45 protein-coding genes (1 of these 45 running past the window's edge) are annotated in these 57,671 nt (G+C 73.8%); 21 read left to right on the top strand and 24 right to left on the bottom strand.

All coding sequences use genetic code 11. The annotated features are described in order from the left end of the window. On the top strand, window positions 1–280 hold the 3' end of the coding sequence (locus AB0I60_RS03905; RefSeq protein WP_360725682.1) for a hypothetical protein. Its footprint begins 677 nt before the window's first position; 280 of the gene's 957 nt are visible here — the last part of the coding sequence; its start codon lies beyond the left edge, outside the window; the stop codon is at window positions 278–280. A gap of 188 nt (window positions 281–468) precedes the next feature. Here the strand turns inward: AB0I60_RS03905 and AB0I60_RS03910 are convergent, their stop codons facing one another. Both AB0I60_RS03910 and AB0I60_RS03915 read right to left on the bottom strand, forming a co-directional pair. After that, window positions 469–936, bottom strand: a complete 468-nt coding sequence (locus AB0I60_RS03910) for a tetratricopeptide repeat protein (protein WP_360725683.1) — start codon at window positions 934–936, stop codon at window positions 469–471. 91 nt (window positions 937–1,027) lie between these two features. Further along, complete coding sequence (locus AB0I60_RS03915) at window positions 1,028–1,453, bottom strand: hypothetical protein (protein WP_360725684.1); 426 nt, start codon at window positions 1,451–1,453, stop codon at window positions 1,028–1,030. A 163-nt stretch (window positions 1,454–1,616) separates the two neighbouring features. Here AB0I60_RS03915 and AB0I60_RS03920 point away from each other — a divergent pair, with 163 nt between their 5' ends. After that, window positions 1,617–2,408, top strand: coding sequence for an intradiol ring-cleavage dioxygenase (locus AB0I60_RS03920; RefSeq protein WP_360725685.1), 792 nt, complete (start codon window positions 1,617–1,619; stop codon window positions 2,406–2,408). A gap of 59 nt (window positions 2,409–2,467) precedes the next feature. Here the strand turns inward: AB0I60_RS03920 and AB0I60_RS03925 are convergent, their stop codons facing one another. The 5 genes from AB0I60_RS03925 to AB0I60_RS03945 all read right to left on the bottom strand — a co-directional run bounded on the left by AB0I60_RS03925 (window position 2,468) and on the right by AB0I60_RS03945 (window position 19,735). Continuing rightward, window positions 2,468–3,541: a VanZ family protein gene (locus AB0I60_RS03925; protein WP_360725686.1), complete on the bottom strand. Its 1,074-nt coding sequence runs from the start codon at window positions 3,539–3,541 to the stop codon at window positions 2,468–2,470. A gap of 94 nt (window positions 3,542–3,635) precedes the next feature. Beyond that, window positions 3,636–4,124: a hypothetical protein gene (locus AB0I60_RS03930; protein WP_360725687.1), complete on the bottom strand. Its 489-nt coding sequence runs from the start codon at window positions 4,122–4,124 to the stop codon at window positions 3,636–3,638. Further along, window positions 4,121–16,465 (bottom strand): GEVED domain-containing protein, encoded by a 12,345-nt coding sequence (locus AB0I60_RS03935; RefSeq protein WP_360725688.1) that lies wholly within the window; start codon window positions 16,463–16,465, stop codon window positions 4,121–4,123. The genes AB0I60_RS03930 and AB0I60_RS03935 overlap by 4 nt, the downstream gene beginning before the upstream one ends. 209 nt (window positions 16,466–16,674) lie before the next feature. Beyond that, window positions 16,675–17,358, bottom strand: a complete 684-nt coding sequence (locus tag AB0I60_RS03940) for a transglycosylase family protein (RefSeq protein WP_360725689.1) — start codon at window positions 17,356–17,358, stop codon at window positions 16,675–16,677. Window positions 17,359–17,704: 346 nt separating this feature from the next. Further along, window positions 17,705–19,735 carry an efflux RND transporter permease subunit gene (locus AB0I60_RS03945; RefSeq protein ID WP_360725690.1) on the bottom strand — a complete coding sequence of 677 codons (2,031 nt, stop codon included), beginning with the start codon at window positions 19,733–19,735 and terminating at the stop codon, window positions 17,705–17,707. A gap of 75 nt (window positions 19,736–19,810) precedes the next feature. On the opposite strand from AB0I60_RS03945, the gene AB0I60_RS03950 reads away from it, so the two are divergent. The 4 genes from AB0I60_RS03950 (at window position 19,811) to AB0I60_RS03965 (ending at window position 24,849) form a co-directional block, all read left to right on the top strand. Next, a complete protein-coding gene (locus AB0I60_RS03950; protein ID WP_360725691.1) occupies window positions 19,811–20,278 on the top strand; it encodes a MarR family transcriptional regulator in 468 nt (155 codons plus the stop codon). Window positions 20,279–20,496: 218 nt separating this feature from the next. After that, a complete protein-coding gene (locus AB0I60_RS03955) occupies window positions 20,497–21,138 on the top strand; it encodes a peptidoglycan-binding protein (protein WP_360725692.1) in 642 nt (213 codons plus the stop codon). Beyond that, a complete protein-coding gene (locus tag AB0I60_RS03960) occupies window positions 21,135–23,468 on the top strand; it encodes a hypothetical protein (RefSeq protein WP_360725693.1) in 2,334 nt (777 codons plus the stop codon). The genes AB0I60_RS03955 and AB0I60_RS03960 overlap by 4 nt, the downstream gene beginning before the upstream one ends. Before the next feature lie 238 nt (window positions 23,469–23,706). After that, window positions 23,707–24,849, top strand: coding sequence for a glycosyltransferase (locus AB0I60_RS03965; RefSeq protein WP_360725694.1), 1,143 nt, complete (start codon window positions 23,707–23,709; stop codon window positions 24,847–24,849). Between the two features lie 103 nt (window positions 24,850–24,952). On the opposite strand, the gene AB0I60_RS03970 is transcribed toward AB0I60_RS03965, so the two are convergent. Both AB0I60_RS03970 and AB0I60_RS03975 read right to left on the bottom strand, forming a co-directional pair. Next, on the bottom strand, window positions 24,953–26,308 hold the full coding sequence (locus tag AB0I60_RS03970) for a gluconate:H+ symporter (RefSeq protein WP_360725695.1): 1,356 nt from the start codon (window positions 26,306–26,308) through the stop codon (window positions 24,953–24,955). Continuing rightward, window positions 26,305–26,880 carry a gluconokinase gene (locus AB0I60_RS03975; RefSeq protein ID WP_360725696.1) on the bottom strand — a complete coding sequence of 192 codons (576 nt, stop codon included), beginning with the start codon at window positions 26,878–26,880 and terminating at the stop codon, window positions 26,305–26,307. The genes AB0I60_RS03970 and AB0I60_RS03975 overlap by 4 nt, the downstream gene beginning before the upstream one ends. A gap of 123 nt (window positions 26,881–27,003) precedes the next feature. Between AB0I60_RS03975 and AB0I60_RS03980 the strand changes: the two genes are divergently transcribed. Together AB0I60_RS03980 and AB0I60_RS03985 are read left to right on the top strand one after the other, a co-directional pair. Next, window positions 27,004–27,738, top strand: a complete 735-nt coding sequence (locus AB0I60_RS03980) for an FCD domain-containing protein (RefSeq protein ID WP_360725697.1) — start codon at window positions 27,004–27,006, stop codon at window positions 27,736–27,738. A 30-nt stretch (window positions 27,739–27,768) separates the two neighbouring features. Continuing rightward, window positions 27,769–28,896 (top strand): glycosyltransferase, encoded by a 1,128-nt coding sequence (locus AB0I60_RS03985; protein ID WP_360725698.1) that lies wholly within the window; start codon window positions 27,769–27,771, stop codon window positions 28,894–28,896. Between the two features lie 90 nt (window positions 28,897–28,986). On the opposite strand, the gene AB0I60_RS03990 is transcribed toward AB0I60_RS03985, so the two are convergent. Continuing rightward, window positions 28,987–30,822: a S8 family serine peptidase gene (locus tag AB0I60_RS03990; protein WP_360725699.1), complete on the bottom strand. Its 1,836-nt coding sequence runs from the start codon at window positions 30,820–30,822 to the stop codon at window positions 28,987–28,989. A gap of 296 nt (window positions 30,823–31,118) precedes the next feature. On the opposite strand from AB0I60_RS03990, the gene AB0I60_RS03995 reads away from it, so the two are divergent. Beyond that, a complete protein-coding gene (locus AB0I60_RS03995) occupies window positions 31,119–32,081 on the top strand; it encodes a LuxR C-terminal-related transcriptional regulator (RefSeq protein ID WP_360725700.1) in 963 nt (320 codons plus the stop codon). A gap of 205 nt (window positions 32,082–32,286) precedes the next feature. Here the strand turns inward: AB0I60_RS03995 and AB0I60_RS04000 are convergent, their stop codons facing one another. Next, window positions 32,287–33,396 (bottom strand): CU044_5270 family protein, encoded by a 1,110-nt coding sequence (locus AB0I60_RS04000; RefSeq protein ID WP_360725701.1) that lies wholly within the window; start codon window positions 33,394–33,396, stop codon window positions 32,287–32,289. Beyond that, the gene (locus AB0I60_RS04005; protein WP_360725702.1) at window positions 33,389–33,922 is read right to left on the bottom strand and encodes an RNA polymerase sigma factor; all 534 of its coding nucleotides are present in this window, start codon (window positions 33,920–33,922) and stop codon (window positions 33,389–33,391) included. The genes AB0I60_RS04000 and AB0I60_RS04005 overlap by 8 nt, the downstream gene beginning before the upstream one ends. A 112-nt stretch (window positions 33,923–34,034) precedes the next feature. Between AB0I60_RS04005 and AB0I60_RS04010 the strand changes: the two genes are divergently transcribed. Then, complete coding sequence (locus tag AB0I60_RS04010) at window positions 34,035–34,655, top strand: L-threonylcarbamoyladenylate synthase (RefSeq protein WP_360725703.1); 621 nt, start codon at window positions 34,035–34,037, stop codon at window positions 34,653–34,655. Window positions 34,656–34,701: 46 nt separating this feature from the next. Here AB0I60_RS04010 and AB0I60_RS04015 read toward each other — a convergent pair whose 3' ends face one another. Next, on the bottom strand, window positions 34,702–35,520 hold the full coding sequence (locus AB0I60_RS04015) for a hypothetical protein (protein WP_360725704.1): 819 nt from the start codon (window positions 35,518–35,520) through the stop codon (window positions 34,702–34,704). Window positions 35,521–35,741: 221 nt separating this feature from the next. After that, window positions 35,742–36,491, bottom strand: coding sequence for a BTAD domain-containing putative transcriptional regulator (locus AB0I60_RS04020; protein ID WP_360725705.1), 750 nt, complete (start codon window positions 36,489–36,491; stop codon window positions 35,742–35,744). A 154-nt stretch (window positions 36,492–36,645) separates the two neighbouring features. Between AB0I60_RS04020 and AB0I60_RS04025 the strand changes: the two genes are divergently transcribed. Further along, window positions 36,646–37,257: a hypothetical protein gene (locus AB0I60_RS04025; RefSeq protein WP_360725706.1), complete on the top strand. Its 612-nt coding sequence runs from the start codon at window positions 36,646–36,648 to the stop codon at window positions 37,255–37,257. Window positions 37,258–37,512: 255 nt separating this feature from the next. Next, complete coding sequence (locus tag AB0I60_RS04030) at window positions 37,513–38,421, top strand: XRE family transcriptional regulator (RefSeq protein WP_360725707.1); 909 nt, start codon at window positions 37,513–37,515, stop codon at window positions 38,419–38,421. Between the two features lie 234 nt (window positions 38,422–38,655). Here the strand turns inward: AB0I60_RS04030 and AB0I60_RS04035 are convergent, their stop codons facing one another. The 3 genes from AB0I60_RS04035 to AB0I60_RS04045 all read right to left on the bottom strand — a co-directional run bounded on the left by AB0I60_RS04035 (window position 38,656) and on the right by AB0I60_RS04045 (window position 41,683). Continuing rightward, a complete protein-coding gene (locus tag AB0I60_RS04035; protein WP_360725708.1) occupies window positions 38,656–39,507 on the bottom strand; it encodes a sigma-70 family RNA polymerase sigma factor in 852 nt (283 codons plus the stop codon). Window positions 39,508–39,527: 20 nt separating this feature from the next. Then, entirely contained in the window at window positions 39,528–39,920 is a 393-nt protein-coding gene (locus AB0I60_RS04040; protein WP_360725709.1) for a VOC family protein, read from the bottom strand. A 227-nt stretch (window positions 39,921–40,147) separates the two neighbouring features. Next, the gene (locus AB0I60_RS04045; RefSeq protein ID WP_360725710.1) at window positions 40,148–41,683 is read right to left on the bottom strand and encodes a cellulose binding domain-containing protein; all 1,536 of its coding nucleotides are present in this window, start codon (window positions 41,681–41,683) and stop codon (window positions 40,148–40,150) included. A 242-nt stretch (window positions 41,684–41,925) separates the two neighbouring features. On the opposite strand from AB0I60_RS04045, the gene AB0I60_RS04050 reads away from it, so the two are divergent. From AB0I60_RS04050 to AB0I60_RS04065, 4 genes are all read left to right on the top strand, one after another. After that, a complete protein-coding gene (locus AB0I60_RS04050) occupies window positions 41,926–44,382 on the top strand; it encodes an FtsX-like permease family protein (protein WP_360725711.1) in 2,457 nt (818 codons plus the stop codon). A gap of 84 nt (window positions 44,383–44,466) precedes the next feature. After that, complete coding sequence (locus AB0I60_RS04055) at window positions 44,467–45,162, top strand: ATP-binding cassette domain-containing protein (RefSeq protein WP_360725712.1); 696 nt, start codon at window positions 44,467–44,469, stop codon at window positions 45,160–45,162. After that, complete coding sequence (locus AB0I60_RS04060; protein ID WP_360725713.1) at window positions 45,159–45,824, top strand: ATP-binding cassette domain-containing protein; 666 nt, start codon at window positions 45,159–45,161, stop codon at window positions 45,822–45,824. Before AB0I60_RS04055 ends, AB0I60_RS04060 begins: the two co-directional genes overlap by 4 nt. Before the next feature lie 6 nt (window positions 45,825–45,830). Further along, window positions 45,831–46,865 carry a GDSL-type esterase/lipase family protein gene (locus tag AB0I60_RS04065; protein ID WP_360725714.1) on the top strand — a complete coding sequence of 345 codons (1,035 nt, stop codon included), beginning with the start codon at window positions 45,831–45,833 and terminating at the stop codon, window positions 46,863–46,865. A 71-nt stretch (window positions 46,866–46,936) separates the two neighbouring features. On the opposite strand, the gene AB0I60_RS04070 is transcribed toward AB0I60_RS04065, so the two are convergent. Further along, window positions 46,937–47,239, bottom strand: coding sequence for a hypothetical protein (locus tag AB0I60_RS04070; protein ID WP_360725715.1), 303 nt, complete (start codon window positions 47,237–47,239; stop codon window positions 46,937–46,939). A 145-nt stretch (window positions 47,240–47,384) separates the two neighbouring features. Between AB0I60_RS04070 and AB0I60_RS04075 the strand changes: the two genes are divergently transcribed. Next, entirely contained in the window at window positions 47,385–47,981 is a 597-nt protein-coding gene (locus AB0I60_RS04075) for a histone deacetylase (RefSeq protein WP_360725716.1), read from the top strand. Between the two features lie 348 nt (window positions 47,982–48,329). Here AB0I60_RS04075 and AB0I60_RS04080 read toward each other — a convergent pair whose 3' ends face one another. The 4 genes from AB0I60_RS04080 to AB0I60_RS04095 all read right to left on the bottom strand — a co-directional run bounded on the left by AB0I60_RS04080 (window position 48,330) and on the right by AB0I60_RS04095 (window position 52,365). Continuing rightward, on the bottom strand, window positions 48,330–48,851 hold the full coding sequence (locus AB0I60_RS04080) for a GNAT family protein (RefSeq protein WP_360725759.1): 522 nt from the start codon (window positions 48,849–48,851) through the stop codon (window positions 48,330–48,332). Window positions 48,852–48,912: 61 nt separating this feature from the next. Next, window positions 48,913–50,295, bottom strand: coding sequence for a dihydrolipoamide acetyltransferase family protein (locus AB0I60_RS04085; RefSeq protein ID WP_360725717.1), 1,383 nt, complete (start codon window positions 50,293–50,295; stop codon window positions 48,913–48,915). Beyond that, a complete protein-coding gene (locus AB0I60_RS04090; RefSeq protein WP_360725718.1) occupies window positions 50,288–51,301 on the bottom strand; it encodes an alpha-ketoacid dehydrogenase subunit beta in 1,014 nt (337 codons plus the stop codon). Before AB0I60_RS04090 ends, AB0I60_RS04085 begins: the two co-directional genes overlap by 8 nt. After that, window positions 51,298–52,365 (bottom strand): thiamine pyrophosphate-dependent dehydrogenase E1 component subunit alpha, encoded by a 1,068-nt coding sequence (locus AB0I60_RS04095; RefSeq protein WP_360725719.1) that lies wholly within the window; start codon window positions 52,363–52,365, stop codon window positions 51,298–51,300. Before AB0I60_RS04095 ends, AB0I60_RS04090 begins: the two co-directional genes overlap by 4 nt. Before the next feature lie 121 nt (window positions 52,366–52,486). On the opposite strand from AB0I60_RS04095, the gene AB0I60_RS04100 reads away from it, so the two are divergent. Next, window positions 52,487–52,963 (top strand): Lrp/AsnC family transcriptional regulator, encoded by a 477-nt coding sequence (locus AB0I60_RS04100; RefSeq protein ID WP_360725720.1) that lies wholly within the window; start codon window positions 52,487–52,489, stop codon window positions 52,961–52,963. A gap of 32 nt (window positions 52,964–52,995) precedes the next feature. On the opposite strand, the gene AB0I60_RS04105 is transcribed toward AB0I60_RS04100, so the two are convergent. Continuing rightward, the gene (locus tag AB0I60_RS04105; RefSeq protein WP_360725721.1) at window positions 52,996–53,700 is read right to left on the bottom strand and encodes a VIT family protein; all 705 of its coding nucleotides are present in this window, start codon (window positions 53,698–53,700) and stop codon (window positions 52,996–52,998) included. 45 nt (window positions 53,701–53,745) lie between these two features. Beyond that, a complete protein-coding gene (locus tag AB0I60_RS04110) occupies window positions 53,746–54,303 on the bottom strand; it encodes a hypothetical protein (protein WP_360725722.1) in 558 nt (185 codons plus the stop codon). Between the two features lie 411 nt (window positions 54,304–54,714). On the opposite strand from AB0I60_RS04110, the gene AB0I60_RS04115 reads away from it, so the two are divergent. The 3 genes from AB0I60_RS04115 (at window position 54,715) to AB0I60_RS04125 (ending at window position 57,620) form a co-directional block, all read left to right on the top strand. Further along, a complete protein-coding gene (locus tag AB0I60_RS04115; RefSeq protein ID WP_360725723.1) occupies window positions 54,715–55,398 on the top strand; it encodes a response regulator transcription factor in 684 nt (227 codons plus the stop codon). After that, on the top strand, window positions 55,395–56,678 hold the full coding sequence (locus tag AB0I60_RS04120; RefSeq protein WP_360725724.1) for a HAMP domain-containing sensor histidine kinase: 1,284 nt from the start codon (window positions 55,395–55,397) through the stop codon (window positions 56,676–56,678). Before AB0I60_RS04115 ends, AB0I60_RS04120 begins: the two co-directional genes overlap by 4 nt. Before the next feature lie 243 nt (window positions 56,679–56,921). Then, the gene (locus AB0I60_RS04125) at window positions 56,922–57,620 is read left to right on the top strand and encodes a CAP domain-containing protein (RefSeq protein WP_360725725.1); all 699 of its coding nucleotides are present in this window, start codon (window positions 56,922–56,924) and stop codon (window positions 57,618–57,620) included. The last annotated feature ends 51 nt before the right edge of the window (window positions 57,621–57,671 follow it).

A 57,671-nucleotide genomic window follows, 5' to 3' on the forward strand; every position in this document is an offset into this window, starting at 1 on the left:
CCCGGGTGCCCCGGAGGTGGTGGCCGGCACGGCGGACCTGGTGCGGGCGTTCGCCGCAGCGAGGTGCCTGGGTGTCGCCGGGGCCCCGGTCGACCGGGGCGGGGCGTGGCTCCGGGTGCCGCCCGGCGCGCAGGTGGTGGTCGTGGTGGACCGGGGTCGCGCGGGCGTCGACGTGCGGCGGCAACGGCACCCGCCGGCCGGCTACTGGACCGTGCCCCTGGACCAACCCGGAACGGCGGAGACCCCGGAGGTGGTGGTGTTGTGGACGTTCCCGCAGTGAGCGGGCCCCACCGCCGAGCCCCGCCCCGACGCACGACGGGCGGGGGGCGGGGACGGCGGAGTGCGCAGACGGCACGGCGGCGCGGCGGCGACCGGCGGCGCGGCGGCGGCGAAGTGCGCGGGCGGCGCAGCGGCAGCGAGTGGCGGCGCAGTGCACAGGCGGCGCAGCGGCAGCGAGCGCGGGCGGGGTCAGTCCAGCAGGGCTCGGGCGTAGTTGCCCACCGAGCGCTGGTAGCGGGGCAGGTGCGGGGCCAGCGCCGCCAGCGCCACCGACACGGCCTCGCGCTCGCGGCCCACGTCGGCCAGCGCGAGGGCCAGGAACGCCCGCACCGCGTCGTCCAGGTGGTCGGAGCCCGCGTCCTGCTCTGCGGCCAGCAGCTCGACCGCGATCTCCGGCTGGCCGAGGTTGCGCAGCGAACTGGCCATCTGGATCACCGCGCGCCGCCGGCGCTCCCCGGTCAGCCCCAGGTCGAGGGCTTCCCGGTAGAGCGGGACGGCCTGGTCCGGGTGCCCGGTCGAGTCGAACGCCCCGGCCCGCTCGAACACCGCCACCGCCTCCGGCGCGTCCCGCACGGCGTCGTCCACCGCAGCCCGGAAGTCCTCTTCGGACAGCTCGTCCAGCCGTCCCCACACCTCGGTGACCCGCTGTTCCCACATGGATCAAGCAAAGCACAACGCACCCCGACGTGCGCCACGCGGGCGAGTCGGCTCGTGCGCGCCCGTGCGGGACCCCGCCAAGACCTGGTGGTCAGGCCCGTCGGGGCAGGAGCCTGCGGACGACGTCGAGCGCCAGCCGGAACGGCGGCACCGCCCGGACGTCCGTGCGCGGCTCGCGCACCCACCGGACCGGCCCGTCGCCGGTCACGCTGGGCGGCACCGGCAGGTAGCGCGGACCGTTGACCACCAGCACGCCGGACGGCACCGGCGGGTCCTGGACGCCCGGGTCCTCCACCAGGAACGCCCACGTCCCGTCCGCCAGCGCCACGGTCCCCGCCGCGACGCACCGCCGCCGGAACTCCGCGTCCACCCACCCGCCGAACCGGGCCGGCACCACCAGCCCGATGATCCCCCGGCTGGTCGGCAGGTAGACGTTGCCGTCGGCGAGCACGAGCGGCCAGCCGAGCCCGATGGCCAGACGCTCCACCGTCGCGTGCAGTTGTTCCGCGTAGGTCACGACCGCGCACCTCCCCGATGGCTCCATGCCCTGGGTTCGAGGAACCGTCGCGTTCGGTTCGCCCCGGACCGGGGGGCCAATTCCGTGGGCGCGGCGAGCCGGCCCGCGCGACGCACAGCGGTCGCACAGGTGCGGCACAGGAACCCGGGTGAGGGTGGGAGGCATGACAGCCATCCACGATCGCGGGCTCGCCTTCGACCTCGCCACGCTCGACCGCCGGCGCGCGCTCACCCTGCTGGGTGGCGCGGGGCTCACCGCCCTGGCCGCCTGCGGCACACCGCCCGCACCGTCCGCTTCGGACAGTGCTGCCGCGCCCACCGCCGCCGCGTGCCGGGACGCCATCCCCGAGGAGACCGGCGGCCCGTACCCCGGCGACGGCTCCAATGGACCCAACGTCCTGACGCAGAGCGGGATCGTGCGCAGCGACATCCGGACGAGCTTCGGCACCGGGTCGCGCACGGCCGAGGGCGTGCCGTTGACGATCACGCTGACCGTGCTGGACACGGCGTCGGGGTGCGCACCCCTGGCCGGCGCGGCGGTGTACCTGTGGCACTGCGACATCGACGGCAAGTACTCGATGTACTCCCCGGGGCTCACCGGCGAGAACTACCTGCGCGGCGTGCAGGAGGCCGACGCCGAGGGGGTCGTCACGTTCACCAGCATCTTCCCGGCGGCCTACTCGGGGCGCTGGCCGCACGTCCACTTCGAGGTGTACCCGAGCCTCGCCGAGGCGACCAGGGCCGGCACCCGGACCACCACCACCCAGCTCGCGCTGCCGGTCGACGTCTGCAAGACCGTGTACGGCACGGCCGGGTACGTGCAGAGCGTCCGCAACCTGGCGGGGACCTCGCTGAACACCGACACCGTGTTCGGCGACGGCCACGACGAGCAGCTCGCCACCGTGACCGGGGACGTGACCGGCGGCTACACCGCGACCCTGGACGTCCCGGTGTGACCACCGCCCACCTCGCCCCGGACGCGTTCCACCGCAGCGGCCCCCGGCAGCGGGCGGGGTCAGGGGGATCGGTCGTCGGCCGGGGTCGGGAGGTCGGTTCCGGCCCGAGCTGCCGCCTTCGTGGTGGTCTGGGTGTGGGAGAGCAGGCCCAGCAGGCTGCGGCGGTCGCGGCGCAGCAGGGCGGGCACGGCGATCACCGCCGTCAGCAGCGCGACCCAGCCGAAGCTCAGCGCCAGGACCGGCAGCCACCACACCGCGAACCGGATCAGCACCGCGTACCACGGGGCCCGGCCGCCGCCCACCCGGCGCAGCGCCAGGTGGAACACGACCTGGCCCGGCGTGGCCCGGTCGGTGCGCAGCAGCGGGACCACCAGCGTGTAGAAGGTCAGCGTGCCCGCCGACAGGAGCGCGGTGAACCTCGGCGACTCGGCCAGCTCCCGGGTCGCCCCGCCGGACAGGGCCATCACCACCAGGATGGCGAACTGGGTCAGCTCGAACACCAGCAGGTCGCCGGCGAACGCCAGCCCCCGCCGGGGCAGGCCGGGCGGCGCCAGGTCCGGGTCGTGCTCGGCGTTCGCGGGCGGCAGCACCCGGGCCAGCGGGATCGCGACCAGCCAGCCCACGACGGTGCCGGTGGTGTTGGTCAGCACGTCGTCCACGTCGGCGAGCCGGTACGGGCAGGGGTAGAGGCCGAGCACGGCGGTGCCCTGCACCAGCTCGACCGACGCCGACACCAGCACGCCCACCACCGCCGAGGTGACCGGGCCGCGCCCGAACCGGTAGCGCAGCAGGAACCCCATCGGCACGAACAGCACCACGTTCAGCAGCACCTGCCACAGCGCCGGGCTGCCGTCGCGCAGGATGTCGTCGAGGGAGGCCAACGGGTGTAACTGCCACGAGTCGGAGAACCGCCGTCCCGCGCAGAAGTCCGGCGTCACCACCGGCAGCGGGAACAGCGTGAACGCGACCAGGCCGCAGCCGTACAGCACGCCGGCCGCCGCGACGACGGCCGACCAGCCGCGCAGCCGGCCGAACCGGCGGTACTGGCGGTGCACCCAGGGCAGCACCGCCAACGGCACCACCAGCGCGAACAGGATGAGCGCGACGATCGACTCGGTCATCCGCACCGACATCAGCGGCTCGTTGCCTTTCCGGTAGTTCCTGGTCAGGGGAATCACCGCGCGCCGGACGGGCCCGTCGCGGCGCGGGTGCCGGGCCGGGCCCCGGTCAGACCACCGCGCGGCTCCGCCGGTGTCGGCGGACCAGCGCGAACGCCCCGGCCGCCGCCAGCACGACCACCGCGACCACCAGCGGCCACCACGGCACCGACGACTGCGCGAGCGCCGGGGCCGCCGCCGGCAGCTCGTCGGAGTCCGTCGAGCACACCACCGGCCTGGTCTCGCCCGTGCGGTAGGCGCAGACCGAGCTGGCCAGCCGCGCGGTACCCTCCGGAGCCGCGTCGAACACCACCTTCCCGGTGAACGTCCGGTCCTCGCCCGCCGGGACGGACGCGGTCCACTGCACCGACGTCGGCGACGTCCGGCCGTCCTGGTCCGCACCCACCGCCCGCGCGCCGGGCGGGACGGACTGCGTCACCCGCAGACCGTCCACGTCGGACGAACCGGTGTTGCGCACCGTGATCCGGTACGCCAGCTCGTCACCGCCGCGCACCTGGTCGTGCGCGTTGTCGATGGAGATCGACAGACCTTCCGTCACCGCCGTGCCCTCCTCGTCTTGAACACCAGTCCGCCGCCCAGCAGCAGCAACAGCAGGCCCCCGGCCAACCAGGGCAGCAGCGCCGCACCCGTGGACGCGATCGGCGGGGCCGACTCCACCGACGTCCGGGTGGAGCAGCGCGGGTCGTCGGCACCGGTCAGGCAGTTCGTGCCGGGCGCGTCCGAGGTGACGCCGTTGGCGAGGGTCCGGTCACCGTTGCCGGTCACCGTCACCGAGTACGCCACCGAGGCCGTGCCGCCCACCGCGATGTCGCCCGTCCAGGTCAGCACCGGGGCCTGGTAGACCGCGCCACCCGACGCCCCGTCGAACGTCGCGTCGTCCAGCACGCTCACCAGCGAGTCGCGGAACCGGACGCCGGCCAGCGGCGCCTTGCCGGTGTTGCGCAACGTCACGGTGTAGGTCACCCGCTCGCCGACGGCGGCGTGCTCGCGGTCGGCCGCCTTGGTGATCTCCAGCCCCGACACGGGGGTCGTCGTCGCGCAGCCCGGCGCGGGGCAGAGCGCGCCCGGCGTGTCCGAGGTGACCACGTTGCGCAGCACGAAGTCACCGGTCGGCGGGTCGTTCACCTCCACCCGGTAGGTCACCGTCGACGTCGCGCCGACCGGGAGCCGGCCGGTCCAGGTCAGCACCGGGTCCGCGAACGACGACGTGCCGGTGGTCGCCGACGAGGACAGGAAGACCGCGTCGTCCAGCACGCCGCGCAGGTCGTCGGTGAACCGGGCGTCCGCCAGGTCGACCTGGCCGGTGTTGGTCACCGCGACGGTGTAGGTGACCGCCTCCCCCGGTGCGGCCTCCGACCGGTCCGCCGTCTTCACGACCTCCAGCCTCGGCACCAGGACGGTGGTCGAGCAGCGCGCGTCCCCGGCCCGGCCGGTCGCGGTGCAGTTCGATCCCGGGGCGTCCGACCGCACGGCGTTGACCAGCCTGAGGTCACCGGTCGCCGGGGCGTTCACCGCCACCGTGTAGGTGATCGTCGCCCTGGCCCCGGCCCCGAGCCGCCCGCGCCAGGTCAGCTCCGGCGCGGTGTAGGCGACCGTGCCCGCGCTCGCGGTGGCGTCGCCGTTGTACACCGCGTCGTCCAGCACATCGGTCAGGTCGTCGGTGAAGCTCGCGTCCTGCGCGGTCCGGCCGGTGTTGGTGACGGTCACCGTGTAGGTCACCGCGTCACCCGGCGCGGCCGTGGTGCGGTCCGCCGTCTTCTCCACGGTCAGGCCGGGCAGCTCGGTGACCGTGCCGCACCTCGGGTCGGTCGAGCCCGGCCGGCAGTTGCTGCCCGGCGAGCCGGAGGTGACCGCGTTGCGCAGCGAGTGGTCGCCGGCGACCGGGGCGTCGACCGTCGCGGTGTAGGTGACCGTGGCGGTCGCCCCGACCGGCAGGTCGCCGGTCCAGGTGAGCACCGGTTCCGCGTAGGTCGCGGAACCGGGGCCGGACACCCTGGCGTCGTCGTTGAAGCGGGCGTCGTCCAGGACGGCCGAGAGGTCGTCGGAGAACGTCGCTCCTGTGTGGACGGTCTGACCGCTGTTCCGCACCGTCACCGTGTACGTCACCGTGTCACCGGGGTCGACCGCCTCGGGCGACGACGTCTTCTCGATGGTCAGGCCCGCGACCGGGGTCACCGTCGTGCAGGCCGCGCACTCGCTGCCCGGGGTGGCGGACGTGACCACGTTGGTGAGCCGGTGGTCGCCGGTCACCGGGTCGTTGACGGTCACCGTGTAGGTGATCGTCGCCGTGCCGCCCACCGCGAGCGCACCGCTCCACGTCAGCTTCGGCGCGGCGTAGTTCGCGGTGCCCGTCGTGGCGCTGACCGAGCCGAACGCCGCGTCGTCCACCACCTGGGTCAGGTCGTCGGTGAAGCTCGCGTCCTGCGCGGTCTGGCCGGTGTTGGCGACCTGGACCGTGTAGGTGACGGTGTCGCCCGGCGCGGCGTCGGTGCGGTCCACCGACTTGGTGATCGTCAGGCCCGGCAGGGCGGTGTCGGTCGAGCACCTCGGGTCGGCGGCCCGGTTCGTGCGGGCCGGGCAGTTGGTGCCCGGGGTGGTGGAGGTGACCGCGTTGGTCAGCCGGTGGTCGCCGGTGGTGGGGTTCTTCACCGTCACCGCGTAGGTGATGGTGGCCGTGCCGCCCACGGGCAGGTCGCCCGTCCAGGTCAGGGTCGGTGCGGCGTAGGCGACGGTGCCGACCGTGGCCGCGCCGTCACCGTTGTAGTCGGCGTCGTCCAGGACGTTCGACAGGTCGTCGGAGAACGTGGCTCCTGTGTGGACGGTCTGACCCGTGTTCCGCACCGTCACCGTGTACGTGACCACGTCACCGGGGTTGACCGAGGTCGGCGACACCGTCTTCTCGATGGTCAGGCCCGCGATCGGGATGACGACCCGGCACTTCGGATCGGTCGAACCCGGCGGGCAGTTGCCGCCCGGCGTGTCGGAGCTGACTCCGTTGACGAGCTTGGAATCACCGGTCACCGGGTCGTTCACCGTCACCGTGTAGGTGATCGTCGCGGACGCGCCCACCGCGAGCGCACCGGTCCAGGTCAGCTTCGGCGCGCTGTAGCTCGCGGTGCCGGTCGTGGCGGTGGCCGAGCCGAACGCCGCGTCGTCCACCACCTGGGTCAGGTCGTCGGTGAAGCTCGCGTTCTGCTCCGTCTGACCGGTGTTGGCGACGGTCACGGTGTAGGTGACGGTGTCGCCCGGCGCGGCCTCCGCCCGGTCCGCCGTCTTGGTGATCTCCAGGCCCGGCAGCGCGGTGGTGGTGGAGCACCTCGGGTCCGCCGATCCCGGCGGGCAGTTGGTGCCCGGCGTGCCGGAGGTGACGACGTTGGTCAGCCGGTGGTCGCCGGTCGTCGGGTTCTTCACCCTCACCGCGTAGGTGACGGTGGCCGTGCCGCCCACGGGCAGGTCGCCCACCCACGTCAGGTTCGGCGCGGCGTAGACCACGTCGCCCGTCGTGGCGGTGCCGTCGTTGCCGTAGTCGGCATCGTCCACCACCTGGGAGAGGTCGTCGGTGAAGGTGGCGTCGACCTGCGCGGTCTGGCCGGTGTTCCGGACGGTCACCGTGTACGTGACCACGTCACCGGGCTTGACGGAGGCGGGCGACACCGTCTTCTCGATGGTCAGGCCCGCGATCGGGATGACGACCCGGCACTTCGGATCGGTCGAACCCGGCGGGCAGTTGCCGCCCGGCGTGTCGGAGCTGACCGCGTTGACGAGCTTGGAATCACCGGTCACCGGGTCGTTCACCGTCACCGTGTACGTGACCGTCGCCGACCCGCCCACCGGCAGCGAACCCGACCACGTGAGGTTCGGGGCGGCGTAGTTCGCAGTGCCCGTCGTGGCGCTGGCCGAGCCGAACGCCGCGTCGTCCACCACCTGGGCCAGGTCGTCGGTGAAGCTCGCGTCCTGCTCCGTCCGGCCGGTGTTGGTCACCGTCACCGTGTAGGTCACCGTGTCGCCCGGTTTCGCCGACGCGCGGTCGGCCTCCTTCACGATCTCCAGGCCCGGCAGCAGGGTGCTGGTGCCGCACCTCGGGTCCGTAGACCCCGGCGGGCAGTTGCCCGGAATGTCCGAGCTGACCGCGTTGGCCAGCTCGTGGTCGCCGGTGACCGGGTTGTTCACGGTGACCGTGTACGTCACCGTGGCGGACGCGCCGACCGCCAGGTCGCCCGTCCAGGTCAGCCTCGGCGCGGCGTAGGACACCGCGCCCGTGCTCGCCGTCGCCGACCCGAACGCGGCGTCGTCCACCACGTCGGTCAGGTCGTCGGTGGCCACCGCCCCCGTCAGCGGCACCTGCCCGGTGTTGGTGACCACGACCGTGTAGGTGACCGTGTCGCCGGGGTTCGCGGTCTGCCGGTCCACCGACTTCTCCAGGGTCAGCTCCCGGCCCGGGGTCTCCGTGCCGCAGGACGGGTCGGTCGACCCGGCCGGGCAGTTGGTGCCCGGCGTCGCCGAGGTGATCCGGTTGACCAGCTTCTTGTCGCCCGGGTCCGGGTTCTTCACGGTCACCGTGTAAGTGACGGTCGCGGACGCGCCCACCGGCAGGTCGCCCGTCCAGGTCAGCCTCGGCGCGGCGTAGGACACCGCGCCCGACGTGGCGTCCGCGTCGGCGTTGTAGTCCGCGTCGTCCAGGACCTGGGTCAGGTCGTCGGTGAAGGTGGCTCCGGCGACCGCCGCCGCGCCGGTGTTCGTCACCACGATCGTGTAGGTGACGGTGTCGCCCGGCACGACCTCGTCGCGGTCGTCGGTCTTCACGATCCGCAGCGCGGCGATCGGCGTGGACGTCCGGCACTCGGCGGCACCACCCTGGCAGTTGTTGCCCGGCGTCGCGGAGGTCACGGCGTTGTCCAACCGGAAGTCGCCGCCGCTGACCGGGTTCTCCACCGCGACGGTGTAGGTGACGGTGGCCGTCCCGCCGACCGGCAGGTCGCCGGTCCAGGTCAGCCGGGGCGAGGTGAACGCCGCCGCGCCCGTGGTCGCGGTCGCGCCGCCCCACGTGGCGTCGTCCAGCACGCCCGTCAGGTCGTCGGTGAACGTCGCCCCCGTCAGCGCGGTCCGGCCGCTGTTGGTGACCACGACCGTGTACGTGACGACGTCGCCGGGCAGCGCCTGCTGCCGGTCCACCGACTTCTCGATCCGGACGCCCGACACGGGGGTGCTGGTCGAGCACTTCGGGTCCGCCGAGCCGGCCGGGCAGTTCGCACCGGGGGCGGTGGAGGTGATCCTGTTGCCCAGCACCCGGTCGCCCGCGCCGGTCACCGTCACGGCGTAGGTGATCCGCGCCGACTCGCCGGCGCCGAGCGTGCCGGACCAGGACAGGGCCGGGGCGGTGAACGCGGCGGTGCCGGTGGAGGCGGTGGCGCCGCCCCACGTCGCGTCGTCCAGCACGCCGCTCAGGTCGTCGGTGAACGACGCGTCCTGCCGCGTCTTGCCGGTGTTGCGCACGGTCACCGCGTAGGTCACCACGTCACCGGGGTTCGCCGAGGTCCGGTCGACCTCCTTGGTGATGTCCAGGCCGGACAGCGGGGTGGACGTCGAGCACTTCGGGTCGGTCGTGCCGGTCGGGCAGTTGCTGCCCGGCGTGGTCGACGTGACCGCGTTGTCCAGCGAGAAGTTGCCGCTGATCGGGTTCTTGACGGTCACGGTGTAGGTGACCGTCGCGGACGCGCCGACCGCCAGCGCGCCCGTCCAGGCGAGGGTCGGTGACGTGAAGGTCGCCGTCCCCGTGGTGGCGGTGGCGCTGCCCCACGTCGCGTCGTCCAGGACGCCGGCGAGGTTGTCGCTGAACGACGCGGTGAGCGGCGTCCGGCCGGTGTTGCGCACCACCACCGCGTACGTCACCACGTCGCCCGGTCCGGCCTGGGCGCGGTCCACGGACTTGGTGATGTCCAGGCCCGGCAGGGAGGTCGTGGTGGAGCAGCCCGGGTCGGTCGAGCCCGGCGGGCAGTTGCCCGGCACCTCCGAGGCGACCCGGTTGACCAGGCTGTGGTTGCCGGTGGTCGGGTCGGCCACGGTCACCGAGTAGGTGACGGTGGCCGTCGCGCCCGGTGCCAGGTCGCCCGACCAGGACAGCGTCGGTGAGCTGAACGTCGCCGTGCCGGTCGACGCCGTCACCCCGCCCCACGTCGCGTCGTCCACGACGTCGGTCAGGTCGTCGGTGGCGGTGGCCGGGGTGAGCGGCACCTGGCCGCTGTTGGTGAGGGTGAGCGTGTAGGTCACCTTCTCGCCGGGGTTCGCGGTCTGCTTGTCCGACGCCTTCCGGATGGTCAGCTCGCGGCCCGCCGTGCTGGTCGAGCACCTCGGGTCGGTCGAGCCCGGCGGGCAGTTGGTGCCCGGCGTGGTGGAGACGACCGCGTTGGTGAGCCGCTTGTCGCCGGGGTTCGGGTTCTTCACCGTCACCGAGTAGGTGACCGTCGCGGTCGCCCCGACCGGCAGGTCGCCCGTCCACGTCAGGGTCGGTGCGGCGTAGGAGACGGTGCCGACCGTGGCCGCCCCGTCACCGTTGTAGGCCGCGTCGTCCAGCACCTTCGACAGGTCGTCGGAGAAGGTCGCTCCTGTGTGGACGGTCTGCCCGGAGTTGCGCACCGTCACCGTGTACGTGACCACGTCACCGGGGTCGACCGTGGCCGGCGACGACTTCTTCTCGATGGTCAGGCCGGCGACGGGCGTCGTCGTGGTGCAGGTGATGCACACCGCGCCCGGTGTCGTGGAGCGGACGTCGTTGACCAGCCGGTGGTCGCCGGTCACCGGGTTGCGCACGGTGACCGCGTAGGTGATCGTCGCCGTGCCGCCCACCGGCAGGTCGCCGGTCCAGGTCAGCCTCGGCGCGGCGTAGGACACCGCGCCCGTGCTCGCCGAGGCGCTGCCCCAGGTGGCGTCGTCCAGCACGCCGGTCAGGTCGTCGGTGGTGGTCGCGCCGGTCAGCGGCGTCTGGCCGGTGTTGCGGACCGCGACGGTGTAGGTCACCACGTCGCCGGGCGCGGCTGCGGTCCGGTCGACGGTCTTCTTGATCTCCATGCCCGGCAGCGGCGTGCTGGTCGAGCACTTCGGGTCCGTCGAGCCCGGCGGGCAGTTGGCACCGGGCGAGTCGGACGTGACGGCGTTGCGCAGCCGGTGGTCGCCGGCCGGCGGGTCGTCCACCCGCACCGAGTAGGTGATCACGGCCTGCGACCCGACCGGCAGGTCGCCGGTCCAGGTCAGCACCGGTTCGGTGTAGGCGACCGCGCCCACGGTGGCGGTGCCGTCCGCGTTGTACGCGCCGTCGTCCAGCGCGTCGGACAGGTCGTCGGTGAACCGCGCGCCGGTCTGCGGGGTCTGGCCCGTGTTCCGCACCGTCACCGTGTAGGTGACGCTCTCGCCCGGCACGACCGAGGCGGGCGCGGCGGTCTTGGTGATGTCCAGGCCGGCCACGGGCGTGCTGGTCGAGCACCTCGGGTCGGTCGTGCCGGCCGGGCAGGTGCTGCCCGGGGTGGCGGACGTGACGGCGTTGGCCAGCCGGAAGTCGCCCGGCACCGGGTTCCGCACGGTCGCCGAGTAGGTCACCGTGGCCGACGCGCCCACCGGCAGGTCACCGGTCCAGGTCAGCTTCGGCGCGCTGTAGGACACCGCGCCCAGCGTGGCGGCGGCGTCCGCGTTGTAGGTCGCGTCGTCCACGACCCCGGTCAGGTCGTCGGTGAACGTCGCCCCCGGCAGGGCGGTCTGGCCGGTGTTGGCCACCACGACCGAGTAGGTCACGGTGCCGCCGGGCCCGACCGAGGCGGGCGCGGCCGTCTTGGTGATGGACAGGCCCGCCACGGGCGTGTCGGTCGAGCACCTCGGGTCCGTCGTGCCGGTCGGGCAGTTGCTGCCCGGCGTCGCGGACGTGACCGCGTTGCGCAGCCGCGAGTTCCCGGGCACGGGGTTCCGCACGGTCACCGCGTAGGTGACCGTCGCCGTGCCGCCCACCGGCACGTCGCCGGTCCAGGTCAGCGTCGGCTCGGCGTAGGTGGTGGTGCCCGTGGTGGCCGTCGCCGACCCGTAGGCGGCGTCGTCCACCACGTCGGTCAGGTCGTCGCTGAACGTCGCGCCGGTCAGCGCCGTCTTGCCGGTGTTGCGCACCACCACCGTGTACGTCACCACGTCGCCGGGCTTCGCGTCGGTGCGGTCGGCGGTCTTGGTGATGGCGACGCCGGAGACCGGGGTGGAGGTCTTGCACCTCGGGTCGGTCGAGCCGGTCGGGCAGTTGCTGCCCGGCGTGGTGGACGTGACGGCGTTGGCCAGCGCGGAGTCGCCGGGCGCCGGGTTCCGCACGGTCACCCGGTAGGTGACCGTCGCCGTCGCGCCGACCGCCAGCGTGCCCGACCACGCCAGGTTCGGCGAGGTGAACACCGCCGTACCGGTCGACGCGGTGGCACCGCCCCAGGTCGCGTCGTCCAACACCCCGGTCAGGTCGTCGGAGAAGCTCGCGTTCTGCGGCGTCCGGCCCGAGTTCCGCACGGTCACCGCGTAGGTCACCACGTCGCCCGGGTTCGCGGACGGCCGGTCGACCGCCTTGGTGATCTCCAGGCCCGGCAGCAGGGTCGTGGTCCGGCACGCCGGGTCGGTCGGGCCCGGCGGGCAGTTGCCCGGCTCGGTGGTGCTGACCGCGTTGCCCAGCCGGTGGTTGCCGGTGGTCGGGTTCTTGACGGTCACCGTGTAGGTGACCGTGGCGGACGCGCCGACGGCGAGCGCGCCGGTCCAGGTGAGGTTCGGTGCGGTGAAGGCCGCCGTGCCGGTCGACGCGGTCACGCCACCCCAGGTCGCGTCGTCCAGCACGTCGGACAGGTCGTCGGTGAACGACGCGCTCGGCAGCGGCACCTGGCCGGTGTTGGTCACGGTCACCGCGTAGGTCACCGCCTCGCCGGGGTTGGCGGTCTGCTTGTCGACCGTCTTCCGCAGGGTCAGCTCGCGGCCCGGCGTCGTGGTGCTGCACGACGGGTCGGTGGACCCGGCCGGGCAGTTGTTGCCGCGCGTGGTCGAGGTGATCTGGTTCTTGAGCCTCTTGTCGCCCGGGTCGGGGTTCTTGACGGTCACCGTGTAGGTGATCGTCGCGGACGCGCCGATGGCGAGGTTGCCGGTCCACGTCAGGTTCGGCGCGGTGTACGCGACCGACCCGACCGTGGCGGTGGCGTCGGCGTTGTAGGCGGCGTCGTCGACGACCTGGGACAGGTTGTCGGTGAAGGTCGCGCCGTCCTGCGCCGTCTGGCCGGTGTTGGTGACCACGATCGTGTAGGTGACCGTGTCGCCGGGCACGACCTCGTCGCGGTTGTCGGTCTTCACGATCCGCAGGCCGGCGACCGGCGTGGACGTCGTGCAGCGCGGGTCCGCCGACCCGGCCGGGCAGTTGGTGCCCGGCGTGGTCGAGGTGATCACGTTGGCCAGCCGGAAGTCGCCGGTCACCGGGTTCTTGACGGTGACCTTGTAGACGACCGTCGCGGTCGCGCCGACTGCGAGCGTGCCCGACCACGCCAGGTTCGGCGAGGTGAACACCGCCGTGCCGATCGACGCGGTGGCACCGCCCCAGGTCGCGTCGTCCAACACCCCGGTGAGGTTGTCGGAGAAGCTCGCGTTCAGCACCGTCTGGCCGGTGTTGGCCACCGTCACCGTGTAGGTCACCACGTCGCCGGGGTTCGCCGAGGTCCGGTCGACGGCCTTGGCGATCGCCACGCCGGACACCGGGGTGGACGTCCGGCACCGGGTGTCGGCGGACCCGGCGGCGCAGTTGTTGCCGGGCGTGGACGACGTGACGGTGTTGGCCAGGCGCTTGTCGCCGTTGCCGGTCACCGTGACGGTGTAGGTGACGGTCGCGGACGCGCCGACCGCCAGGTTCCCCGTCCACACCAGGTTCGGCGCGGTGAAGGTGGCCGTGCCGGTCGAGGCGGTGGCACCGCCCCACGTGGCGTCGTCCAGCACGCCGGCCAGGTTGTCGGTGAAGGTGGCGCCGTTCTGCGCCGTCTGGCCGGTGTTCCGCACGGTCACCGTGTAGGTGACGGTGTCGCCGGCGTTCGCGGCGGGCTTGTCGGCGGTCTTGGCGATCTGCAGGCCGGAGACCGGGGTGGACGTCCGGCAGGCCGGGTCGGTCGAGCCGGCCGGGCAGTTGCTGCCCGGCGTGGTCGACGTGACCGCGTTGGCCAGCCGGAAGTCGCCGGTCACCGGGTTCTTCACGGTCACCGAGTAGGTGACGGTCGCGGACGCGCCGACCGCGAGGTTCCCCGTCCACACCAGGTTCGGCGCGGTGAAGGTGGCGGTGCCGGCCGTGGCCGACGCACTGCCCCAGGTGGCGTCGTCCAGCACGCCGGTCAGGTCGTCGGTGAAGGTCGCCCCGGTCAGCGCCGTCTTGCCGGTGTTGCGCACCACCACCGTGTAGGTCACCACGTCGCCGGGGTTCGCGGACGCCCGGTTCACCGTCTTGGCGATCTGGAGCCCGGCGATCGGCGTGGACGTCCGGCAGCGCGCGTCCGCCGACCCGGTCGGGCAGTTGCTGCCCGGCGTGGTCGAGGTGATCGCGTTGTCGAGCTGGAAGTTCCCCGTCACCGGGTTCTTCACGGTCACCGAGTAGGTGACGGTGGCCGACGCGCCCACGGCGAGGTTGCCGGTCCAGGTCAGCGTCGGCGAGGTGAACGAGACGGTGCCGAGCGTGGTCGACGCGCTCCCCCAGGTCGCGTCGTCCAGCACGCCGGTCAGGTTGTCGCTGAACGTCGCGCCGGTCAGCGCCGTCCCGCCGCTGTTGGTGACGGTGACCGTGTAGGTCACCACGTCGCCGGGACCGGCGGAGGCCCGGTTCGCCTTCTTGTCGATCGTCATCCCGGAGACGGGGGTGGAGGTCTTGCAGCGCGCGTCCGCCGACCCGGTCGGGCAGTTGCTGCCCGGCGTGGTGGAGGTGACCAGGTTGTCGAGCCGCCGGTTGCCCGCGCCGGTCACCGTGGCGGTGTAGGTGACGGTGGCCGTCGCGCCGGCGGCCAGCGTCCCGGTCCAGGTGAGGGTGGGCGCGGTGTAGGTCGCGGTGCCGGTCGTCGCCGTCGCGCCGCCCCACGTCGCGTCGTCCACGACCTGGGTCAGGTTGTCGGTGAACTGCGCGTTCAGCGTCGTCTTGCCGACGTTGGCCACGGTCACCGCGTACGTCACGACGTCGCCGGGGTTCGCCGTGGCCCGGTCGACCTTCTTCTCGATGGTCAGGCCGGAGATGTTGACGGTGGTGCGGCAGTTCGCGTCGGCCGAGCCGGACGTGCAGTTGCCGGCGTTCGTGGTCACCGAGTTGCGGAGCTGGTGATCACCGGTGACCGGGTTCTTCACGGTCACGGAGTACGTGAGCGCAATCGTTTGGCCGCTGGCGACGTTGCCCGTCCAGCGCAGCCTGGGCGCGGTGTAGGTGAACGTGCCGGTGGCCGGCGACGCGGCCTGGTCGTTGTTGAAGGTCGCGTCGTCCAGCACCGCCCCGAGGTCGTCCTCGGCGATGACGCCGTTGAGCGGGTCGGCACCGGTGTTGGCCAGCGTCACGGTGTAGGTGACCTTGTCGCCGGGGTTCGCGGTGGCCTTGTCGGCGGTCTTGCGGACCGTCAGGCACTCCACCGCCACCCGGTAGTCCTCGACCTCGCCGCTGTCCGCCAGGCCGGTCGGGTTCTGCACCTGGGTGGTGTTGGAGCCGACCCGGAAGCGGGCGTAGGTGTAGCCGCAGCCGATGGTCGCGGGCAGGGTCCAGGTGACGTTCGCGGCGGTCGCGCCGGCGGCGTAGTCGGCGCAGGCCCGTTCCCCGGGGTTGTCGAACACGCCGTTGCGGTTGAAGTCGATCCACCCGCAGACCCGCCCCGGCGCGGTGGTGCGGGTCAGCACCACCGGGACGGTGTAGGGCTGGCCGGCGAGGCCGTTGGACAGCCGGGGGAACGGGCCGACGCCGTCGTCGAACGTGTCGCCGTTGGGCAGGTTGTTGTCCGCGCCCGCCGCCACCGCCTTGGGGCTGGGCGTGACGGAGCCGGTGTTCGGGACGGTGGTGTTCTCCACCGAGACGTCGGCGCCGAGCACCGGGCCGCCGACCAGGTGGCTCGCCGCCGCGCCCGCGTCGTAGCTCGCCGGCGCGTCGCCGAAGTCCTCGTCGGCGGAGATGCCGACCGAGAACGCGTCCGTCGTGTGCTGGGTGCCGAAGACGTAGCTGTAGACGGCGAAGGAGACGCCGGTGACCGTGCCGGTGACGCGGACGCTGCCGCAGCCCGCCGTCGCCTGGCGCGCGCCGACCGAGTTGCACGCGGTGTTGGCGCTGCGGTTGGCCGTCTCGACCCGGGAGCCGCCCACCACGTTCAGGTTGGTCGCGCCGGTCAGCGGGCCGGTCAGCGACGAGCCCGAGGTCACCGTCAGCGCCGCCGACGACGACGAGTCGCCGAGGGTGCCGCCGAGCCCGACGACGTGGAACACCGGGTCGCGCAGCGGCCGGCTGAACGTCAGGGTCAGCGTGCCCCGGGCGTAGCAGTCCGTCCCGTCCACCGGGCAGTCGTCGGTGATCGTCTGGACGTCGAGCAGGCCGGTGGTCGCCGGGATCTGCGGGGTGAAGTTCCCGGGCACCGCGCCGCGCGTGCCGGGGTTGGCGTTGACCTGGAGGATCTGCAGCTTGGGCCCGGAGACCGCGCCGGTGACCACGAGACCGGACGGCAGCGTCGAGGTGGCGCTCGCGTTGTAGGCGGGCAGGGCGGAGCCGGTCGTCCACGCCGACGCGGGGTGCGTCTGGTACCCCTTTGCGGCCGGCGTCAGCAGCGCGACGCCCGACAGGCCGACCAGGAGGGCCAGTAGTGCCGAGCCGAGGCGGCGCTGCGGGCTCGCGGACATGGGGCTCCTTCGAATGCGGGCTCGCGGTCGAAGATCACGCTAGGCCGTACCACCGACAGTCCATTCGGTACGAGCCACCAGGTCCACCCGATCGAGTGGCGTCACGGCTGTGGTCGGGACCTGCCGTCCCTTGTGGACGAAGTCCTCCGTCCTCAGTGGTCCGTCGTGCGGCCGGCGAGTCGTCCACCGGCCGCACGACGGGGCTCGGGTCAGCGGACGCGCGGGGTGCGCGTCACGCGCTGGACGGTGTCCGGCTGCTCGGTGCCGGTGCGGATGCGGTTGCCGGGCAGGATGAGGTCGGGGTTGGTCAGGTGGTCGGGGTTGAGGGCGACGAGGGCCCGCCAGCCGCCCTCGACCCCCCGCGCCTCGGCGATCGAGACGAGGGTGTCGCCGTCCACCACGGTGTAGTCGCCGGCGGGGTTGTCGGTCGACGCGGGCAGGACCGGTGCCGGAGCGGGCTCCGGCTCGGGGAGGGCCTCGAATTCGTGGGCGGTGCGGGTCTGGGCGCGGGTCCCGCCGGAGCCGGCGGGGGTGGTGCGGACGGGGGCGCTGCCGCGCGCGCAGTTCGGCCAGGCCCCGGGGCCTTGGCTGGCCAGCACGTTCTCCGCGACGCGGATCTGCTCTTCACGTGTGGCTTCGTGCGGCATCCCCGTGCCGCCGTTGGCCTGCCAGGTCCCGGGGAGGAACTGCAGCCCCCCGTAGTAGCCGTTGCCGGTGCTGATGGACCAGTTGCCGCCCGACTCGCATTGGGCGACCGAGTCCCAGTCCAGGCCCGGCTGCGCGCCCGCCGTCCCGTGGGACAGGCCGAACAGGCACGCGGTCGCGGTGACGAGGAGCGCCGCGCGGCCGAGGTGGTTCCTGACGTGGTCGGTGATGCCTCCGTGATGACCCATGGTGGTTCGACCCGCCGCCGCCGCACACCGCCGGTCCGCGTGCGCGGCCCGACGACCCCTGCCCGACAGCCGCGTCCTTCCCGTGCGGTGACTTTCGGTCCGGGAGGCCGGCGGGCAGAGCTGGTGCCCGGCCTCCCGTTCGGTGCTCGTGCCCGGTCTGGGACCGAGCACGAGCGGACCATAAGAACCGGCGGGCACGACGGCGCGGCGAGGTACCCGTCCCGGATGCGCGGAGCGGGCCAAACCACTCGAAACGGTGATTCTCGTTGGGGCACTTGGGGTTTCGGCGCAATCACCCTGTCGGGGCGGCTCGTCACCTCATCGCGGAGTTGCTCTTGACAGCCGCTCAGGCGGGTGCGCGGTCGCTGTCGGCCGGGCGCTCGCCGCCCCTGGCCAGGCGGGACGGCCACCAGATCCGGCGGCCGATGTCCACGGCCAGCGCGGGCACCAGCAGCGACCGCACCACCAGGGTGTCGAGCAGCACGCCGAACGCCACGATGAACGCGATCTGCGCGAGGAACAGGATGGGCAGCACGGCCAGGGCCGAGAACGTGGCCGCGAGCACCACGCCCGCCGACGTGATCACACCGCCGGTGATCGTCAGCCCGCGCAGGACGCCCTCCCGCGACCCGAGCGCGCGGGTCTCCTCGCGGACCCGGGTCATCAGGAAGATGTTGTAGTCGATGCCCAGGGCCACCAGGAACACGAACCCGAACAGCGGCACCACCGGGTCCGCGCCGGGGAAGTCGAAGATCCCGTTGAACACCAGGGCGGACACCCCCATCGTCGCGCCGAAGGACAGCACGACCGTGGCGATCAGCAGCAGCGGCGCGAGCAGCGACCGCAGCAGCAGCGCCAGCACCAGGAAGATCACCAGCAGCACGATCGGGATGATCACCAGCCGGTCGCGCTCGGACGTGCGCTGGGTGTCGAGCTGGGTCGCGGTCGGGCCGCCGACCTGGGCCTGGGCGTCGGGGACCGCCCGGACCGCCTCGCGCAGCCGCTCGACGGTGGCGACGGCGGCCTCCGAGTCGGCCGGGTCGTCCAGCACGACGTCGATCCGGGCCAGCCCGGCCGCCTCGCCGCGCCGCTGGGCGGCGGACACGCCCTCGACCCCGGTGGCCGCCAGCACGGCGTCGGCCCGCTCCGCGCGGGCGAGCACGACGGTGGGCGCACCGCTGCCGCCGGGGAAGTGCCGGGACAGCAGCTCCTGGCCGGCAACGGAGTCGACGTCCTTGAGGAACACCTCGGACGCGGCCGTGCCGGACGCCTTGAGCTGCGGCACGAAGGCGACCCCGACCAGCAGCACGAGGGTGGTGACCACCCAGGTCAGGCGCGGTCGCGCGGAGATCAGCCTGGCGACCCGGCCCCACAGGCCGCTCGCCTCCGGGTGCGGCGTGCCGAGTGCGGGCCGGCGCGGCCAGAACGCCGTGCGGCCGAGCAGCACGAGCACGGCGGGCAGGAACGTGACGGAGGCGAGCAGCGCCGCGCCGATGCCGATCGCGGCCACCGGGCCGAGGCCCTTGTTCGAGTTCAGGTCGCTGAACAGCAGGCACAGCACGCCGAGCACGACGGTGCCGGCGGACGCGGCGATCGGCTCGACGGTGGCGCGCAGGGCCGTGCGCATCGCGGCGTAGCGGTCCTCGGTGTCGCGCAGCTCCTCGCGGAACCGCGAGACGAGCAGCAGCGCGTAGTCCGTGGCCGCGCCGAAGACCAGGATGGACAGGATGCCCTGGCTCTGGCCGTTGAGGTCGATCACGCCGCCGTCGGCGAGCAGGTAGACGGCGAGGCTGGCCGTGCCGAGCGCGAAGCCGCCGGAGAGCAGCACGACCAGCGGCAGCAGCGGGCTGCGGTAGACCAGCACCAGGATGAGCGCCACGACCGCGCCCGCGACCAGCAGGAGCAGGCCGTCGATGCCGCCGAACGCGACCTTGAGGTCGGCGACCTGGGCGGCGGGTCCGGCGACCAGCACGGTCAGCCCCGGGGGCGGGTCCGCCAGCCGTTCGCGCAACTGCTTGACCGCGCCTGCCGGGTCGCCGGCGTCGGCGGCGACGACCACCTGGACGGCCTGGTCGTCCTTCTCGGAGGGGATGACCGGGGACGCCTTGCCGGGGTAGGCGATGCCCGAGAGGTAGTCGCGGTCCTCCTCCGTGATGCCGGATCCGCGTTCTGCCACCACGATGGCGGGCAGGCTGCGCTGGTCGCCGAACGCCTTGAGCTGCTCGGCGACCTTGGTGGCCTCGGCGGAGGAGGGCAGGAACGCGGTGCTGTCGTTCACCGAGACCTGGCTCAGCTTGCCGGTGTAGGGCCCCGCGAAGCCGCCCAGGGCCAGCCAGGCGACGGTGATCAGGGCGGGCAGTACCCAGCGGGCGCGCACGGGAGAATAACCTCCGGGGACAACGTTCTTCGATGATCTGATAGTTCGATCGTCGAAATACTAACCGGAGGGCGGATGGTCGACAACGCGGCGCTGGTGAGACTGCTGCGACAGCTCGTCGTGGAGTCCGACCACTTCGTCGGGATGCTCGGCGAAGCGCAGGGGATGCACCGCACGGACCTCAACGCGCTGGCGCTGATCATGGACGCGCGGTGGCGCGGCACCCCGCTCTCGCCCGGCAAGCTGGCCGAGGCGATGCACCTCAGCGCCTCGGCCACCACGTCCGTGCTGGACCGCCTGGAGTCCTCCGGACACATCGAGCGCACCCGCAGCACCGAGGACCGGCGGAAGGTCGAGCTGCACGTGCCGGACGGCGCCCTGGCCGCCGGGCGCGAGTTCTTCACCCCGCTGGACGGCGCGTTCCGCGCCGCGTGGGAGGACTTCGACGCGGCGGAGCGGGCCACGATCGCCCGCTTCCTGGCGGCCAGCATCGAGGCCGCGGTCACCGTCCGGGGCGAGTTCGCCAAGCACCGCCGGCGCTGAACCGGGCGGCACCGCCGCCGGCGGTGCTCACGAATCGTTCTCACGTCCTGGTCCGGCCGTTCGGCGCAGCGCACTCCGGCCGGTCGGACGGTTTTCCCCGCCGAAGTCCGCGCAGGGCGGTCGCACCCCGTTTCGGCTCCGCCACGCCGGGTACTGGTCTGGACCACCGGCCGGTTGCACCCCGACCGGCCCACGAACCGGAGAAGACGGAGCGACGGATGAGCGAAGCGAACCTGCGTCCGCTGTCGATCGACGAGCTGGCCGCCGAGGGCGGCACGGCCCTGCCGGACAAGGAGGTGTACTCGCTGCTCGACCTGAACGTCGACATCGACCTCGCGCTCGACCTGGCCTCGCCGATCGGCCTGGCGGTGGCCGGCAACCTCAACGTCGCGGCCCCGATCGACGCCGCGGTGAGCGCGAACGTGCTGTCCGACGGGTCCACCTCGCAGGCCCTGGCCGACCAGGGCGTGGCGATCCAGCAGGGCATCACCGGCGAGGCCGTGGCCAACTCCGACCAGGACAGCGCCATCGGCCAGGGCGAGACCCCGGCGCCGCAGCCGCCCGCCGGCGGCGGGACCGGCGTCCAGGCACCGCCCGCCGACATCGCCGGCGCGCTGGACGGCGGCCTGCTCAACGTGGACGTCAACCTCGCCGCCGACCTCGACCTGGCCGCGCCGATCAACGGCGCGGTGGCCCTCAACGCCAACGTGGCCGCGCCGATCGACGCCGCCGTCGCCGCGAACCTCGGCTCGGTCGGCTCCGAGGCGACCGCACTGGCCCAGCAGGACGCGATCATCCAGCAGACCATCGACGGCACCGCCGAGGCGAATGCCGAGCAGAGGTCGAACATCGAGCAGTGAGCGACCTCGTGAACACCTCGGCGCAGGGACCCGCCGGGCGGGACGCGGACACCGCGCCCCGCCCGGCGCGGGCGTTACCGGGCGTGCCGCGCCGAGCGCGGGGCGTCGAGCTCATCGGCGAGCTGCGCGGGTCCGGCTACCGCCGCCCGCCGGCGCTGGTCCGCCGCGCGGACGGCCAGGTCCTCCAGCTCACCCCGCTGCTCTACCGGGTGCTGGCGGCGGTCGACGGGCGCACCGACCACGCCGGGATCGCGGCGGCGGTCGGGCGGGCCGTCGGGCGCGGGGTGTCCGCCGACGACGTGCGGGTGCTGCTGACCCGGCTGGAGCCGCTCGGGGTGCTCGAACTGGCCGACGGCTCCCAACCGGCCTACCGCAAGGTCGAGCCGCTGCTCGGGCTGCGGCTGCGGCGGGTGATCACCGAGCCCGGCCTCACCCGGCGGATCACCACGCCGTTCGCCCGGCTGTTCCACCCGCTGGTCGTGGTCGCGGTGCTGGCGGCGTTCGCCGCCGTGTCCTTCTGGGTGCTGTTCGAGAAGGGCCTCGCCGGAGCCACCCACCAGGCGTTCCAGGAACCCGCGCTGCTGCTGCTGGTGTTCGCGGTGACCGTGGTCTCGGCGGGCTTCCACGAGTTCGGCCACGCCGCCGCCGCGCGGTACGGCGGTGCGACGCCCGGCGCGATGGGGTTCGGCCTCTACCTGCTGTGGCCCGCGTTCTACACCGACGTGACCGACAGCTACCGGCTCGGACGGGCCGGCCGGCTGCGCACCGACCTGGGCGGCCTGTACTTCAACGCCCTGGTGGCGGTCTTCACCTTCGGCGTCTGGTGGCTGTCCGAGTGGGACGCGCTGCTGCTCGTCGTCGCCACGCAGATCGTGCAGATGGTGCGCCAGCTCGCGCCCGTGGTGCGCTACGACGGCTACCACGTGCTCGCCGACCTCACCGGCGTGCCGGACCTGTTCCAGCACATCAAGCCCACGCTGCTGGGCCTGCTGCCGCACCGCTGGGGCAAGCCGGAGTCGAAGGTCCTCAAGCCGTGGGCGCGGGCGGTGGTGACCGCCTGGGTGCTCGTCGTCGTGCCGTTGCTGCTGTTCAGCACGGCGCTGCTGGTGCTCGCCCTGCCCCGGGTGGTGGCCACGGCGTGGCAGGGCGTCGGCGACCAGTGGCGGTCGGCGGGCGCGGCGCTGGGCGACGGCGACCTGGCGCTGGTGCTGGTGCGGGTCCTCGCGGTGGCCGCGATCGCGCTGCCGGTGATCGGCATCGGGCTGCTGCTGCTCCGGGTCGTCCGGCGTCTGGCCACCAAGGTGTGGCGGTCCACCGAGGACCGGCCCGGCCGACGCGCGCTCGTCGTGGCGTCCGCCATCGCGGTGGCCCTGGCCCTGCTGTGGGCCTGGTGGCCGCAGCCCGGCCGGTACCAGCCGATCCGGCCCGAGGAGCGCGGGACGATCGCCGACGCGGTGGTCAAGACCGCGTACAGCCCCGACCCGACGCGGCCGGCCGCCGGGACCGAGACCGGGACGGTGACCGCCAAGACGGCGTGGCCGACCGGGAAGCCGGTGCCCAGCAAGGAGAAGCCGGTCCCGGCGGTGGTGCTGGAGCCGGTCGACGGGCCGGCGGCCGGACCGACGCTGGTGTTCCCGTTCGACGACCGGCCCGACCCGCCGCGCGCGGGCGACAACCAGTCCCTGGTCGTCAACACCGTCGACGGTTCGGTGCGCTACAAGGTGTCGTTCGCGCTCGTGTGGGCCACGGGCGACACGGTCGACAACCGGAACGAGGCGTGGGCGATCGCCTCGTGCAAGGGCTGCACCACGGTGGCCGTCGCGTTCCAGGTGGTCCTCGTGGTCGGTCAGGCGAACGTGGTGATGCCGGAGAACGTCGCCGTCGCGGTCAACCACGGGTGCGTCGAGTGCGTGACCTTCGCGCTGGCCTCGCAGCTGGTCGTCAGCCTGCCCGAGGCGTTGAGCCCGCAGGGGCAGGCGCGGCTGGAGGAGGTGTGGGGCGAGCTGTCCCGGCTGGCCGGGGAGATCCCCCGCATGACGGGCCAGCAGATCCAGCAGGCGTTGCAGGACGCCAAGTCCCGCATCCTCGACGTGCTGCGGCAGGAGGGCGTCCCCCTGCCCGGTGCCACGACGACGACCGCGCCACCCGGCACGACGACGTCGGGGACCGCGCAGCCGACCACCTCGCCCAGCGCGCCGACGACCACCACCCCCGCCCCGACGACGGTGGAGCCGAGCACCTCGGTGCCCACGACGACCCCGCCGCCGTCCTCGTCCGAGAACCCCACGACGACGCCCCCGTCGTCGGTGAGCGCTCCGCCGTCGAGCTGACGCGGAGCCGGGGAGCGAGCACCGGAGCCGGCTCGGACCGGGTGAAGGGCACCACGCCTGCCGCCCGTCCGGCCGGCTCCGCCGCACCCCGGCGGTGCCGGGGCCGCTCTTGACCCGCCTCGGCGGAGTCGGGAGGCTCGTCACGACGTCCCCCGGCGGAACCGGGGACCTCGGCACAGCGACCTTTGCGCACCGACCTCGAATTCATCGCTCGAAGAAAATCTGTACGCTCGATCGGGTGAAGATCCTCTTTTCGAGCCTCGGCTCGCACGGACACACCTATCCTCTTCTCCCCCTCACCGTCGCCGCCCGCGAGCACGGCCACGACGTCGCCTTCGCCACCACGACGGACTTCGCCGGCGTGATCGAACGGCTCGGGGTCCGGCACGTCACCGCCGGCGCGTCCATGCACACGGCGGCGGCCGAGGTGTTCGGCGACCGGCCGATCGTGCCCACGGAGGTCGGGCCCGACGTGGTCGAGCGGGTGTTCGGCTCGGTGCTGCCGCGCCGCAACGTCGCCGACCTCGCCCCGTTCCTGGCCGACTGGCGGCCCGACCTGGTCGTCCACGAGGTCGCCAACCCCGGCGCGGCGCTGGCCGCCCGGGTCGCGGGCATCCCGGCGCTGTGCCACGGCTTCGGCCGGATGTGGGACTCCGAGCTGCTCGACACCGCGCCGGCCGCGTTCCTGGAGTTCGCCGCCGAACTCGGCGTCGAGGTGCCCGCCGGGTACGGGATGTTGCTGGGCAACCCCTACCTCGACGTCTGCCCGCCCTCCGTGCAGAGCGGCAAGTTCCTGGCGGCGGTGGACACCGCCCCGCTGCGGCCCGTGCCGTTCTCCGAACCCGGCGAGCTGCCGGACTGGGTCGCCGCGCACGAGCGTCCCCTCGTGTACCTGACGCTGGGCACCGCGTTCGGCAGCGCGGACGTGCTGCGCACGGCGATCACCGGGCTGTCCCGCGTGGAGGGCACGCGGCTGCTGGTCGCCGTCGGCCCCTCGGTCGAGGCCGGTGCGCTGGGCGAGGTCCCGGAGCACGTGACCGTGCTGCCGTGGGTGCCGCAGGCGGACGTGCTGCCGCACGCGGACCTCGTGGTGCACCACGGCGGCAGCGGCACGACGATGGGCGCGTTCGGCGCGGGCGTGCCGCAACTGGTCCTGCCGCAGGGCGCGGACCAGTTCGACAACGCCGACGCCGTGGTCACGCACGGGTTGGGCGACCGGCTGCTGGGCGACCTGGTGACGGCGGGCGCGATCGCCGAGCGGGCCCGGCACCTGCTGGCCGACGCGGCGGTGCGCGACGCCGCGAGGGCCGTCGCCGCCGAGGTCGCGGCCATGCCGTCGCCGGCCGAGGTGGCCGCGCGACTGGACGAGTACGCGCGCTAGGACTTCGACCGCGCCGCTGCGGCTCTTGGGGTGTGGACGAACTCGCCGCAGCGGTGCCACCGGGACGCGGGCATGAGCGCTCATGCCCGCGCGCCACGGTCCGCTAGACGACCAGGTCGATCAGCAGCACGAGGACGAGGCCGGTCACCGAGATCAGCGTCTCCATGATCGACCAGGTCTTCACGTTCTGCCCGACGCTGAGCCCGAAGTAGCCCTTCACCAGCCAGAAACCGGCGTCGTTGACGTGCGAGAAGAACAGCGACCCGGCGCCGATCGCCAGCACCAGCAACGACGTCTCGGCCGGGGCGAGGTCGACGACCAGCGGCGCGAGGATGCCCGAGGCGGTCACCGTGGCGACCGTCGCGGACCCCGTGGCCAGCCGGATCAGCACCGCAACCAGCCACGCCAGCAGCAGCACCGACAGGCCGCTGCCCGCGACCCAGTCGGCGATCAGCCTGCCGATGCCGGTGTCGATCAAGGTCTGCTTGAACCCACCGCCGGCGGCCACGATCAGCAGGATGCCCGCGATCGGCGGCAACCCGGACTCGACGGTCTTCGCCACCTCCCGGCCGGACATGCCCGCGCCCCGGCCGAGCGTGACCATCGAGACGACCACCGCGATCAGCAGGGCGATCACCGGCGTGCCGAGGAAGTCGAGCACCGAGCGGACCGGGTTGCCCTTGTCCGCCACGATGTCGGCCAGCGCCTTGCCCATCATCAGCACCACGGGCAGCAGCACGGTGGCCAGCGTGACGCCGAACGACGGCCTGGGCCGGCCCTCGTCGCGCGCCTCGCCCTCGAACAGGTCCGGCGCGGGCACGTCCACCCAGCGCGCGGCGAACCGGGCGAACAGCGGGCCGGCGACCGCGACGGTGGGCACCGCGACCAGCACGCCGAGGCCGAGCGTGATGCCGAGGTCGGCGTTGAGGGCGTTCACCGCGACCAGCGGTCCGGGGTGCGGCGGGACCAGGCCGTGCATCGCGGACAGGCCGGCCAGCGCGGGGATGCCCAGCCGCATCAGCGGCAGGCCGGAGCGCCGGGACACCAGCAGGATCACCGGCATGATCAGCACGAGCCCGATCTCGAAGAACATCGGCAGCCCGACCAGCGCGCCCACCACGGCCATCGCCCACGGCAGCGAGCGCGGGCCGGACCGGGCGAGGACGGTGTCCACCAGGGCGTCCGCGCCGCCGGTGTCGGCGAGCAGCTTGCCGATCATCGCGCCCAGGGCGATCAGCGTGCCGACGCCGGCGGCGGTGTCGCCGAAGCCCTTGGCGAAACCCGCCACGGCGGCGTCCATCGGCAGGCCGGCGATCGCGGCGACGACCAGCGACGAGACCGTCAGGCCCAGGAACGGGTTGAGCTTGAACCGGGTGATCAGCAGCACCAGCAGGGCGATGCCCGCGACGGCGGCGGGCACCAGCCGCCCGGTGGACAGCGCGTCCAGGGCGAGGGTCATGAGGGGTTCCCTTCCTCGGCGGTGAGGACGGTGGCGGTGAGGGCGGCAGCCGGCACGGCGGCAGCCGGGGCGGTGGTGCGGTCGGTCGGGTGGGCGCCGAGGTAGGCGTCGACCAGGGCGTCCACGGGCCGGTCCAGGTCGAGCACCAGGCCGGCTTCGTCCGGGGCGAGCGGTTCCAGGGTGGCGAACTGGGAGGTGACCAGGCCGACGGGCATGAAGTGGCCGGCCCGGTTGGCGACCCGGGCGCGGACCACCTCCGGGTCGCCGGACAGGTGCACGAACCGGACCGTCGGCGCGGCGGCGCGCAGCCCGTCCCGGAACGCCCGCTTGAGCGCGGAGCACGTCACGACCCCGCCGTGCGGGTGGGCGGCCAGCCACGCGCCGACGGCGCGCAGCCACGGGGCGCGGTCGGCGTCGTCCAGCGGCACGCCGGCGGCCATCTTGGCGATGTTCGCGGGCGGGTGGAAGTCGTCCGCGTCGGCGAAGGGCACGCCCAGCCTGCGGGCCAGCGCGGTGCCCGCCGTGGTCTTGCCCGATCCCGACACGCCCATGACCACGATCGGCTGTGGCACGGCCGGCTCCCTTCGTCGCCGTTCGCTCGTGTCGCACAGCGTGAACTATTAATCAGGTTTTTACAACGGTCTCACCGCAAAAACCTGTTCTTTATCGTTGCGGTACGCCTGACCAGCCCAATCATGAGAGGATTCGGCCTCGTGGGGACCAAAGCGGGGCTGCACGAGACCGTCCTGGACGAGCTGGGCACGAAGATCACCTCCGGTGCCATCCGGCCCGGCGAGGTGCTGCGCATCGACGAGCTGGCCGAGCGCAACGGCGTGTCCCGGCCGGTCATCCGCGAGGTCGTGCGGGTGCTGGAGTCGATGGGCGTGCTCACCACCCGCCGCCGGGTCGGCGTCACGGTCGCCCCGCGCGCCGGGTGGAACCTGTTCGACCCCCGGATCATCCGCTGGCGGCTCGCCGGCGCCGACCGCGAGCGCCAGCTCAAGCTCCTGGGCGAGCTGCGCGGCGGCGTGGAACCCGTCGCCGCCGCGCTCGCGGCCGTGCGCGCCACCCCCGCGCAGTGCGGCGACCTGACCCGGGCCGTGGTCGACATGTCCGTGCACGGCAGGGCGGGCGACCTCGCCGCCTACCTCGACGCCGACCTGCTGTTCCACCGGACGCTGCTGGCCGCGTCCGGCAACGAGATGCTGGCCGCGCTCACCGAGGTGGTCTCCGAGGTGCTGATCGGCCGCACCCACCACGGCCTCATGCCGGAGCACCCGAACCCGCTCGCCATCCGGCTGCACGCGGACGTGGCCCAGGCCGTGCAGTCCGGCGACCCGTCGGCCGCCGAGCGGGCGATGCGCGAGATCGTCACCGAAGCCTCCGCGGCGCTGGACGGCACCGCGCCGCACCCGGCGGACCTCCGGTAACGAGCAGCCCGCGCGGGCCGATCCCCGGGTATGCGCGTGCTGTTCGCCACCACCGCGAACCTCGGCCACTTCGGGCCGGTGGTCCCGTTCGCGCACGCCTGCGCGCGAGCCGGGCACGAGGTCCGGGTATGCGTGCCGGAGTCCTTCGTGGACACCGTGCGCACTGCGGGCCTGACCCCGGTGCCGCTGGGCGAACCCGCGCCCGGCGAGCGCGGGCCGCTGCTCGCCCGACTGCCGTCCCTGTCCCGGCAGGACGCCGACCAGGTGGTGGTCCGGGACTTGTTCGCGGGCGTGGACGCGCGCGCCGCGCTGCCCGCGATGGAGCGCGCGGTGGACGGGTTCCGGCCGGACCTGGTCGTGCGCGAACTGGCCGAGTTCGCCTCGTACGCGGTGGCGCGGCGGCGCGGCGTGCCGCAGTTGGAGATCGCCATCGGGTTGGCCGCGACGGGGTCGGCGGTGGCCGGGATGCTGGACGACGCCCTGGACGCCCTCGGCTGTGACGGCTCCGGCCTGCTCACCACGCCCGTGGCGACCGTCGTGCCGGAGCGCCTGGACTCCCCCGCCACCCGGCCGACCCGCCGCTACCGGTACCAGCCGCCGCCCGCCGACGACCTCGGCCTGCCGGACGTGCCCGGCGAGGGGCCGTTGGTGTACGCGAGCTTCGGCACCGTCGCCGCCGCGCTACCACCGTTCGCCGGGGCGTTCCGGGCACTGGTGGACGCGGTCGCCGACCGACCGGTCCGGGTGCTGCTGACCGGCGGCGCCGCCGGCGACGCCGACCTGACCGCACCGCCCAACGTCCGGGTGGAGCGCTACTGGCCGCAGCAGGACGTGATGCCGCACGCGGCGGTGGTGATCGGCCACGGCGGCTTCGGCACGACCATGACCGCGCTGGCGCACGGGGTGCCGCAGGTGGTGGTCCCGTTGTTCGCCGTGGACCAGTTCCTCAACGCCGAGGCGGTGGCCCGCGCCGGCGCCGGCGTCGCCGTCGACCCGCCCGGCGGGATCACCCCGGAGGCGATCGGCGCAGCGCTCGACGCCGTCCTGTCCGACGACCGCTGTCGCGTTGCGGCACAACGGCTTTCCGCCGACATGGCCGCGTTGCCGCTGCCCGACTCGGCGGTGTTCGACCGGGCGGCTTACCGGCCCGGCACCTGACCCGCGCTCGCCGGGAAGCGCAGCCGGGGACCGCCACGCAGGCGACGGTCCCCGGCCGACTGGAGTGTCAGGCTCCAGTGCTCGACGCCGTCACAGCGTCAAGGTCCACGTGTCGATCGTGCCGGTGTCCGCCCGCGCCACGTCCCGCACGCTGAGCTTCCACGTGCCGTCGCGCGCCTCGGAGGACAGGTTCGCCGTGTACGTGGTGTCGATGTTGTCGGCACTGTCCGAGCTGCTGGAGTTCTTCAGCCGGTACGAGGTGCCGTCGGGCGCGACCAGGTCGACCACCAGGTCGCCCCGGTAGGTGTGCTTGATGTGCACCTCGACCTTGGCGGTGGCGGACGCGGTGCCGCCGCAGCCGGTGAAGGTCACCGCGCTGGTCACCGCCGCGCCGAGGTCCGGGATGGCGACGTCGGTGCCGTTGGTCTGCGGCTGGCAGCCCTCGCCCACCACGGTCCAGGTGAAGGTCGCGCTGCCCGAGCCGCCGCCCGACGCGGTCGCGGTGGCCGTCACGGTGTACGTGCCGGGCGTGGTCGCGGTGCCGGTGACCAGACCCGTGGACGGGCCGACCGACAGGCCCGGGGGCAGGCCGGTCGCGCTCCAGGCGTACGGGGCGGTGCCGCCGGACGCCGAGAGCTGGAGGTTCGCAGCCGCGCCCAGGGCCGTGGTCTGGTTGCCCGGGTTGGCCACGGTCACGCCGCCGACCGTGCCCTTGTTGACGCGCAGCAGGCGGTTCGGGGTGCCGGAGCCGGGGTTGGTGACCTTGCCGGCGGTGGCGGCGGCGGTGATGGCGCCGTGCACCTCGGCCGGGGTCTTGGCCGGGTTGTCCGTCAGGTACAGCGCGACCGCGCCCGCCACGTGCGGCGAGGCCATGGACGTGCCGCTCATCGTCGCCGAGCCGCTGTTGTTCGAGTACGACGCGGAGACGATGTTCTGGCCGGGCGCGAACAGGTCGCTGCACGTGCCGTAGCTGGAGAACGACGCGCGCGCGTCGGTGTTCGCGGTTGCGGCGACGTTGATCGTCTCGGTGACCCGCTGCGGGGAGTACTTGCAGGAGTCGTCGTTGAAGTTGCCCGCCGCCACGACGTAGGAGACGCCCTTGCGGATCGACGCGCGCACCGCGTCGTCCAGCACGCGGCTGGGCTCGTTGGCCGTACCGGTGTAGAGGCTCATGTTGGCGACGGCGGGCAGGACCGCGTTCGCGGTCACCCAGTCGACGCCCGCCGCCTCGGTGGACACCGAGCCGCTGCCCTGGCAGTTGAGCACCCGGACGGCCTTGAGCTTGACCTTCTTGGCCACTCCGAAGGTCGCGCCGCCGACCGTGCCGGACACGTGCGTGCCGTGGCCCTGGCAGTCCTTGCCGTTCTGGCCGTCGGAGAACGCGTCGAAGCCGAACGTGGCGCGACCGCCGAAGTCCGAGTGGTTGTAGTTGATGCCGGTGTCGATGACGTACGCGGTGACGTTCGACGCCTCGGTGGAGTAGCTGTACTTCTGGTTGAGCGGCAGGGAGTCCTGGTCGATCCGGTCCAGCCCCCACGACGGCGGGTTGTTCTGGTCGGTGGCGACCTGGACCGTGCGGTCCTGCTCGACGTACGCCACGGCCGGGTCGGCGGCCAGGCGCTTGGCCTGCTTGGCCGACATGGTGGCGGAGAAGCCCTTCACGGCGGCGCGGTAGGTGAAGCCGATCTTGCCGCCGTAGCGGTCGACCAGTGCGTCGGCCTGGCCGCGCACGGCGTCGCGCGCGAGCCGGTCGTCCTTCAGCACCACGATGTAGCTGTCCTGGACCGCGTTCGGCGCGCTCTCCGCGACGATCGGGCCCTCCGGTGCGGCGGTGGCCGCGCCCGGCAGGACGACCGCGACCGCGACGGCGGCGGTGGCCGCCAGTCCGAGGCCGAGGATGCGTCCGGGCAGGGTGGGGTGTCTCATCACTGCTCCTCCGTGCAGGGCGCCCGGAACGGCCAGCCCTCGATGGCCTCGTTGTCCCGGGCGGTGAATGAGCTGTGTCCGATCGGACCTGGCGAGTGTCTGCCGCCCGTGACGGGCCCGACAAGAGACTTTCGTACGGTTCCGGCCGATTCGCGCCGCCCGGGATGTCCGGTTCCCGACAATGTCCGGCCCCCGGTGCGAGGTCGCGCGCGGGGCCGGCCGGACCGACGACCGGCCCCTTGACGGCACGCGGGGGTCGTCCTACCGTCGCCGCACGCCTGCCCTGCGAGGTGGAGATGTTCCTGTTGGAACCGGTCGGCCTGGGTCGGCGGGACAACGACGTCTACCTCACCCTGCTGGAGCTGCGCCGGGGCACGGCGGCGGAACTGGCCGAGCACCTCGGCGAGGCACCCTCGGACGTCCGGGCGTCGTTGGCCGCGCTGGTCGGCGCCGGGCTGGTGCACCAGCTGGGCCACGCGCCGACCGCCTACCTGGTCGTCGCGCCGGACGAGGCGCTGGCCGCGCTCATCCAGCGGCGGCGCGGCGACCTGGCCCGGATGCAGGTGCGGGCCGAGGAGCTGGCGCAGCGGCTGCGGTCCGGGCCGCCGCGCTCCGGGTCGCCGGTCGAGCTGGTCGAGGGCGAGGACGCGGTGATCGCGTCGGTGACCAGGCTCCAGGCGCAGGCCCGCAAGGAGGTGCTGGCGGTGGACGCGCCGCCCTACCTCGGCGGGCAGTGGAACCCGAACGACTTCGAGATCACCCAGCTCGCGGGCGGCGTCGAGTACCGGTTCGTGTACTCGGCGGACTCGCTGTCCACCCCGGTGCACGTGGCGAACATGCGGCGCTGCGTGGAGGCGGGCGAGCAGGCCCGGGTGCTGCCGGACGCGTCGATGAAGATGCTGATCGTGGACCGGCACACCGCGCTGATGCCCGCGTCCTACCAGGACCCCGACCCGGCGGTGCGGCTGCTGGTCCGCGAGTCGGCGCTGATCGACGTGCTGGTGGGCGGCTTCGAGCAGATGTGGGAGCGCGCGACGCCGGTGCTGCCGGAGACCGCCGTCGAGAAGCCGTCGCTGTCCGCGCGCGACGGCGAGCTGCTCGCGCTGCTGGCGTCCGGGATGAAGGACCGGTCGATCGCGCGGGCGCTGGGCGTGACCGAGCGGACCGTGGGCCGGCGGGTGACCGAGCTGATGACCGAGCTGGGCGCGCAGTCCCGGTTCCAGGCCGGCCTGCTCGCGTCGCGCAAGGGCTGGATCTAGCGCCCTGCGGGATGCCGAAGGCAGGCGTCGGGCACCCCGCGCCCGGCCTGCCCCCGGCACGTCGATGGCGTCGGCGGCGTCGTGCACCATCCCAGCAGCCTCCACCAGCCGGCCGGGCCCTGCACCCGGACGACCGCCGGCCGCCTCGGCGCGCGTCCCCTTGCGCGGACGACCCGGCCCGACCGGCGGTCGGGCCGGGTAGCGGTCAGGGCTGCGCGCCGCTCGCCTCCGCGACGCCGATCCCGACCGAGGTGAACGACCACACCGTGCCCGGCGGCAGCCCCTCCCACGGCTCGGTGCCGATCAGGCGCTCGCCGAGGAACCGGCCGGACGCCGGGTCGATCACGATCTCGCGCGCCTGCGCGCCCCCGCCGGCCGTGAGCGCGACGCCCACCCGCCCGTCGAGGTCCGCCGCGCGGTCGGCCACCCGCAGGTCGGGCAGCCGGGTCAGGGCCTGGTAGAACGCCGCGCGCAGGTCCTTGGGCACCCAGCCGGTCGCCAGCACGTCGGCCGCGAGCCCGAGCGGACCGCCCGGCAGGTCGCCCGCCTCCGCGACCAGGCGGCGGTGCAGCTCGGCGGGGTCGCGCGGCAGGGTGGCCAGGAACGCGTCGGTGGGGTGCGACCACCCGCCGGCCAGGTCCGCGCACGGGCCACCGCCGCCCGCCTGGGGCACGAAGTCGCCGCAGGGCGCGCGGAGTTCCCGGGTACCGGTGGGTTCCAGGGGCACGCCGGCGGCGCGCGCGGCGTCCTCGTCGCCTTCCAGCCACTGGCGCTTGCCGGTGACCGTCTGGCGGCGCAGCCACTCGGCGCGCGGGTCCTCCGGCTGCCAGGTCTCCACCACGCCCTCGTAGAGGTGCCGGAACCGGTGGTCGCCCCGGTCGTCCACGGCCAGCGCCCAGTCCCGGGTGACCGTGTACCGGAACCGGCCGGGCCCCACCACGGGATCGGCCGAGCCGACGACCAGGTCCGCCGCGCGGGTCAGGGTCTCCACGGCCCCGGCGGCGGGTGGCGCGGGCGTGAGCGACGCGGCCACCACGCCACCGGCCGCCAGCACGGCGACCCCGGCGGCCACCGCCACCCGCCGCCGCGCCCGGGAGCGCCCGCCGCCACCCACCGGACCCGCGCCGCTCAGGAGACCGGCAACACCCACCGGGTCGGCGGCGTGCTCGGGTCGGGACGCGCCGGCCAGGACGCGGGCGCGGGCGGCCGTGAAGCTCTCGTCGGTCATCGGCGGGGTGTCGGCCAGCACGTCCCGCACCGCGTCGTCCCACCGGTCGTCGTCCCACCGGTCCTCGTCCACCAGCAGCTCACCCATTCCGCTCCGCCTCCACGACGTCCAGGCCGCGCAACCGGGTCCGCGCCCGGTGCAGCCGGGTCCGCACGGTGGCGACCGGGATGCCGCGCACCTCCGCGATCTCCGCCGGCGTCAGCTCCGCCCACGCCACCAGCAGCAGCACGTCCCGCTCCTCCACCCGCAGCGCGGCGATCGACTCGGCCAGCCGGGCGCTCAGCGCCCCGGCGTCGGTCCGCGCCGCGACCCGCCCGCTGACGTCCTCCCCCGCGCCCGGACCGCCGTGCCGGGCCCACGCCCGCAGCCTGCGCACCTCGGAGCGCGCGTGGTGGCGCAACAGGTTGGTGGCGATCCCGTACAGCCACGCGCGGGCCCCGGCGCGGGCCGGGTCGAAGGTGTGACGCTGCTCCCACAGCACCAGGAACGCCTCCGCCACGAGGTCGTCCGCCGCCTCCGGGCCCACTCGGCGGGCCAGGTAGCCGTGCAGCGGACGGGCGTGCCGGTCGTAGAGTCCGGCCAGGTCATCGGGGGTGTCCACGTGGTCGGTCACCGGACTCCCGCGTTGCGCCGCCAGGGCGCCGTCGGTTCGCACCCCCCTGATTGCCCGCAAGCCTGGCCCGCGTTCCCGCGCGTGGCGAATCCGGGCCTACTAGGCTCCGCGCATGGCGAGGTACTTCGACGTGCACCCGGTCAACCCGCAGCGGCGCAGCATCGACGCGGCCGTGCAGCTGATCAAGTCGGACGGCCTGATCGCCTACCCGACGGACTCCTGCTACGCGCTGGGCTGCCGACTGGGCAACAAGGACGGCCTCGACCGCATCCGGCAGATCCGCCACCTCGACGACCGCCACCACTTCACGATCATGTGCCGCGACTTCGCCCAGCTCGGCCAGTTCGTGCACGTGGACAACTCGGTGTTCCGGGCGATCAAGGCCGCGACGCCGGGCAGCTACACGTTCATCCTCCCGGCCACCCGCGAGGTGCCGCGCAGGTTGCTGCACCCGAAGAAGAAGACGGTGGGCGCGCGCATCCCGGAGCACGTCGTCGCGCAGGCCCTCCTGGAGGAACTCGGCGAGCCGCTGGTGTCGAGCACGCTGCTGCTGCCCGACCAGGAGGAGCCGCTGGTGCAGGGCTGGGAGATCAAGGAGCGCCTGGACAACGCGGTGGACGCGGTGCTGGACTCCGGCGAGTGCGGCACCGAGCCCACCACGGTCATCGACTTCTCCGACGGCGAGCCGCAGATCGTCCGCCGGGGCGCGGGCGACCCCAGCCGCTTCGAGTGACCGCCGCTCGCCCGGTCAGGAGCCGGGCGAGGACGCGCCGGGACGGTCAGTCGACCAGCCCCGTGGCGAACGCCGACCACAGCAGCATGGAGAAGCCGTAGACGGCCGTCACCACCAAGGCGGTCAGCGCCAGGCTCAGCCGCTGGCCGACCTTCCCGGTCAGCTCCCGCCCGACGAGCATCTGCCACAGCACCATCACCAGGATGGGCGCGAGCGACAGGTGCGGCATCAGCAGCGCGCCCATCATGGTCAGCGCCCGGTCGACGGGGGCCAGCATGAAGTTGCTCGCCACCGGCAGCAGCGCTGCGGCGGCCAGCGTGTAGGAGGTCATCAAAGCGCGGCGGGGGTTCGCGGCGCGGGCCGTGCCGGACAGCACCCACGACGCGACCGCGACGGCCGCGCACAGGGCGACCAGCACCCAGAACAGGAACACGGTGATCGACCGCTCGCCGATCCCGTTCCACCACGGCTGGGCGTCGCGGACCTGGGCTGCCTCCTGCTCGGTCACCGAGAAGCCGCTGACCCGCGCGGCGGGCGTCGTGGGCCGGCCCACGCCGTGGTCCCTGGTGCAGGAGGCGGGTTTCCCGTCGAAGGTCGCGGTGCACGGGGAGTTCAGGTGCTGGAGGTCGGTCTTCATCGACACGGTGAGCACCCGGTCGCCGACCGGGATCACGCACTTGGTGGTCTCGCCGTCCTTGACGCAGTCGGGTTTGACCACGGTGAAGTCGGCGGCGGTGACCCGGTAGATGCCGTCCCCTCCGGGACTGACCGGGATCAGCAGCGCCGCCACGAGTAAGAGGAACAACGGCACGAACAAGGGCAACGAGCGCAGCAGGCCCTGCGAGCTGCGGGTGATGGTGGTCAACTTCCACCTCCTGTCACCCGCAGCATCGGCGGCGCACGGTGTCCCGTTAGCTACGGAGCGGAACCGGTCCACAAAAGACCGGGCGTTGCCGGGCCACGCCCGAGCCGGCGGGCGGGTGGCCGTCGCCGGCTGCGGCACCACGGGGTCCGGCCGGCCTCGGACCCGTCATGCGGGATCGGCCGACCGGTGCGGCGTCGACGTCCCCCGGTCGGGTGGGCCGATCACCGCCTGCCCGCGTCCACCGGGACGTGCAGGAGCTGCCGGTGCACGGCGCGCAGCGCCGGTCCGGGGTCGGTGCCCAGCTCGTCCGCCAGCCGCCGGTGCACCCGCTGGTAGCGGCCGAGGGCCTCGCCGGTCCGGCCGGACCGGTGCAGCGCGAGCAGCAACTGGGCGGCGACCCGCTCGTCCAGCGGGTGGTCGGCCGCGCGGGCGGTGAGCCGGGCCAGCTCGCCCGCGCCCAGGCCCAGCCGCAGGGCCGCGTCGGTGCGCTCGGTCTCCGCGAGGTACCGCTGCTGGTCGACCACCGCGCGCATCGCCCCGAGCCACGGCGTGTCCAGGCCGGCGAACGGCTCGCCGCGCCACAGCCCCAGCGCGCGGTCGAACAGGCCGAGGCGCTCGGCGTCGGTGCCGGACCGGCGGGCGGCACCGGTCAGCTCCTCGAACCGCTTCAGGTCCACCGCGCCGGGGTCGGCCACCAGCTCGTAGCAGCCGGTGCGGCGGACCAGGGCGACGTCGTCGGCGTCGGCCAGCGCGCGCCGGAGCCGGTACAGGTAGCCGTACAGCGCCGAGCGCGGCCGGCGCGGCGGCCGGTCGCCCCACACCCGCGCGACGAGCTGGTCGAAGGTGACCGGCTGGTTCACCTCCACCGCCAGCGCCACCAGCACGCACTGTTGGCGGGCGTGCCCCAGGTCCGTCCACCGCCCGTCCAGTACCGCGTCGACCGTGCCCAGCAACCGGATCTCCACCGCCATGCCGCACCTCCCGACCCCTGGTATATCCGGGCCGGCGCGTTCGCCGCCGTTCGAGCTTGTACGACAATGTTCGTGCTGCTCAGCGGCTCGTCGACGAACTCGGACGGGATGTTCGGACGGTGCCGGCGGCCGGCGCGGCGTACGGCACCGGGACGTGCTGCCGTCGAGCACGACCGCGACCGTGCTGGGCCGCACGACGCTGCCGCGCGCACAGCTCGTCACCGCCTACGCGCGGGCGTGCGGGCTGGACGACGCGGACACCGCGCGCTGGGTCGAGGCCCGGCGCAGGCCGGCGATGACCTCCGGCGCGGACACCGCCCCGGAGACCGCGCCGGACGCCGGAACGCCCGGAGCCGTGACCGAACTCGACCCGGAACCGCCCGGGGAGCAGGTGCGGCGGCGCACCTGGTGGCCGCTGGTCGCCGGCGTCGCGGTGCTCGCGGCGGTGGCCGCGACCGTCACCGCCTTCGTCATCCGGCCGGGTTCGCTGGAGGACCCGCCGGCCGACGGCTGGTACCTCCTGCGCCCGGCGCACGTGACCGAGCGCGGGTACTGCGTCGGCGAGGGCCGGGAGCGCAACAAGCGCACGGACCGCGCGCCGGCCGTGCAGCGGCCGTGCGTGCTGCGGCCGGTGCACAGCGGCGAGTGCGTGGGCGTGCTGGGCGGGCCGGCCGACGTGGCGAACGGCGCGGAGCTGTCCCAGGCCGCGTGCACCGGCAAAGCCGACCAGGAATTCCTGCTGGAGCGCGTCGAACGCCCGACGTGACGCCGGGCGCGGACGGGCGGTCCATTCCGGACCAGAATTGTTCCAGACCAATTCCAGGAGACGGGGAGCGGAGCCGGAAAGAGCTGGTGGACCCGCAGCGCCGCAGGTAGTTCGCATTTCAACGGTACCGGCGGGGCCGGACCGGGCAATTCATCCGGTCGCCGGCGGGAATTCCCCGCCACCCGGCCGAACGGGTACGCTGCCGGGCGGCAGCAATTCCCCGAACGCACCCTGCGCGTTACCGAAGGGGCCGTCATGACCACCACGATGCCCGCCGAGTTCAGCGCCGCCCTGCGGGCCGCGATCCAGCGCAGCGGGCTGAGCCTGAGCGAGATCAGCCTGCGGCTGCGCGAGCGGTCCACCCCGGTCAGCATCAGCGCGCTGAGCTACTGGCAGAACGGCGAGAACCGACCGGAGCGGGCCAGTTCGCTGGCCGCCGTGACCGCCCTGGAGGCCATCCTGGGGCAGCCGCCGGCGACCTTGACCGCGCTGCTGGGCCCGCGCAGGCCGCGCGGCCGGTGGACCAACCGCACCGGCCCCACCGTCGCCTACGACCAGGTGTGGGACCGGCCGGAGTCGGTGGCCCGCGCGCTGGCCAAGGTCGACGCCACGCCGGACGAGCTGGACACCCCGCACCGGCTCACGCAGCACGTGTCCTACCGGGTCGACGGGCGCGGGCACGAGGAGTCCATGCGGGTGCGCCGGCTGATCCGCGCCGACCACGACGGCACGTCCCGGTTCATCTTCGTCACCCGCTGCTCCGGCCTCACCCAGCCGCCGGCGGTGACCTTCACCGAGGGCTGCCGGCCCGCCCGGTTCCGGGCCGACGTGCCGTCCTCGACGTGCGCGTTCGAGTTCGTCCTCGACCGGCCGCTGGCCGCCGGCGAGCTGGCCTCGGTGGAGTTCGGCGTCCGGTTCCCGCCCGGCCAGACCGACCGGCACGCCCAGCTCGCCCTCTTCCGGCCGGCCCGGGACCTGGTGCTGCAGATCGCGTTCGACCCCGAGCACCTGCCGCGCCGGTGCCACGGCTACTTCCAGCCCCGGCACGGGTTGCCGGTGGAGAAGCGCGACGAGGTGACGTTCACCCGCACGGCGAGCACGTTCCAGTTCATCACGCTGGAGCCGGTGCCGGGCCAGTACGGCATCCGGTGGAGCTGGCGCTAGCCGCCCGGCCCGCTCGCCGAGCCGTGGCGGTGACGCGTCGGGGCGCGGCACCGCCACGAGGACCGGGCGGCCCGCCGGCGCGACCGGCCCGGTCCGCCGGGCGCTTGGTGGTTCCGGTGCGATCGTCATCCGACGGGCCTCCCCCGGTCGGGCCGAACTGTAGGCAGCCCGCGCCCGGCCGGGGAATCCCGCGCTCTGGAGAAAACCTGGACGCCGGCCCGTGCCGGCACTGCGTCAGGTCGGGTCCGGCGGCTCCATCGCGGCGAGCTTGGCCGGGTCCACGACGACGCGGATGTCGGTGATCCGGCCCTCGGCCACCGTGAAGGCGATGGCGGACAGGGGTGTCCCGTCCGGGTGCCGGACCAGGTGGCCGGGCACGCCGTCGACCAGCACCGGCTGGTGCCGCGCGGCCTGGCCGGAGAAGGTGCGTGCGCCGGCGGCGACCTCGGTGGCGCCGAGGGTGACGACCACGCCCCCGGGGGTGTCGACGGTCAGCTCGACGTCCGGGTGCAGGACCCGCAGGAGCGCTTCGAAGTCACCGCCCGCAGCGGCGGCGCCGAACGCCTCCACGACCTCCCGGTGCGCGCGCCCCGGCCCCGCCGGCCGGTCGACGGCCCGGACCTTGCGGCGGGCACGGCCGGCGGTCATCTTGGCGGCATCGGCGGACTTGCCCAGGATGTGGCCGATGTCGTGGAACGGGACCGCGAACATGTCGTGCAGGACGAACGCCAGGCGCTCGGGCGGGGTCAGCGAGTCGAGCACGACGAGCAGCGCGAGGCCGACCGAATCGGCCGGCACGGCCTGCTCGTCCGGCGCGGGGTCGTCGGCGGGGGTCACCACGAGGTCCGCGAAGTCCGCCCCGCTCGTGGTCCCGGGGTGGGCCTTGCGGGATCGCAGGACGTCCAGGCTGGTGCGGCCGACCACGGTGGTCAGCCAGCCCGCCAGGTTGGCGACGGTCGCCCGGTCCTGGCGGGACAGGCGCACCCACGCCTCCTGGACCACGTCCTCGGCGTCGGCGTGCGAGCCCAGCACGCGGTAGGCGACGGCGCGCAGCCCGTCGCGCTGCGCCTCGAAAGCGTCGGCCACCGGGCCGGACGGGCGGGCGGTCACGGCGTGCGCGGCCGGCGCAGCGAGATCCGGTTGCCGTCGGGGTCCAGCGCCTCGATCCGGACGCCGAACGGGTAGTTCACGGGTTCGGGCTCGTCGAAGGTGACGCCGCGCCCGCGCAGGACTTCGAAGTCCGCGCGCAGGTCGTCGGATTCGAGGATCAGCGGACCGGGAGCGGCGAGCCGGCCCGCCTCACCCGGCTGTCCCGCCGCCGCCGGGAGCGACCACAGGATGACCTGCACCGGGCTGTCGGGGACGCCGACGGTGAGGAAGCGCCCGTCCGGCCCGGGGAAGTCGAGCCGCTTCTCCAGGCCCAGCCCCTCGGTGTAGAAGCGCAGAGCGCGGTCCTGGTCGGTGACGTAGACCGTCACGTACATGATGTTGGTGGGCATCCGGTTCTCCACTCCACTCGTCACTGCGACGACCGTGCGTTCTCTGTCGTCGCCCCTGTGACGAGTGCCGGCGGGAGAAGGTAACAGGACCGTCTACAGCGGTGGTTCGCCGAGCGGCCGGAACGCGAGGACCCCCGTGCGGCGGGGTGCTCGAAGCACACCCGCACCGCCCGGGGGACCTCGGCGCGTTCAGCCCGGCAGGCCGGCGACCCGGTCGGCCGCCACGGCTAGCGGGGCAGGTACGCCCGGTGCGACCGGGAGAACTCGTACCCGTTGTACTTGTCCCAGTTGATCGACCACGTCATCAGGCCGCGCAGGTTGGGGTAGGTCGCCTTCGGCTTGTACGGCCCGCAGTTCGTGCCCTTCATCAGGCAGTCCAGCGCCTTGTGCACGTCGGCGACGGACGTGAAGCCGTTGCCCGCGTTGACGCTCGCCGGCAGCCCGATCGCCACCTGGTCCTGGCGCAGGCCCGGGAAGAACTTGGTGGCGTCGCCCTTCACCGGGAAGCCGGCCAGCACCATGTCGGCCATCGCCACGTGGAAGTCGCTGCCGCCCATGAAGTGGTACTGGTTGTCCAGGCCGGTGATCGGGCCGGAGTTGTAGTGCTGGACGTGCAGCAGGGTCAGGTCGTCGCGCATGGCGTGGATGACCGGCAGGTAAGCGCCGGCGCGCGGGTCCTGCCCGGAACCGCCGCCGTAGAACTGGTAGCCGAGCTGGACGAAGAACGTCTCCGGCGCCATGGTGAGCACGAACTTGGCACCGTAGCGGGCCTTCAGCGCCTTCAGCGCGGCGATCAGGTTGACCACCACCGGCGAGGTGGGGGTGCGGAAGTCGGTGTCGCCCGCGTTCAGCGACAGCGAGTGGCCCTCGAAGTCGACGTCGAGCCCGTCCAGGCCGTAGCGGTCGATGATCGCGCCGACGCTGCGCACGAACGCGTCGCGCGCGGCCGTGGTGGTGAGCTGCACCTGGCCGTTCTGGCCGCCGATGGAGATGAGCACCTTCTTGCCCTGGGCCTGCTTCTCCCGGATGCCCGCGATGAACTCGGCCTCGGGCTCGACGTTCGGGCACTCGGCGACCGGGCACTGCTGGAAGCGCAGGTCGCCGGAGGTGACCGAGGTGGGTTCGGCGAAGGACAGGTTGATGATGTCCCAGTCCGGCGAGACGTCCTTCATCCGCGTGTAGCCCGAGCCGTTGGCGAAGCTCGCGTGCAGGTAGCCGACCAGCACCCGCTTGGGCAGGCCGGTGGGCGGGGTGGAGGTGGTCGTCGTCGTCGGGGTCGTCGTGGTGGTCGACGTGCTCGTGGTGGTGGTGGTGGTCGGGGTCGTCCCGCCGGTCGACGTCGTGGTCGTCGTGGTGAGGGTGGGCGCTCCGGTGCACGGCGCACCGTTGAGCTTGCAGTTCGCCGGGACGGCGGTGCCCGACGCGTTGAAGCCGAACGTGACGGCGGCGCCGGGCGCGACGGTGCCGTTGTAGTTCCGGTTGGTGAAGGTGTAGCGCCCGCCGGAGTTGGTCTGCAACGCGTCCCAGTACGCGCCGACCGACGTGCCGGTCGGCAGGTCGAACTCCACCTTCCACGACGTGATGGCGGAGCTGGTCTCGTTCCTGATGGAGAACTGCCCGGTGTAGCCGGAGTCCCAGGACTGCGTCTTGGCGAACGTGGCGGTGGCCGGGGCGGCGTACGCGGGGGCGAGCCCCACCGCCGCGGCGCCGGCCACCAAAGCCGCCACCGCCGCCACCCGTGCGAACAGGACTCTGCGCGACATCAGTCGTTCCTCCCAGCGGTGGCGGCCTCCAGGTGGTGAAAATTGGACTAGACCACAGTCGGGGTGTCAAGCCCGACTCCGCCGACCGGGCGGCGGCGGACCGGGTCGCCGGCGGGCACCACCGGAGATCGTCCGGCGAAACGCGGTGATCACCCGGCTACTCTCGGTGGACTTCGGCCTGCACCCTACGAAAGTAGGGAATTCCAGTCGATGATCACGGGCGTGCGGTTACCGTTCACAGGGTGCAGATCCCGTGGAGAGCCGCGCCCCGCGCCGCGCTGTCGAGCCCGCTGACGCTGCTGGTCAGCCTCGTCACCGCGCTGCTGCTCAGTTTCGTCGTGGCCGCCGCGGTGCTGCACTCCTCGGCCTCCGGCAGCGCCGCCGTCGACTACCAGCAGGACCGGCTGTGCACCGATGCGCTGCACCCGTCGCTGGAGTCCTCCCTCCCGCAGGACCAGGTGACGCCCTTCTTCGACGACGTGCGCAAGTCCGTCGGCGACCAGCCGGTGCTGCCCGCCTCCTACACGCGGGAAGCGCGCACCGACTTCGGCGGCAAGCTGACCTACGCCAAGTTCGGCTTCCGGCCGGGCGCGACGGACCACCTCAAGGTCCTCGAAGGCGGCGGCAAGGACGGGCTCTGGGTGCCCAAGAGCATCACCCTCACCACGGACGTCCAGCTCGGCCGGCGCGGCATGGACGGGAAGCTGCCGCCCGTCACCGCGATCTACGAGGACGTGCGCGACCCGCTCGACCCGTGGTGGTGCGCCGAGCGGCAGTACGTCGTGCCGAACACCATGCGCAAGGACAACGACCTCGTGACGTCCGTGGTGTGGCTGCCGGACGCCGCGTCGTTCGACGCGCTGCCGCCCTCGCTGGCCAAGGTCGTCGACGTCTCGGTCCGGTTCCCCAGCGCCGTCCCGGAGACCGTCGACCAGGCGGCCGACCTGCTCGCGACCGGCACCGCGCGGGTGCAGAAGTACGACGACATGGGCGTCCGGGTGATGTCGCCCCTGGTGCTGCCGGTCGAGAACGCCCGCGAGACCGTGGCGAACGTGCGCTCCGCGATCCTGCCGCTGACTTTGATCAGCCTGCTGATCGGGCTCGCCGGCGTCGCCACGGTGACCGTGCAGTGGGCGCAGCGCCGGCACACCGAGCTGCGGCTGCTGTGGGTGCGCGGCTCCGGCCCGGCCGCGCTGGGCGGTCGCGCGCTGCTGGAGCTCGGCCTGCCGCTGCTCGCGGGCGGGCTGCTCGGGCTCGGCGTGGCGCAGTTGCTGCTGCCCGTCTACGCGCCGTCGAGCGCGCTGCCGCCGGGCACCACGCCCGTGGCGGCGCTGGCCGTGCTCGCGGTCGTGGTGCTGAGCCTGGTGGTCACGTGGGCGACGGCGGCGGTCCGCGCGCACCGCGTGTTCCAGGCGTCCACCACCGGCACCCGCGCGCGCCGCGTGCTGGCCGCCGTGCCGTGGGAGCTGGCCACGGCGGGCCTGGGCGTGTGGGCGTGGCTGCGGGTGCAGGACAGCGGCCTGGCCACCCCGGTCAAGATCGGCGGCCTGCCCCGGATCGACGCGGCGGCGCTGGCGTTCCCGCTGCTGGTCGTGCTCACCACCGCGCTGGTCGCGGCCCGGGTCGCGCGCTGGGCGCTCAAGGCGTCGCACCGCGTCTCCCTCTGGTCCAAGCCGGCCGCCCAGCTCGCCGTGCGCCGGCTGGCCGCCGCCGCCGGGCCGGTGACCGGCGTGCTGCTGGTCGGCGTGCTGGCCGTCGGCACGATCGCGGTGGGCACCAGCATCGCCGGCTCGCAGAAGACCGCGCTGGAGGTCAAGTCCGGCATGTTCACCGGCGCGGAGAGCGTCGTGCGGGTGGCCGACCCGGTGGAGCTGCCGGCCGCGCTGCGCGGCAACTCCACCGTCGTCGGGGTGAGCGAGGTCAACGACAGGATGGCCCTCGTGGTCGACCCGGCGACGTTCCGGGACGGCGCGTTCCCGCACGGCCTGGACCCGGCGCTGCTCACCCGCCCGCTGCGGGTCGGCACCGCGCCGACCGGCGAGATCGCGCTGCCCGGCATCCCGAAGGTCGCGCCGACCGCGCACGTCACGTCGTTCCCGAAGCTCGGCACCGCCGGCTGGGTGGTGCCGCGCGACCTGGTCGAGGACCCGTCCGACGTCGGCTCCTGGTACGTCTGGTCCGCCAAGCCGCTGCGCGAGCTGGGCGACGCCCTGTCCGACAGCGGGATCACCTACCGCAACGGCAACGAGCGCAGCCGGGCGATCGCGGGCCTGCCGTTCCTCACCATCCAGTGGACGTTCGGGTTCGTCGCCGCCATCGGCGCGGTGCTCGCGGTGGTCGCGGCCATCGCCCTGCTGCTGGCGATCGAGGTGCGGCGGCGGCAGAACGCGCTGTCCGGCGCGTTCAGCACCCGGATGGGCCTGCGCCCCTCGGCCCTGCTGTCCAGCCACCTGCTCGAACTCGGCGCGCTGGCTGCGGCGGCGGTCGTGGTCGGGCTGGCGGCGAGCGGGGTGAGCAGCGGGTTCGCCGTGCCGAAGCTGGACCCCGCGCCCCGGCTCACCCCGTCGCCGGAGCTGCCCAACGTGCTCCCGCTGATGGGCGCGACGGTCGTGGGCAGCGCGCTGGTCGTGCTGGTGGCCGCGTGGATCGCGGTGCGCGCGGTGCGCTCGGCGCGGATGGGGGAGCTGATCCGTGGCTGACCGGCGCGACGGGGACCGGCCCCGACCGACCGGGAAGACTGGCGAGGAGCGGCTGCGGCCGACCGGTTCGAGGGGTGGGCGGCCATGACCGACCTGTACGACGAGCGGCCCACCGGCCCGCAGCACGTGCTGCGGCTGCGGGAGGTCGGCGTCGAGTACCGGACGCCCGCCGGGTCGGTGACGGCCGTGAGCGGTGTGACGCTGGACGTGCCCGCGCGCGGGATCACCGTGCTGGCCGGGCCGTCCGGGTCGGGCAAGTCCACCCTGCTGCGGGTGCTGAGCCTGGTCGAGCGGCCGACCACCGGCGGCGTGGAGCTGCGCGGCGCGGGCACCGCGCGGCTGTCGTCCAGAGCGCGCCGGGCGTTGCGGCGCGAGGAGGTCGCGCTGGTCTTCCAGAACCCGGCGGACAACCTGATCGGCCACCTCACCGTCGGCGACAACCTGCGCGCGGCGGCCCAGGCGGCCGGGCGCACCACCGCCGTGGACGAGCTGCCGGCCCAGCTCGGCCTGCCGGGCACCTCGGCGTGGAAGGTGAGCGCGCTGTCCGGCGGCCAGCAGCAGCGGCTGTCGTTCGGCTGCGCGCTGGCGCGCGGCGCGTCCGTGGTGCTGGCCGACGAGCCGACCTCGCAGCTCGACGCCGCGTCGGCGGACCTCGTGCTGGAGACGCTGGCGGACCTCTCGGCCCGGGGCGTGCCGGTGGTCGTCGCGTCCCACGACCCCCGCCTGATCGCGTTGGCGGACACCAGGTTCGACCTGCGGAACGGGGTGCTGGCGGCATGACGGCGTTGCGGGCGGTGGGTGTCCGGCGGTCGTTCGAGCACCCCGGCGGGACGGTGCACGTGCTGCGCGGCGTCGACCTGGAGGTGTCGGCGGGCGAGCTGGTGACGCTGTCCGGGCCGTCCGGGTCGGGCAAGAGCGCGCTGCTGTCGGTGCTGTCCGGGTTCGACCGGGCCGACGACGGCACCGTGGAGATGTGCGGCGAGGTGCTGACCGCTCCCCCGGCGTGGCGGCTGTGCGCCCTGCTGCCGCAGGCGATGGGGCTGGCGAGCGAGCTGACCCTCGCCGAGAACGTGGCGCTGCCGCTGCGCCTGGGCACCGGTGCGGGCGGTGGGGGCGCGGACGGCGGGGTCGAGGACGAGGTCGCCGGGCTGCTGGCCGAGCTGGGCATCGGCGAGCTGGCCGACCGCTACCCGACCGAGGTCTCCTTCGGCCAGCAGCAGCGGGCCGCCCTGGCGCGGGCCGTGATCGCGTCGCCGAAGGTGCTGCTCGCCGACGAGCCGACCGCCCACCTGGACCAGGTCAGCGCCCCGGCGGCGGTGCGGGTGCTGCGGCGCGCGGCCGACGCGGGCGCGGCCGTGCTGATCGCCACGCACCACGAGGAGGTGCACCGGGCGGCCGACCGCACGGTCGTCCTGTCCGGCGGGCGGGTGTCCGTAGGATAGGCGGCGATGCTCCGTCGTCTCGTCGCCCTCGTCGTGGTGCTGCCGCTGCTGGCAGTGCTGCTCGTCGTGGCCGACAGCCCCTTCCCGGACCGGCTCGGGCCGGGCCGCGACGCGCCGGCGGCGCTGGTCGCGCTGGGCGACAGCACGATGTCCGGCGAGGGCGCGGGCAGCTACGAGCCCGGCACGGACGGCGAGAACGACAACTGGTGCCACCGGTCCACGAAGGCGTCCGTGCACAGCACCACGGTGCCGGGCGTGGACAGGGTGTTCAACCTGGCCTGCTCGGGCACCAGCGCGGAGCAGGTCGGCGTGGGCGCCAACGACGACCCCGGCTCGCAGGCCCGCCAGTTGGCGCGGATCGCCCGCGAGTACCGGGTGACCACCGTCGTGGTGGCGATGGGCGCCAACGACGACCCGAAGTTCGGCGACGTGCTGGGCGCGTGCCTGCGGGCGTGGTTCGACCGGGCGGACTGCTCCAAGGGGCTGGCCGACGAGTGGCGGTCGCGCGTGGACCGCATGGTGCCCAAGGTGGAACGGGCGCTGCGCGACATCCGGCAGGTGCTGCGCGACGAGGGGTACACGCCGTTGTCGTACACGCTGGTGGTGCAGTCGTACGCGGCACCGGTCGGCCCGGACCTGCCGAACGACCTGCAGAACCTGGCCGGCTGCCCGCTGCGGACCGGCGACCTCCGCTGGGTGCGCGACACCGCGGTCGGCGAGCTGTCGTCGGGCCTGCGCAAGGCCGCATCCGCCGTGGGGGCGCGGTTCCTGGACCTGTCGAAGGCGGGCGCGAAGCGCGAGGCGTGCGCGGGCGGCAAGAACCAGGACAGCGAGTGGTTCACCCGGCTGACTGTCGACTTCGACGGCCTGCGCGACGAGGTCCGCGCCCGCCACGCGCTCCAGGAGTCGTTCCACCCCAACGCCCGGGGCCACGCCCAGTTCGGCCGCTGCATGACCGAGTTCCTCGCCACCCAGTCCCGCGAGGCGTCCTGCGTGGCCGACCGCGACGGCAACCTGACCCCCGTGACGAACCGCGACTGACCCGCCGCCCCGGCCGTGCCGCGATCGGCGTCGACGGGCCGGCAGGCCGGGGGTCGCGCGAGGCCGGGGCGCTAGCCGGTGATCTTCTTGACGAGCTGGTCCTTCACCGCCTTCAGCTCCTTGTCGCTCAGGACGGGGAGGAGCACCTCCAGCTTCTCGTGCGGCACGGTGTACAGCTCGGCCAGGTCGGGTTCCACCTTCGAGCCGCTCACCTTGGCGCGCGCGATGAGCGCCCGGGTGGCGCGGCCGGTGCCGGCGTACTCGCCGACCAGCACGACCACCTTGTGCTTGCCGCTGCTGCCGCTGCTGAAACCGTTGCCGGGGAACTGGAGCTCGTAGACGTGGCCGTCGTGGACTTCGTCGGGGCGTGCCATGGGGCGGTTGCCTCCCGGGGTCGTGGGACCGGTCGCGGGACACCCTGGCGCACCGGGCGGCCGGACGGGGTCGGGTCGGGGCGGGTTCAGCCGACCGGCCCAACACGGCCGGCGGACCGGCATCATCGACACGGGAGGTCCGCTCGTGAGCCACGTCTGGTACGTCAGCTACGGGTCCAACCTGCACGCCGCCCGGTTCGCCTGCTACCTGGCCGGCGGCACGCCCGGGGGCGCGGCGCGCGGCTACCCGGGGTGCCGTGACCGCAGCCCTCCCCGGGCCGTGCGCGGGCTGGGGGTGCCGGGCGGGATCTACTTCGCCACGCACTCGCCGGTGTGGGGTGGCGGCCGGGCGTTCTACGACCCCGATCTGCCGGGCACGGCTGCCGTGCGCGGCTACCTGGTCACCGCCGCCCAGTTCTCCGACGTGGTCGAGCAGGAGATGTACCGCGAACCGGGTCCGGAGATCGACCTGGCCGCCGTGCTCGCGCACGGCCGGGAGCAGCGCGGACCCGGCCGGTACGACACCCTGCTGCACCTCGGCGACGTCGACGGCTGCCCGGCGCTGACGTTCACCGCGCCCTGGACGTCCGCCGAGGTCGAGCACACCGCCCCGTCCGGCCCGTACCTGAAGGTGCTGCGCGACGGGCTGTGCGAAGCCCACCCCTGGACCACCGCGCGCGCCGCCGCGTACCTGGCCAAGCGCACCCCGTTCTGGACCGGTCCGGAGATCGAGGGGCTCTGAACGGCGGCTCCGGCAGCCGCTACCCGGGGCTCAGGCCGGCCACGGCCAGGCGGAACAGGTGGTCCGCCCGCCCGGCGGGGTCCGGGTGGTGCTCGGCGGCCGACCCCCGTGCCGAGGCCGAGCAGGCGACGACCTCGCCCAGCCGGCAGCGCCGCCCGCGCGTCGTCGTGGCCGGCCAGCTCCTCGGCCCGGTCGCACCGCGCCTCGACCCGGTTGCGGGACACCGCTTCCAGCAGCGCCTGGCGGGCGGGGAAGTGCCGTCGCACGGTGGCCGAGCACCTCGCCGGCGGAGCGCGCCCCGCGAGTCCGTGAGGGGCGGACCGGGATCACCGCGACCGCCCGCTCACCTCACCGCGCGCTCGTCCGCCACTCGTCTTCCAGCAGCGCGTAGACGAACTCCTCGCCCCACGCGCCCTTGAAGATCTCGGCGTGGCGGAAGTGGGCTTCGCGGCGCATCCCCAGGCGCTCCATCACCCGCCACGACGGCTCGTTGAACGCGTCGCAGGACGCCACGATCCGGTGCAGGCCCAGGTTGTCGAAGCCCAGCCGGAGCATGGCGCGGGACGCCTCAGTCGCGTAGCCCCGGCCGTGGTGGTCGGGGTGGAAGATGTAGCCGATCTCGCCTTGGCGGTGCTCCTCGCTGAGGTACTTCAGGACGGTCTCGCCGATCACCCGGCCGTCGTGCTCGACGGCCAGCGCCAGGTGCTCGCCCTCCTTCGCGGGCCAGGTGACCGACGTCTTCAGCGCCAGGCTCTCCGTGGTCTCCTCCGGCGTCCTCGCCCCGCCGTACAGGTAGCGGACCACGTCGGGGCGGGACTGCCACGAGTGCAGCGCCGCGTGGTCGGCGTGCGTGAACGGGCGCAGCAGCAGGCGTTCGGTGCGGACCGGTTAGGCGGGTGCGGTCACCCGTCCAATCTACGGAGAACCCGGCTCACAGGTCGGCCAGCGCGGTGATCGGGGACTCCACGCAGTCGGCCACGAACCGCAGGAACCCGCCCGCCGTGCCGCCGTCGCACACCCGGTGGTCGAAGGCCAGCGTGAGCTGGGCGACCTTGCGGACCGCCAACTGCCCGTCGACCGCCCACGGCCGGTCGATGATGCGGCCGATGCCGAGGATCGCCGCCTCCGGGTGGTTGATGATCGCGGCCGACCCGTCGACGCCGAACACGCCGTAGTTGTTGACCGTGAACGTCCCGCCGGTCAGCGACGCCGGGGCGATGCGGCCCTCGCGCGCGGACGTGGCCAGCCCGGTGATCGCGGCGGCCAGGCCGGACGTGGTGAGGGTGTGCGCGTCGCGGACCACCGGCACCACCAGCCCCCGGTCGGTCTGCGCGGCGAACCCGAGGTGGACCTCGTCCAGCACCACGATCTCGTCGCCCTCGACCCGCGAGTTCAGCTCGGGGAACTTCTTCAGGCCCAGCACGGTGAACCGGGCCAGCAGCGCGAGCAGCGACGCGGACGGCAGCGCGGCGCGGGCGGCCAGCAGGCCGGTCGCGTCGACGTCCACCCACACGGTGGCCTCGGGGATCTCCCGGCGGGAGGTGGCGAGCTTCTCCGCGACCAGGCCGCGCAGGCCCTTCAACGGGATGCGCCGACCCGCGCCGGCCCGCTCCGCCGGGTTCTCGACCGGGCTCCCGGCGGACCGGGCGGACAGCTCGCGCTCCACGTCGACGCGGCGGATCACGCCGCCGGGACCGGTGCCGGCGATGTGCTCCAACGCCAGGCCGTTCTCCCGCGCCAACCGCCGGACCAGCGGCGAGATGACCGCCGGGGCCAGGACGGGCCGGTCAGGCGCGACCTCGCCCGGAGCGGGCCGCGCCGGAGCGGGAAGGGCGGCGTCAGCGGAGCCGGCTTGGGCGGAGCCGGGCCGGGCCGGGCGAGCGTCGGCCGGAGTGGCGTGGCCGGGAGCGGCTTGGGCCGGGACGACCGGCGCGGGCTGCGCGGCGGGTGCGCGGCCGGGGCCACGGCGGTTGGCGCGGCGGCGGCGCGGCGCGTCCGAGGTGCCGTAGCCGATCAGCACGTTGCCCGAACCGGCTCCCGCCGCCGGGGCACCGGCCGCCTGCCCCGCCGACTCCCCTGCGGGCTCCCCCACCGACAGCAGCACGGAGCCGACCGCCAGCTTCTCCCCCGCCTCGCCGAACCGGGCCCGGACCACGCCCTCGAACGGGCACGGCACCTCGACCACGGCCTTCGCCGTCTCGACCTCCACCACGGGCTGGTCGATCGACACGTGGTCGCCCACCGCCACCAGCCAGGTGACGATCTCGCCCTCGGTCAGCCCCTCGCCCAGGTCGGGCAGCCGGAAGTCAGGCACCGCGAACCCCCACGACCTCGTCGTCCCACTGGAGGCGCGCGACCGCGTCCAGGATGCGGTCCACGCCGGGCAGGTGGTGCTCCTCCAGCTTCGGCGGCGGGTACGGGATGTCGAACCCGGTCACCCGCAGCACGGGCGCGTGCAGGTGGTGGAAGCACCGCTCGGTCACCCGCGCCACGACCTCCGCGCCGTACCCGCCGAACCCGGATGCCTCGTGCACCACGACGGCGCGGCCGGTCTTGCGCACCGACGCGCACACCGTCGCGTCGTCGAAGGGCGACAGCGTCCGCAGGTCGACGACCTCGACGTCCCAGCCCTCCTCGACGGCCGCTTCGGCGGTCTCCAGCGCGGTGGCCACCATCGGCCCGTACGCGATCAGCGTGACGTCCGAGCCGGTGCGCCGCACGAGCGCCCGGTCCATCGGGACGGCCACGTCGGACAGCTCGCCCTTGGCCCAGTACCGCCGCTTGGGCTCCAGGAAGATCACCGGGTCCGGCGACGCGATCGAGTCGCGCAGCAGCCGGTAGGCGTCGTCCGGGGTGCCGGGCGTGACGACGGTGAGGCCCGGCGTGTGCGTGTAGTACGCCTCGGACGAGTCGCAGTGGTGCTCGACGCCGCCGATGCCGCCGCCGTAGGGCACCCGGATCACGACGGGCAGCGACACGCTCCCGCGCGTCCGGTTGCGCAACTTGGCCAGGTGGCTGGTGATCTGCTCGAACGCCGGGTACGCGAACGCGTCGAACTGCATCTCCACCACGGGCCGCAGCCCGTTCATGGCCATGCCGATCGCGGTGCCGACGATGCCGGACTCGGCCAGCGGCGTGTCGAACACCCGCGTCTCGCCGAACCGGGCGGCGAGCCCGTCGGTCACCCGGAAGACGCCGCCGAGCGGGCCGACGTCCTCGCCGAACACCAGGACGCTCGGGTCGTCCTCCAGCGCGTCGGACAGCGCCCGGTTGAGCGCCGCCGCCATCGACAGGCCGGTGCCCGCCACCGACGCCGTCATGCCAGTTCCTCCGCGAGGGCCGCCGCCTGCTCGCGCAGGTGGGTGGTGGGGGTGGCGTACACGTGCTCGAACAGCACGGCCGGGTCGTACTCGTGGTCCACGTTGAGCTTCGCGCGCACGGACGCGGCGAAGTCCTCGGCCTCGGCCGCGATCTCGGCCTTGCGGGCGGCGTCGAGCAGGCCGCGCGAGGTGAGGTAGGCGTCGATCCGGTCGACGGGGTCGCGGTCCAGCCACGCGGCGACCTCGTCGGAGGTGCGGTAGCGGGTGGCGTCGTCGGCGTTGGTGTGCGCCTCGATGCGGTAGGTCAGCGCCTCGATCAAGGTGGGCCCGCCGGACTCCAGGGCCTCCCGGACGACGGCGTAGACGGCGGCCACGTCGTTGCCGTCGACCAGCACGGACGGCACGCCGTAGCCGACGCCCTTGGCGGCCAGCGTGGGCGCGGCGGTCTGCTTGGACAGCGGCACGCTGATGGCGTACCCGTTGTTCTGCACCAGGAACACGACGGGCGCGCGCCACACGCCGGCGTAGTTGAGCGCTTCGTGCGTGTCGCCTTCGGAGGTCGCGCCGTCGCCGAGCAGCACCAGGGCGGCGGTGTCCTCGCCCTTGACGCGCGCGGCGTGCGCGAACCCGACGGCGTGCAGCGTGTTGGTGGCCAGCGGGGTGCACTGCGGCCCGACCCGGTGCTCGTAGGGGTCGTAGCCCAGGTGCCAGCCGCCTTGCAGCAGCGTCAGCGTCTCGCCCGGGTCGACGCCCCGGGTGACCAGCGCGACCGAGTCGCGGTAGGTGGGGAACAGCCAGTCCTGGGCGCGCAGGGCGAGCACCGAGCCGACCTCGCACGCTTCCTGCCCGCGCGACGACGGGTAGACCGCGAGCCGGCCCTGCTTGGTGAGCGCGGTGGCCTGGGTGTCGAAGCGCCGGCCGACGACCATCCGGCGGTGCAGCTCCAGCAGCACGTCGTCGTCCGGCATGGCCAGCGGCGAGTCCGCGACCGGCACGCCGTCCTTGCGCAGCAGCGACAGCGGCTGCTCGGTGGGCAGCAGCGACCGCTCCGTGGTGGCGACCATGGGCTCCTCCGACGCTCGTGGGGTCCGGACAAGCGCATGGTCCAGGTCACAGCGGCCAAAGTTCCAGATCCGACGTGGAATTCCGGACGAATGGCCGTGCGGACGGGTTATCGTCGGCCGTATGACGCCCGGCCCTGGACACTCGGCACCGTTGGACGCCACCGACCGGCGGATCGTGGAGGAGCTGCGCGCGGACGGCCGGCTGTCGATGCGGGCGCTCGCGGAGAAGCTGCACATCTCCCGGGCGAGCGCGTACTCCCGGGTGGAGCGGCTGCACCGGGACGGCGTGGTGACCGGCTACACGGCGGTGGTCGACCCGGAGCGGTACGGCTTCGGCATCTCGGCGTACGTCTACCTCAAGATCAGCCAGCACTCGTGGAAGGCGGTCCGGCAGCGGGTGCTGGAGATCCCGGAGGTGTGGCACGGCGCGCTGGTGTCCGGCGACTACGACCTGGTGCTGCTGGTGCGCGCGCCGGACGCGCACAGCCTGCGCGACCTGGTGCTCAGCCGGCTCCAGACGATGCCGGACGTGACCTCCAGCCACACCGTGCTGATCCTGGACGAGCTGCCCACCGACGGCCACCAGCCGAAGTTCTGACCCCGGAGCAGCGTCCGGGAGCGGGGACCTCCCTACTGCACCGTGACGCCGAACAGCACGCCGACGCCGTAGGTAACCGCCATGGTCGACGTGCCCACGACGACGTTGCGCCGCACCGCCCGCCACACCGGGCCGGCACCGAGCCGTGCGCTGATCACGCCGGTCAGCACCAGCCCGACCAGCACGGCCGCCGCGCACGCCCACACCCGCCAGGCGACGGGCGGCAGCAGGATCGCGACCAGCGGGACCAGCGCGCCGAGCGCGAACGAGACCAGCGACGCCCACGCGGCCTGCCACGGGCTGGTCAGGCTGTCCGGGTCGATCTGGAGTTCCGCCTCGGCGTGGGCGCGCAGCGCGTTGTGCTCGGTCAGCTCGCCGGCCACCCGGGCGGCCAGTTCCGGCGACAGGCCCTTGTCCTGGTAGAGCAGGGCCAGCTCGCGCTCCTCCTCCTCGGGCATGTCGCGCAGCTCGCGCTCCTCCAGCGCCAGCGCGGCCCGCTCGGTGTCGCGCTGGGTGCTCACCGAGACGTACTCGCCGCCCGCCATGGACAGCGCGCCCGCGACCAGCCCCGCGACGCCGGCCGCGAAGATCGCGGTGCGGTCGGCCGACGCCCCGGCGACGCCGACCACCAGGCCGGCCGTCGAGACGATGCCGTCGTTCGCGCCGAGCACGCCGGCGCGCAGCCGGTTCAAGCGCTCGGACAGGTCGTCGTGGTGGGGTTCGCCGGGGTGCGTCATGGGCGTGATCGAACCACCGGCGGCCCGTCCGCGCCCGGTTCCGCGTCAGCCCTGTTCGAGGACCCGCCAGTGGGGTCCGGTGCTGATCCAGCTCGCTTCCAGGGTGGAGCGGTGGTCGGGGCCGTCGAAGACGACCACCACGGCGCTGGCCGGCTGCTCGATGCTCACCGCGAAGTCCTGCTTCGGCGTGGCCGAGATGGGGTCCATCTTCGTGGGGGAGAACTTGATCGACGCGGTGCCGCCCTGGAGCCGGAAGCTGCGCAGGTAGACCCGTTCACCGTCCTGGACGGCCCAGGTGCCGGCCTCGGAGGGCAGGGCCGGCGTGGTCGTCGTGGTGGTCGTGGTCGTGGTGGTCGTCGTGGTCTCGGCCGGCTCGGTCGTCACGACCGGCGCCGGGGCCGGCGTGGTGGTGGTCGGGACGGCGGTGGTCGTGGTGGTCGCCGTGGTGGCGGGTGCCTCGGTCGACTCCACGGGGCCGGCGACGAGCTGGGGTCGTTCGGGCAGGCCCGCGTCCAGCACGAACCGGATGCCCAACCAGGACAGGGCCACGGCGACGGCGGTGGAGGCCGACCACGCCGCGAGGTACTGCAAGCCCCTGTGCACGCGCCTCATCCTGCCGGCGGCTCCCACCCGACCAATCCCTGACCGCCCATGAAGTCGCTGACCTGCGCGGAACCCACGGCGAGCGCGGCGGCCCCCTGGCGAGGGCCGACCCAAGGCGGCCGATCGCGGGAAGGTCGCCTGCGGCAACCCCTGTAATGGGACGCGCTCACCGGGTGCTGCGGCGACCGGAAATGCGTTTCGGAATCGGTTCCGGGCTCCGTCCACACAGATGGGTTGAATTCGCCGGAAGGGTTTCGATCACGCGCGGGGTGATTTCCCGCCTGCCGGTCGGCGGCTGCGCCGTCGGGCGGGGTCCGACCGGCTGCGGATGGTGGGTAGCGGTGCGGCCGGTAGGTCCAGCAGGTGGGTGTTGTTCACCCGTTCGTGTCTTCGGGCGTTACGGTGCGCGCCATGGTTTCGGTGTTGCTGGTCGAGGACGACCCGGTGGTGCGGTCGGCGGTGACCCGCGCGCTCACCGGGCTGGGTCACGCCGTGCTTCCGGTCGGCACGGCGCTGGAAGCCCTCCGGGAGATCGCGGGCCCCACCCCGTTCGACCTCGTCGTGCTCGACCTCGGGCTGCCCGACATGGACGGCGCGGACGCCCTGCGGATGATGCGCGGCCTGTGCGACGTCCCGGTCATCGTCGCCACCGCGCGCGACGAGGAGGCGGAGATCGTCCGCCTGCTCAACGCCGGCGCGGACGACTACCTGGTCAAGCCGTTCTCCAGCGAGCACCTGGCCGCGCGGCTGTCGGCCGTGCTGCGGCGGGCCCGCAAGGAGGAGGCACCCGAGCCGCTGCGGATCGGGCAGCTCACCGTCGACCTCGACCGGCGGGAGGCCCGGCTGGCCGGCCGCGAGCTGAACCTCACCCGCAAGGAGTTCGACCTGCTCGCCTACCTGGCCGCACGGGAGGGCAAGGTGGTGCCGCGCGGCGAGCTGCTGGCCAACCTGTGGAACCTGCCCGGCCGGCACGACGACCAGACGCTGGACGTCCACCTCTCGTGGTTGCGCCGCAAGCTCGGCGAACGGGCCGCGCAGCCCCGCTACCTGCACACCGTGCGCGGTGTCGGGTTCAAGCTGACGGCCGTCGAGTGAGGAAGTCGCTCGCGCTGGTCTCGCTGGCCGTCACCTCCATGGTGGCGCTCGCCTTCCTCATCCCCCTCGCCCTGGTGGTCAGCCAACTGGCCGAGAACCAGGCCATGGCCGAGGCCGAGCGGCAGGCCATCGCGCTGACCCCGGTGCTGGCCATCACCGCCGAGCCGACCGACGTCGAACGGGCCCTGGTGACGACCGGCGGGCGCGTCGCCGTTCACCTGGTCGGGGGACAGACGATCGGCACCGCCAAGGCCACGGACGCCCAGCTCGGCAAGGCGCGGGAACGGGGCCTGGCGTTCACCGAGCCGGTGGCCGGCGGCTGGGTGCGGATGCAGCCGATCCTGCTGGGCAAGGACCGGGTGGCGGTGGTCGAGGCGTTCGTGCCCGAGGACGAGCTGTCCCAGGGCGTCACGGCGGCCTGGCTCGCGCTCAGCGGTGTCGCGGTGTCGCTGGTGCTGGCGTCCGTGCTGGTCGCGGACCGGCTGGGGGCGCGCGTCGTGCGCTCGGCCAAGGACCTCGCCGAGGGCGCGCAGCGGATGGAGCAGGGCGACCTGTCCACCCGCGTGGTGCCCACCGGCCCGCCCGAGCTGGCCGACGCGGGCGGCGCGTTCAACCGGATGGCCGACCGGATCGGCCAGCTCATGGCCGCCGAGCGGGAGGTGCTGGCGGACCTGTCGCACCGGCTGCGGACGCCGCTGACCGCGTTGCGGCTGGACTCCGAGACGCTCGGCGCCGACCCGGGCGCGAACCGCGTCCGGCAGGCCGTGCACGCGCTGGAGCGCGAGGTCAACGAGCTGATCCGGGCCGCGCGCCGGGAGCTGGACGACCCCGACGGCGGCCAGTGCGACGCCGCGCAGGTCGTGCACGACCGGCTGGTGTTCTGGTCGGCGCTGGCCGACGACCAGCAGCGGCGGTGGAACATGCGGGGCACCGAGCGCAGCGCGTTCGTGCCGCTGACCCGCACCGACCTGGCCGCCGCGATGGACGTGGTGCTGGGCAACATCTTCCGGCACACACCCGAAGGTGTGGGTTTCGTCGTGGCGCTGTTCCACCGGCCGGACCTGGTGGTGATCGTCATCGAGGACGCCGGACCCGGCATCGAGGACCTGGAGTCGGCGCTGCGCCGTGGAAGCAGCAGCGCCGGCTCCACCGGTCTCGGACTCGACATCGCCCGCCGCGCGGCCGAGTCCACCGGAGGCTCGCTGGTCGTGGACCGCGGGCCGCTCGGTGGTACCCGGGTTCAGCTCCGCCTCACCCGGGTACCCGAGCACCAAGGTTAGCCGGCCGATTCTTTCCGTCACCTCATACAACCTTTAAATGTTCCTTAAATAAATCGTGGTTGACAATACCGGATCGGCCGATAAGGTCATTTCCGGAATTGAGGCCGACCGCAGCGCTCTCCCCCTTGCCCGGTCCGCCCGGTTCTCCGTTCGGTGCGGCGACCGCTGCGCGCTTGCCCTGCGAACAAGCGCCGCGCGGTCGCCGCGCCCGTAAAGCCGCCTATTGCAGATGAGGTTTTCCTCATGTTCCGCACCAGCACCGCACTGCCGGTCGTCGTCACCCTCGCCGGGCTCGTCCTGGCCGGGTGCGGCGAGGGCCGGGACGCCGCCCGGGGCGTCGAGCAGGTGGCCGCCTCGGCCACCACCGACGTCCGCACCACCACGCCCGACTCCGCGACCCCGTCCGCCGCACCCGCCGCCACCCCGGCCGGGGTCCCGGCGGAGGCACCGGCCGACTCCGCGAGCGCCACCGCGCCGGCCGTCGCCACCCCGGTCGACCTGCCGGCCCCCGCGCCGGCGCCTGAACCCGCGCCCGAACCGGTCGCGCCCGCCCGCAGCGACGTCGAGGTCGCCGAGGCGAGGGTGTTCAACCTGACCAACGGCGAGCGCGCGGCGAACGGCTGCCCCGCGCTGGCCGTCGACGAGCGCCTGGACCGGGCCGCGCGCGGGCACAGCGAGGACATGGCCGCGCAGAACTACTTCGACCACCGGTCCAAGGACGGCCGCACGTTCGCCGACCGGATCAAGGCCGCCGGCCACCCCTCGCCCGGCGCGGAGAACATCGCCGCCGGCCAGCGCACCCCCGAGGAGGTCGTGAAGGGCTGGATGGAGTCCCCCGGCCACCGCGCGAACATCCTCAACTGCAAGCTCACGTCGCTGGGCGTCGGCATGGCGCACGGCGGTTCCTACGGCACGTACTGGACGCAGAACTTCGGCTGGTAGGTCCGGAGCCACGCGGCCGGCACGCGCCGTCCCGAGGGGCACGACCCGGCG

The organism is Actinosynnema sp. NPDC050436, from assembly GCF_040655415.1.
GTDB lineage: Bacteria > Actinomycetota > Actinomycetes > Mycobacteriales > Pseudonocardiaceae > Actinosynnema.

Bases quoted from the DNA above. Each gene is read 5' to 3' on its own strand.
- AB0I60_RS03925 (WP_360725686.1), bottom strand. From the start codon at position 3,541: ATGTCGGTGCGGATGACCGAGTCGATCGTCGCGCTCATCCTGTTCGCG.
- AB0I60_RS04100 (WP_360725720.1), top strand. From the start codon at position 52,487: ATGACGCCCGGCCCTGGACACTCGGCACCGTTGGACGCCACCGACCGG.
- AB0I60_RS03940 (WP_360725689.1), bottom strand. From the start codon at position 17,358: ATGGGTCATCACGGAGGCATCACCGACCACGTCAGGAACCACCTCGGC.
- AB0I60_RS03995 (WP_360725700.1), top strand. From the start codon at position 31,119: ATGTTCCTGTTGGAACCGGTCGGCCTGGGTCGGCGGGACAACGACGTC.
- AB0I60_RS04095 (WP_360725719.1), bottom strand. From the start codon at position 52,365: ATGGTCGCCACCACGGAGCGGTCGCTGCTGCCCACCGAGCAGCCGCTG.
- AB0I60_RS03970 (WP_360725695.1), bottom strand. From the start codon at position 26,308: ATGACCCTCGCCCTGGACGCGCTGTCCACCGGGCGGCTGGTGCCCGCC.
- AB0I60_RS04065 (WP_360725714.1), top strand. From the start codon at position 45,831: ATGCTCCGTCGTCTCGTCGCCCTCGTCGTGGTGCTGCCGCTGCTGGCA.
- AB0I60_RS03980 (WP_360725697.1), top strand. From the start codon at position 27,004: ATGAGAGGATTCGGCCTCGTGGGGACCAAAGCGGGGCTGCACGAGACC.
- AB0I60_RS04125 (WP_360725725.1), top strand. From the start codon at position 56,922: ATGTTCCGCACCAGCACCGCACTGCCGGTCGTCGTCACCCTCGCCGGG.
- AB0I60_RS03990 (WP_360725699.1), bottom strand. From the start codon at position 30,822: ATGAGACACCCCACCCTGCCCGGACGCATCCTCGGCCTCGGACTGGCG.
- AB0I60_RS04055 (WP_360725712.1), top strand. From the start codon at position 44,467: ATGACCGACCTGTACGACGAGCGGCCCACCGGCCCGCAGCACGTGCTG.
- AB0I60_RS04045 (WP_360725710.1), bottom strand. From the start codon at position 41,683: ATGTCGCGCAGAGTCCTGTTCGCACGGGTGGCGGCGGTGGCGGCTTTG.
- AB0I60_RS03935 (WP_360725688.1), bottom strand. From the start codon at position 16,465: ATGTCCGCGAGCCCGCAGCGCCGCCTCGGCTCGGCACTACTGGCCCTC.
- AB0I60_RS03950 (WP_360725691.1), top strand. From the start codon at position 19,811: ATGGTCGACAACGCGGCGCTGGTGAGACTGCTGCGACAGCTCGTCGTG.
- AB0I60_RS03955 (WP_360725692.1), top strand. From the start codon at position 20,497: ATGAGCGAAGCGAACCTGCGTCCGCTGTCGATCGACGAGCTGGCCGCC.
- AB0I60_RS04010 (WP_360725703.1), top strand. From the start codon at position 34,035: ATGGCGAGGTACTTCGACGTGCACCCGGTCAACCCGCAGCGGCGCAGC.
- AB0I60_RS04030 (WP_360725707.1), top strand. From the start codon at position 37,513: ATGACCACCACGATGCCCGCCGAGTTCAGCGCCGCCCTGCGGGCCGCG.
- AB0I60_RS04070 (WP_360725715.1), bottom strand. From the start codon at position 47,239: ATGGCACGCCCCGACGAAGTCCACGACGGCCACGTCTACGAGCTCCAG.
- AB0I60_RS03920 (WP_360725685.1), top strand. From the start codon at position 1,617: ATGACAGCCATCCACGATCGCGGGCTCGCCTTCGACCTCGCCACGCTC.
- AB0I60_RS04105 (WP_360725721.1), bottom strand. From the start codon at position 53,700: ATGACGCACCCCGGCGAACCCCACCACGACGACCTGTCCGAGCGCTTG.
- AB0I60_RS03910 (WP_360725683.1), bottom strand. From the start codon at position 936: ATGTGGGAACAGCGGGTCACCGAGGTGTGGGGACGGCTGGACGAGCTG.
- AB0I60_RS04000 (WP_360725701.1), bottom strand. From the start codon at position 33,396: ATGGGTGAGCTGCTGGTGGACGAGGACCGGTGGGACGACGACCGGTGG.
- AB0I60_RS04060 (WP_360725713.1), top strand. From the start codon at position 45,159: ATGACGGCGTTGCGGGCGGTGGGTGTCCGGCGGTCGTTCGAGCACCCC.
- AB0I60_RS04020 (WP_360725705.1), bottom strand. From the start codon at position 36,491: ATGGCGGTGGAGATCCGGTTGCTGGGCACGGTCGACGCGGTACTGGAC.
- AB0I60_RS04040 (WP_360725709.1), bottom strand. From the start codon at position 39,920: ATGCCCACCAACATCATGTACGTGACGGTCTACGTCACCGACCAGGAC.
- AB0I60_RS04090 (WP_360725718.1), bottom strand. From the start codon at position 51,301: ATGACGGCGTCGGTGGCGGGCACCGGCCTGTCGATGGCGGCGGCGCTC.
- AB0I60_RS04115 (WP_360725723.1), top strand. From the start codon at position 54,715: ATGGTTTCGGTGTTGCTGGTCGAGGACGACCCGGTGGTGCGGTCGGCG.
- AB0I60_RS03985 (WP_360725698.1), top strand. From the start codon at position 27,769: ATGCGCGTGCTGTTCGCCACCACCGCGAACCTCGGCCACTTCGGGCCG.